Annotated in this window: 43 protein-coding genes and 1 pseudogene (2 of these 44 running past the window's edge); 24 read left to right on the forward strand and 20 right to left on the reverse strand. The window is 47.5% G+C overall.

Features of this window, described 5'->3' with window-relative positions:
• On the forward strand, window positions 1–716 hold the 3' portion of the coding sequence (glnD, locus tag Q4Q50_RS05615; RefSeq protein WP_311898757.1) for a bifunctional uridylyltransferase/uridylyl-removing protein GlnD. It extends 1,870 nt beyond the left edge of the window; only the last 716 of its 2,586 coding nucleotides appear in the window; its start codon lies off the left edge, out of view; the stop codon is at window positions 714–716.
• Window positions 717–737: 21 nt separating this feature from the next.
• Window positions 738–1,562 (forward strand): 2,3,4,5-tetrahydropyridine-2,6-dicarboxylate N-succinyltransferase, encoded by an 825-nt coding sequence (gene dapD / locus Q4Q50_RS05620; protein WP_006080976.1) that lies wholly within the window; start codon window positions 738–740, stop codon window positions 1,560–1,562.
• Window positions 1,563–1,691: 129 nt separating this feature from the next.
• Here the strand turns inward: dapD and Q4Q50_RS05625 are convergent, their stop codons facing one another.
• The 4 genes from Q4Q50_RS05625 to Q4Q50_RS05640 form a co-directional block, all read right to left on the reverse strand.
• Complete coding sequence (locus Q4Q50_RS05625; protein ID WP_311898759.1) at window positions 1,692–3,623, reverse strand: HD domain-containing phosphohydrolase; 1,932 nt, start codon at window positions 3,621–3,623, stop codon at window positions 1,692–1,694.
• 173 nt (window positions 3,624–3,796) lie between these two features.
• The gene (gene purU / locus Q4Q50_RS05630) at window positions 3,797–4,663 is read right to left on the reverse strand and encodes a formyltetrahydrofolate deformylase (RefSeq protein ID WP_012088721.1); all 867 of its coding nucleotides are present in this window, start codon (window positions 4,661–4,663) and stop codon (window positions 3,797–3,799) included.
• Window positions 4,664–4,828: 165 nt separating this feature from the next.
• Complete coding sequence (locus tag Q4Q50_RS05635) at window positions 4,829–6,310, reverse strand: PTS transporter subunit EIIC (RefSeq protein WP_311898760.1); 1,482 nt, start codon at window positions 6,308–6,310, stop codon at window positions 4,829–4,831.
• The gene (locus Q4Q50_RS05640; protein ID WP_311898762.1) at window positions 6,262–6,726 is read right to left on the reverse strand and encodes a flavodoxin; all 465 of its coding nucleotides are present in this window, start codon (window positions 6,724–6,726) and stop codon (window positions 6,262–6,264) included. The genes Q4Q50_RS05635 and Q4Q50_RS05640 overlap by 49 nt, the downstream gene beginning before the upstream one ends.
• A gap of 121 nt (window positions 6,727–6,847) precedes the next feature.
• On the opposite strand from Q4Q50_RS05640, the gene Q4Q50_RS05645 reads away from it, so the two are divergent.
• Entirely contained in the window at window positions 6,848–7,042 is a 195-nt protein-coding gene (locus Q4Q50_RS05645) for a hypothetical protein (protein WP_106650014.1), read from the forward strand.
• A gap of 183 nt (window positions 7,043–7,225) precedes the next feature.
• On the opposite strand, the gene truC is transcribed toward Q4Q50_RS05645, so the two are convergent.
• Window positions 7,226–8,089 (reverse strand): tRNA pseudouridine(65) synthase TruC, encoded by an 864-nt coding sequence (gene truC / locus Q4Q50_RS05650; RefSeq protein WP_311898763.1) that lies wholly within the window; start codon window positions 8,087–8,089, stop codon window positions 7,226–7,228.
• Window positions 8,076–8,396: a YqcC family protein gene (locus tag Q4Q50_RS05655; RefSeq protein ID WP_107402275.1), complete on the reverse strand. Its 321-nt coding sequence runs from the start codon at window positions 8,394–8,396 to the stop codon at window positions 8,076–8,078. Before Q4Q50_RS05655 ends, truC begins: the two co-directional genes overlap by 14 nt.
• A 162-nt stretch (window positions 8,397–8,558) precedes the next feature.
• On the opposite strand from Q4Q50_RS05655, the gene Q4Q50_RS05660 reads away from it, so the two are divergent.
• Window positions 8,559–9,572 carry a DUF3549 family protein gene (locus Q4Q50_RS05660; protein ID WP_107402276.1) on the forward strand — a complete coding sequence of 338 codons (1,014 nt, stop codon included), beginning with the start codon at window positions 8,559–8,561 and terminating at the stop codon, window positions 9,570–9,572.
• Window positions 9,569–9,955 (forward strand): DUF3301 domain-containing protein, encoded by a 387-nt coding sequence (locus Q4Q50_RS05665; RefSeq protein WP_006080967.1) that lies wholly within the window; start codon window positions 9,569–9,571, stop codon window positions 9,953–9,955. The genes Q4Q50_RS05660 and Q4Q50_RS05665 overlap by 4 nt, the downstream gene beginning before the upstream one ends.
• A gap of 1,731 nt (window positions 9,956–11,686) precedes the next feature.
• Here the strand turns inward: Q4Q50_RS05665 and Q4Q50_RS05670 are convergent.
• Entirely contained in the window at window positions 11,687–11,992 is a 306-nt protein-coding gene (locus tag Q4Q50_RS05670) for an Mpo1-like protein (RefSeq protein WP_311898765.1), read from the reverse strand.
• Window positions 11,976–12,623 (reverse strand): GNAT family N-acetyltransferase, encoded by a 648-nt coding sequence (locus tag Q4Q50_RS05675; protein ID WP_311898767.1) that lies wholly within the window; start codon window positions 12,621–12,623, stop codon window positions 11,976–11,978. Before Q4Q50_RS05675 ends, Q4Q50_RS05670 begins: the two co-directional genes overlap by 17 nt.
• 148 nt (window positions 12,624–12,771) lie before the next feature.
• Between Q4Q50_RS05675 and Q4Q50_RS05680 the strand changes: the two genes are divergently transcribed.
• A complete protein-coding gene (locus Q4Q50_RS05680; protein WP_311898769.1) occupies window positions 12,772–13,005 on the forward strand; it encodes a DUF2789 domain-containing protein in 234 nt (77 codons plus the stop codon).
• A gap of 11 nt (window positions 13,006–13,016) precedes the next feature.
• On the opposite strand, the gene Q4Q50_RS05685 is transcribed toward Q4Q50_RS05680, so the two are convergent.
• Window positions 13,017–13,424 (reverse strand): DUF3192 domain-containing protein, encoded by a 408-nt coding sequence (locus Q4Q50_RS05685; protein ID WP_311898770.1) that lies wholly within the window; start codon window positions 13,422–13,424, stop codon window positions 13,017–13,019.
• Window positions 13,425–13,589: 165 nt separating this feature from the next.
• Between Q4Q50_RS05685 and Q4Q50_RS05690 the strand changes: the two genes are divergently transcribed.
• Window positions 13,590–13,973, forward strand: a complete 384-nt coding sequence (locus tag Q4Q50_RS05690; protein ID WP_311898772.1) for a hypothetical protein — start codon at window positions 13,590–13,592, stop codon at window positions 13,971–13,973.
• Window positions 13,973–14,746, forward strand: a complete 774-nt coding sequence (locus Q4Q50_RS05695) for a Zn-ribbon-containing protein (RefSeq protein ID WP_311889265.1) — start codon at window positions 13,973–13,975, stop codon at window positions 14,744–14,746. Before Q4Q50_RS05690 ends, Q4Q50_RS05695 begins: the two co-directional genes overlap by 1 nt.
• Before the next feature lie 154 nt (window positions 14,747–14,900).
• Here the strand turns inward: Q4Q50_RS05695 and syd are convergent, their stop codons facing one another.
• Window positions 14,901–15,551 (reverse strand): SecY-interacting protein, encoded by a 651-nt coding sequence (gene syd / locus Q4Q50_RS05700; protein WP_311898773.1) that lies wholly within the window; start codon window positions 15,549–15,551, stop codon window positions 14,901–14,903.
• A gap of 59 nt (window positions 15,552–15,610) precedes the next feature.
• On the opposite strand from syd, the gene queF reads away from it, so the two are divergent.
• Window positions 15,611–16,468 carry an NADPH-dependent 7-cyano-7-deazaguanine reductase QueF gene (gene queF / locus Q4Q50_RS05705; protein WP_311898774.1) on the forward strand — a complete coding sequence of 286 codons (858 nt, stop codon included), beginning with the start codon at window positions 15,611–15,613 and terminating at the stop codon, window positions 16,466–16,468.
• A gap of 94 nt (window positions 16,469–16,562) precedes the next feature.
• On the opposite strand, the gene Q4Q50_RS05710 is transcribed toward queF, so the two are convergent.
• A complete protein-coding gene (locus Q4Q50_RS05710; protein WP_311898777.1) occupies window positions 16,563–17,504 on the reverse strand; it encodes a LysR family transcriptional regulator in 942 nt (313 codons plus the stop codon).
• A gap of 123 nt (window positions 17,505–17,627) precedes the next feature.
• Here Q4Q50_RS05710 and Q4Q50_RS05715 point away from each other — a divergent pair, with 123 nt between their 5' ends.
• Window positions 17,628–19,616: an alkyl/aryl-sulfatase gene (locus Q4Q50_RS05715; RefSeq protein WP_311898780.1), complete on the forward strand. Its 1,989-nt coding sequence runs from the start codon at window positions 17,628–17,630 to the stop codon at window positions 19,614–19,616.
• A gap of 141 nt (window positions 19,617–19,757) precedes the next feature.
• Here Q4Q50_RS05715 and Q4Q50_RS05720 read toward each other — a convergent pair whose 3' ends face one another.
• Complete coding sequence (locus Q4Q50_RS05720; protein ID WP_115335147.1) at window positions 19,758–20,309, reverse strand: hypothetical protein; 552 nt, start codon at window positions 20,307–20,309, stop codon at window positions 19,758–19,760.
• A 189-nt stretch (window positions 20,310–20,498) separates the two neighbouring features.
• Window positions 20,499–21,392, reverse strand: a complete 894-nt coding sequence (locus Q4Q50_RS05725; RefSeq protein WP_311898782.1) for a 4'-phosphopantetheinyl transferase family protein — start codon at window positions 21,390–21,392, stop codon at window positions 20,499–20,501.
• A gap of 727 nt (window positions 21,393–22,119) precedes the next feature.
• On the opposite strand from Q4Q50_RS05725, the gene Q4Q50_RS05730 reads away from it, so the two are divergent.
• The 10 genes and pseudogenes from Q4Q50_RS05730 to Q4Q50_RS05780 all read left to right on the forward strand — a co-directional run bounded on the left by Q4Q50_RS05730 (window position 22,120) and on the right by Q4Q50_RS05780 (window position 45,221).
• On the forward strand, window positions 22,120–22,989 hold the full coding sequence (locus Q4Q50_RS05730) for a transcriptional regulator (protein WP_311898783.1): 870 nt from the start codon (window positions 22,120–22,122) through the stop codon (window positions 22,987–22,989).
• Window positions 22,986–31,097, forward strand: coding sequence for a polyketide synthase (locus tag Q4Q50_RS05735; RefSeq protein ID WP_311898785.1), 8,112 nt, complete (start codon window positions 22,986–22,988; stop codon window positions 31,095–31,097). Before Q4Q50_RS05730 ends, Q4Q50_RS05735 begins: the two co-directional genes overlap by 4 nt.
• The gene (locus Q4Q50_RS05740) at window positions 31,094–33,331 is read left to right on the forward strand and encodes a PfaB family protein (protein ID WP_311898786.1); all 2,238 of its coding nucleotides are present in this window, start codon (window positions 31,094–31,096) and stop codon (window positions 33,329–33,331) included. Before Q4Q50_RS05735 ends, Q4Q50_RS05740 begins: the two co-directional genes overlap by 4 nt.
• Complete coding sequence (locus tag Q4Q50_RS05745) at window positions 33,328–39,309, forward strand: hotdog fold thioesterase (RefSeq protein ID WP_311898788.1); 5,982 nt, start codon at window positions 33,328–33,330, stop codon at window positions 39,307–39,309. The genes Q4Q50_RS05740 and Q4Q50_RS05745 overlap by 4 nt, the downstream gene beginning before the upstream one ends.
• Window positions 39,310–39,425: 116 nt before the next feature.
• Entirely contained in the window at window positions 39,426–41,072 is a 1,647-nt protein-coding gene (pfaD, locus tag Q4Q50_RS05750) for an eicosapentaenoate synthase subunit PfaD (protein WP_311898844.1), read from the forward strand.
• A gap of 594 nt (window positions 41,073–41,666) precedes the next feature.
• Window positions 41,667–41,971, forward strand: a pseudogene (locus tag Q4Q50_RS22425) (DUF6572 domain-containing protein).
• A 172-nt stretch (window positions 41,972–42,143) separates the two neighbouring features.
• Window positions 42,144–42,575, forward strand: a complete 432-nt coding sequence (locus tag Q4Q50_RS05765; protein ID WP_300484001.1) for a helix-turn-helix transcriptional regulator — start codon at window positions 42,144–42,146, stop codon at window positions 42,573–42,575.
• Between the two features lie 376 nt (window positions 42,576–42,951).
• Window positions 42,952–43,128 (forward strand): DUF1328 domain-containing protein, encoded by a 177-nt coding sequence (locus tag Q4Q50_RS05770; protein WP_006080947.1) that lies wholly within the window; start codon window positions 42,952–42,954, stop codon window positions 43,126–43,128.
• Window positions 43,129–43,152: 24 nt separating this feature from the next.
• Window positions 43,153–43,347 (forward strand): hypothetical protein, encoded by a 195-nt coding sequence (locus tag Q4Q50_RS05775; RefSeq protein ID WP_006085205.1) that lies wholly within the window; start codon window positions 43,153–43,155, stop codon window positions 43,345–43,347.
• A gap of 167 nt (window positions 43,348–43,514) precedes the next feature.
• On the forward strand, window positions 43,515–45,221 hold the full coding sequence (locus Q4Q50_RS05780; RefSeq protein ID WP_311889275.1) for a diacylglycerol kinase family protein: 1,707 nt from the start codon (window positions 43,515–43,517) through the stop codon (window positions 45,219–45,221).
• Here Q4Q50_RS05780 and Q4Q50_RS05785 read toward each other — a convergent pair.
• The 3 genes from Q4Q50_RS05785 to Q4Q50_RS05795 form a co-directional block, all read right to left on the reverse strand.
• Complete coding sequence (locus Q4Q50_RS05785; RefSeq protein ID WP_012088707.1) at window positions 45,214–45,870, reverse strand: hypothetical protein; 657 nt, start codon at window positions 45,868–45,870, stop codon at window positions 45,214–45,216. The two genes, Q4Q50_RS05780 and Q4Q50_RS05785, sit on opposite strands and share 8 nt — an antisense overlap.
• A gap of 212 nt (window positions 45,871–46,082) precedes the next feature.
• The gene (locus Q4Q50_RS05790; protein WP_311889276.1) at window positions 46,083–47,159 is read right to left on the reverse strand and encodes an L-dopachrome tautomerase-related protein; all 1,077 of its coding nucleotides are present in this window, start codon (window positions 47,157–47,159) and stop codon (window positions 46,083–46,085) included.
• A 107-nt stretch (window positions 47,160–47,266) separates the two neighbouring features.
• The gene (locus tag Q4Q50_RS05795) at window positions 47,267–48,637 is read right to left on the reverse strand and encodes a sigma-54 interaction domain-containing protein (RefSeq protein ID WP_259544090.1); all 1,371 of its coding nucleotides are present in this window, start codon (window positions 48,635–48,637) and stop codon (window positions 47,267–47,269) included.
• A gap of 248 nt (window positions 48,638–48,885) precedes the next feature.
• Here Q4Q50_RS05795 and Q4Q50_RS05800 point away from each other — a divergent pair, with 248 nt between their 5' ends.
• Together Q4Q50_RS05800 and Q4Q50_RS05805 are read left to right on the forward strand one after the other, a co-directional pair.
• Window positions 48,886–49,341 carry a hypothetical protein gene (locus Q4Q50_RS05800; RefSeq protein WP_012088704.1) on the forward strand — a complete coding sequence of 152 codons (456 nt, stop codon included), beginning with the start codon at window positions 48,886–48,888 and terminating at the stop codon, window positions 49,339–49,341.
• Window positions 49,342–49,646: 305 nt separating this feature from the next.
• Window positions 49,647–50,201, forward strand: a complete 555-nt coding sequence (locus tag Q4Q50_RS05805; RefSeq protein ID WP_006080940.1) for a BON domain-containing protein — start codon at window positions 49,647–49,649, stop codon at window positions 50,199–50,201.
• Between the two features lie 195 nt (window positions 50,202–50,396).
• Here the strand turns inward: Q4Q50_RS05805 and Q4Q50_RS05810 are convergent, their stop codons facing one another.
• The 3 genes from Q4Q50_RS05810 to Q4Q50_RS05820 all read right to left on the reverse strand — a co-directional run bounded on the left by Q4Q50_RS05810 (window position 50,397) and on the right by Q4Q50_RS05820 (window position 53,101).
• Window positions 50,397–50,819 carry a DUF3224 domain-containing protein gene (locus Q4Q50_RS05810; RefSeq protein WP_259482129.1) on the reverse strand — a complete coding sequence of 141 codons (423 nt, stop codon included), beginning with the start codon at window positions 50,817–50,819 and terminating at the stop codon, window positions 50,397–50,399.
• Between the two features lie 154 nt (window positions 50,820–50,973).
• Window positions 50,974–51,759, reverse strand: a complete 786-nt coding sequence (locus Q4Q50_RS05815) for a hypothetical protein (protein WP_012588156.1) — start codon at window positions 51,757–51,759, stop codon at window positions 50,974–50,976.
• A gap of 214 nt (window positions 51,760–51,973) precedes the next feature.
• Window positions 51,974–53,101, reverse strand: coding sequence for a polysaccharide deacetylase family protein (locus tag Q4Q50_RS05820; RefSeq protein ID WP_311898791.1), 1,128 nt, complete (start codon window positions 53,099–53,101; stop codon window positions 51,974–51,976).
• Between the two features lie 344 nt (window positions 53,102–53,445).
• On the opposite strand from Q4Q50_RS05820, the gene Q4Q50_RS05825 reads away from it, so the two are divergent.
• Together Q4Q50_RS05825 and Q4Q50_RS05830 are read left to right on the forward strand one after the other, a co-directional pair.
• Window positions 53,446–56,082, forward strand: a complete 2,637-nt coding sequence (locus tag Q4Q50_RS05825) for a TonB-dependent receptor (protein WP_311898792.1) — start codon at window positions 53,446–53,448, stop codon at window positions 56,080–56,082.
• A 67-nt stretch (window positions 56,083–56,149) separates the two neighbouring features.
• Window positions 56,150–57,655 (forward strand): tryptophan halogenase family protein, encoded by a 1,506-nt coding sequence (locus Q4Q50_RS05830; RefSeq protein ID WP_311898794.1) that lies wholly within the window; start codon window positions 56,150–56,152, stop codon window positions 57,653–57,655.
• A gap of 10 nt (window positions 57,656–57,665) precedes the next feature.
• Here the strand turns inward: Q4Q50_RS05830 and Q4Q50_RS05835 are convergent, their stop codons facing one another.
• A protein-coding gene (locus Q4Q50_RS05835) for an AraC family transcriptional regulator (protein WP_311898795.1) crosses the window boundary here: on the reverse strand, window positions 57,666–57,671 show its final stretch. The gene runs 969 nt beyond the window's last position; the window shows 6 of its 975 coding nt (coding positions 970–975); its start codon lies off the right edge, out of view; it ends in the stop codon at window positions 57,666–57,668.

Genomic DNA, 57,671 nt, shown 5'->3' on the forward strand with positions numbered 1-57,671 from the left:
AAGATCTCGATACCCTGTGGCAACGTTTCAAGGCAGATTACTTTTTACGCCACCAGCCCAATCAAGTCGCGTGGCACGCCGAAGCGATTTTAAAGCATAAACAACAGGATGAGCCCTTAGTCTTAGTGTCCAAACACACCACCCGTGGTGGCACTGAGCTTTTTGTCTATTGCCAAGACAGACCTAAATTGTTCGCAACTGTGATGGCGGTACTCGACAATAAAAATATCAACGTCCATGATGCCAACATCATGACGTCAAAAGATAATTATGCCCTCGATACCTTTGTGATCTTAGAGCAAGATGGCGCGCCCGTTAGCCAGCTGTCACGTATTCAAAGTATCCGTAAGGCGCTCGAAAAAGCCCTGTCGAGCGACAGTCCAAAACTGCCACGCTTTAGAAAACTGTCGCGCAAGATGAAACCTTTTAATGTTCCGACACAAGTGAGTTTCCTCGAAAGCAGTCGTCATGGTACAAGTATGATGGAGCTTATCGCCTTAGATTCGCCAGGATTACTGGCAAAAGTCGGGGATATCTTTTACCGTTGCAACACGACGTTACTCGCGGCCAAGATCACCACCATTGGTGAGCGAGCCGAAGACTTTTTTATGCTGCAAACCAACGATGGCCTGCAGCTTAACGAAACCCAAGAGAATACCCTCAGGGACGCTTTAATCAGTGCCTTGAGTGCAAAGAATATCGAATCAGTTAATTAACGAGACCAGTGGGAGAAGTAAATGGAGGCTTTACGCCAACGTATTGAGGCGGCTTTTGAAGCTCGCGCCGACATCACGCCAAGCACAGTTGACGCCAGCGTGCGTGACGATGTGCAAAATGTCATCAATATGCTCGACAAAGGTGAAGTCCGTGTCGCCGAGAAAATCGACGGACAATGGCATGTACACCAATGGCTGAAAAAGGCGGTATTACTGTCCTTCCGTATTTTCGATAACGTGGTTATCGATGGCGCCGAAACCAAATACTTCGACAAAGTGCCGTTAAAATTTGCCGAATATGATGAAGCTCGCTTTAAAGCGGAAGCCATTCGCGTGGTGCCTTCGGCTACAGTGCGTAAAGGCTCATTCATCGGTAAAAATACCGTGTTGATGCCATCCTATGTGAACTTAGGCGCCTATGTTGATGAAGGCACTATGGTTGACACTTGGGCGACCGTTGGCTCATGTGCACAAATCGGTAAAAACGTGCATTTATCTGGCGGCGTGGGTATTGGTGGCGTACTTGAGCCATTGCAAGCGGGCCCAACCATCATCGAAGATAACTGCTTTATCGGTGCACGTTCTGAGATTGTTGAAGGCGTGGTAGTTGAAGAAGGCTCAGTGATTTCTATGGGCGTGTATATCGGCCAAAGCACTCGAATTTATGATCGCGAAACTGGTGAAGTGCATTATGGTCGTGTACCAGCAGGTTCCGTTGTCGTTTCTGGCAATCTGCCCTCTGCCTGTGGCAAGTACAGCCTCTATGCCGCCATTATCGTTAAGAAAGTGGATGCAAAAACCCGCGGTAAAGTGGGTATCAACGAATTACTGCGTATTGTTGATTAACAGTATTCGTTCGATAACATGAGTTCCATAAAAAAGATGCCCGAGGGCATCTTTTTTATTGTCGGCATCATTTAGCCTACGGTTGCGCTGTTATTATCAGGATTAAAAATAAAGTGTTTCATAAAGCACTTAAATCAATCTCTCAACTTCGCGAAAAGCGTTTCTTGTCATGGCAATGGCCCGCCAGCCGATAATCCCCAATGGCTGCTGTGCTTTGTTTATCACCACAAGATATTCTGAATCCAAAAGATTCAACTGCAATAAGGCATCTTCCGATGTCGCCACCTCACTGATGGTAGGCACCGAATGCTGCATGATCTGATGGGCTTTTTTATGTAAAGATGCCCTATCCTGCTCACGCTCAGCCGCTGTGCCAAGTAATGGGCTAAACCAATGCTCCAGCAATTGATGAGTGATCACGCCAATTATCTTATGTTGCTCATCTAATACCACGGCCACCTTAGCGTGAGCGGCGGTAAGCAAACGCTTAACGTCGACTAACTCATGGTCGAGGGAAATCGTTACTAGAGGTTCAAGCGGCGCAGCGCCGATATGGTCGCTAATACTCAACTCACGATTAATCAAAATCTCTAAACAGGTTTCGACTATCTCAGGATCAAACAGTGTCCCTTTACCCGCACGCAGCACTTCGGTCATTTTCTCCAGCCCCAAAGATGGACGATAGGGCCTGTGGGATAATATCGAATCGGCAACATCGGCTACGGCAATAATTTTCGCCTCATAGAGAATGGCTTTATCCTTTAACCCCGCGGGATAACCTGAACCATCGAGCCGCTCATGATGCTGTAAAATCATCTCTTTGATGGGCCAAGGAAACTCCACATCCTCAATAATTTCAGCGCCATGGAGTGGATGGGTCTGTATTAATGCGTATTCTTCTTTCGAAAGCTTCGAAGGTTTGGTCAAGATCTGCGATGGAATGGCCAACTTGCCGATATCATGGACTAAGGCACCAATTTTCAGTCCTTCGAGACGCAGTGGATCTAAGCCTAATTTCTCACCAATCAAATAACTTAATTGCGCCACCGACTTTTGATGCCCTGCGGTATAGGCATCTTTTAGTTCCAATGCCTCAGAAATGGCACTAATAAGCTGGGTTAACGACTGAGATAACTGCTCTTTTTGCGATTTAATGATTTTGGACTGGCGAGAGACAGCCCGTAATGTGCGCGGCAGTTCGATGGTGTGCCATAGGATGCTGGCGAAGGTGAGTAATGATCTTGCATCATTGCGACTATAGGGCTCGTTACGATCGACCACGCACACTATGCCGACCAAGCGGCTGCGAAACAAAATCGGCACCGCCAAATAACGCCCTGCAAGTAACAGTTTATCTAAGGGCAAATCCCCTAAGCGCCTTTGGGAGTCGGTTTGATTTTGGATAATCGGCTTATAATCTCGCACGCATTCGAGCCATACGCGGCTTTCAAGTTCAGACACTTGGGTATTATCTTCGATGAAATCGGCTTGATTCACCTCGGCGGGAGGATAGTCTGAACGTGCCGCGAGCGTGAGTGTTTTTGACTTTTCGTTATGCAGCAGAATAAACCCATATCGACTGCCCGTAAGCGACATCGCCTTGGAGACGGCAACTTTAAACACTTCTTCTTGGGAGGATTTAATCACATCTTCAATGTGTTGCAGCCAAGCATCGCTGGCTTGAATCGCTCGGCGATAATCCGAATGCAGCTCCTTCATCTGCGGATCTTCAAAATTGATGTCGGATAGAATCAAGTACCATCCCATTTCAGGCAAAGAATGCAGCGCAAGATGCACACGTATACCTCGATGATCTTGGAGTTGAAAACCAAGCTCTTGCCCACGACGCCTTACAATATCGGCGCACAACTCGGCATTAAAGGCACTAAACAATTGGCTGATGGGTTGATTAATGATTTGCGCAGCCGAACGTTTACAACGCCGGTAAAAGGCTTGGCTCATCCGTAGCACGCGAAATTGCTCATCAAGCTGTGCCCAAGATAAATTCAAACTATCGGGTAAATCTTTCATTCCAACAATAAGGCTTTGACTGGTTGGCATCCTGCACTCCGATCTTAGACTAGAGCATGGGCGACACGCTTAAGCGTGATATTCGCCCGAATGTGAGCACTATAAAATCTCCAATAAACATAATGATAGCTGATTAAAATGGACCGAGCTGAATGCAATGATATCGCAACACTTACCATAACCTTAGCGCGACTGCCTGCGTATTAGAAAACGATCGTTTTATTACCGTACACGACCACTTGCTCGTTAAGCACCAACTGCAGCGCTTTGCTCAGCACACTCTTTTCAACATCGCGCCCTGCACGCGCCATTTCTAAGGCGCTATAACTGTGGTCGACGGGAATCACGTCTTGCTTGATGATCGGCCCTTCATCGAGGCAATTATTCACAAAATGCGCCGTCGCACCGATAATTTTCACCCCGCGCTCCCAAGCCTGGCGATAGGGTGCTGCGCCGATAAAGGCTGGTAAGAAAGAATGGTGAATGTTGATGATGCGATTAGGATATTGCGCCACAAAATCAGGCGTTAATACCCGCATGTACTTAGCCAAGACTAAATAATCGGGTTCGTATTGAGATACCGCAGCTAACAGTGCTTGCTCGTGCTGAATTCGGTCTAAGCCTTCGTGACTCACCAGATGAAAGGGAATGTTAAACTTTTCGGCCAGTTCGCGCAGCGCATCATGGTTGCCCACCACAGCGGCAATCTCGACACTTAAACCGCCGTAATAAGCTTTCATCAATAGATCGCCTAAACAGTGCGCCTCTTTTGTCACTAACACCACAATGCGTTTCTTGCCGGCGCTGACTAAGGTCATGTGATTCTTAGCAGGCAGCACGTCGCGCAGATCCTGCAATAACTGTTCGCTGTTAAAAATGCCCTCTAACTCAGTTCGCATAAAGAAACGCCCTTGGGCATTATCCACAAACTCACTGTTTTTGATGATATTCAGTTTATGGGTAAAACAAACACTGGTGATTTTGGCGATGAGGCCTTGGGCATCGGCGCAATCCGTCAGTAAGATTTTACGTTCTATGGATGGCGAAGTATTACCGCGAGTTTCAGTCATTTGTTGCAAAGTTGGCTCTCCTATATTGTCCCTACATCGAGTTTGCCATAGCAAATCGTGCTGAACAGCATGAAAATCTTATAATGCGAAAATAAAAATGACATTTCAGAGGCTTGAATCAATAAAATGTAAAAATTAAGCAGTTAATTTTGTAAAAATATAATCCTAGCGGCGAGTATCTAAGTAACGCTGCAATACCTTACGCAAGGTTTCGGCCTTAGTGCCATAAACCACCTGCACACCTTTGCCCATCACAATTACGCCCTTAGCGCCCAACTGACTCAAACGCACCTTATTGACTAACTCTGGCTTATGTACGCTCAAGCGTAACCGAGTCAAACAGGCATTCAGCTCAACAATATTGTCACGCCCACCAAGCGCCGCGATAATCGCCCGTAAACTTTCTTTAGGTCCTTTACTGTCGTTATGCTCAAGCCTGCCGGGCGTTTTCAAATTAAAGGCTAAAATACTCAACCTAAACAACAGGTAATATATGATGGCGGTCAAAGGTCCGAGGAAAATAAACCAGCTGGCATTACGGGACAATGGAAATAACAGCGTAAAGTCCACCAGCCCTTGGGAGAACACTATGCTGTGGTGAATATCGAGCATGATACAGATAAAGTAAGCGAGCCCAGTAAGTAAGGCGTGAATGATAAATAGGATTGGCGCCACAAACATAAAGGCAAATTCGATAGGTTCAGTCACCCCAGTTAACCAACTGGCCGCCCCTGCCGAGAGCATAATGCCCGCCACGCGATTACGCTCAGAGGGATCGGCGCAGCGCCACATAGCCAGTGCCGCCGCAGGTAATCCCCACATTTTGATCAGATAACCACCGGCAAGGTTTCCCGCCTGCGGATCGCCCGCTAAATAACGCGCTACCTCACCACGAACGACTTCATGCCCTAATAACTGATATTGGCCCACTTCTAAGTAAAAAGGTGCGTTCCAAATATGGTGCAAGCCAAGGGGAATAAGTAACCGCTCTAATGCACCATACACGCCAAAGGCGATAGCCGGTTTTTGATAAACCGCCCAGTCAGATACCCGCTCAATCAATAGCGCTAAGGGTGGCCACACATGGGCGAGCACATAACCTAAGCCCATCGCTAGGGGAATGATCAACAAAGATGCACTGCGGCGTCCCTCAAAGAAGGAGAAAATCGCAGGCAAGCGTATATATTGACTCCAGCGCACCGCAAGACAAGTAATGCCGCCGAGCATCATGCCGCCCGCAATCCCAGTATCTAAGGTATCCATTCCCAATAGAGGCTGGGTTGGGAGTCGATACAAATCAGCTAGCGCGGCTAACGTCGCCGTCATCACCCCATAACCAAACACCGCCGTAAAGGCGGCAATGCCTTGATCGCGGCAAAAGCCAATAGCGACCGCTACGGCAAATAACATCGGCATGATGGCAAAAATGAGTTTACCCACCGCCAACATCAACACTGTCAGCTCTTCGGGCATAAAAGGAATGGGACTAACGGTTAAGCCGAGCATGACCCCAGCTGCAGGCAAAATGGCAATAGGAATAAGCAGCGCTTGGCTTAAGCGCTGGGCAAATTTAAACCATTGCTGAGTAACGAAACTGCCTAAGCGACGAGCTCGGTCTTGACGACTTGATTCCAGCGTTCTAGCCATTTTATCGCTTCAACCTCAGGTTCCATGGTTTCACAGGCATCGATTTCTAATAATTCTACAAGTGGTTTAGCACCAAGCTCACTCAAAATCGCATCTATAGACTTACCGGCGCCGCAAAAGGTTTCATAACTTGAATCACCCAGTGCGATTACACTGTAGTTAAGCGCTGGTAAATAGGGTGCAAGATTTTTAAGATTATGATACCAAGGCTGAATATCTTCGGGTAAATCCCCTTGGCCCGTCGTAGAAGTGACCACAACTAACAATTCATCCTGCGGAGGAATAAAGCTGGCGACGTCATTTGGTTGCCACAATGTGACATCATAACCTAAAACTTGCATTTCTTTCTCTAGGGTTTCGGCGGCAAATTGTGCACTGCCATAGACAGTGCCAAACACCAGATTCACCTTTTTCATGATACACTCCACATCGCGTTGCAAACCTTATTAGGCTGACCATACTTTATTGTTCAGCGGATGGGCAAGCTAAGGCGCAAAATTTTTATAAATCAAGTCATTGAGCATGAGGAAATATCTGATGCGACAGTCCACCCGCCAAAAACACCTCAAGCAACACCACAAAACAACCCATATTCGACGTAAAAACTATTTCCACTCCGCCCAGCAAAATCTCACATCACCACTTGTGTCTACCTCTGGATTCTCAACCTTAGCCGTGATGATGCAAGAACTGCGTCCGCAAACTGCACAAACTCCGCAACGCCTCGACTAACAACCGCAAGACTCATTTTGATGAAACAGTGTTGATTCGACCGTTATGGGTTCAACAACTTTGATTCGATTGCTTAGTGTCAATAACCAAGCCAAGCGAATGACTTTTGATGCCACTCACTTGGCTGACGGCCAATTATGTCCAGATTGTCTCAGTTGAGATTGTCTGAGTTAAGGTCATGAGTTACGCATTTCCAGCTGGTATTTCATCCGTGGCGATTAACAACTCAGCCTGTTGACTCAAGGTCGCCTCGTCCCAACCTAGCTCGGCAAACACGGTTTCCCACTCAGGCTCGAGCTCGGTTTCTATGCTGAGTCGAACTTGAGTGACAGGATGGGTGAAGCTGAGCTTTTTCGCGATAAGCCACAGGCGATTAATGCCAAAATGCTCGCGAAAAAACGCATTTGGCTTACCATCACCATGGGTGGTATCACCGACAATAGGGTGACGTAAATGCGCCATATGTCTTCTGAGCTGATGTTTACGCCCCGTTTTAGGGCTCAAGCGTACCAGTGCAAATCGGCTAGTGGGATATCGGCCTGACGGATACGGAATCTCAGTATTGAGTAATGGCTCATAAGCCGTCACAGCTTCCTGCGCGGCTTTGTTAGGATCGGCATTCTTATCGCCCAACTCATCCAACTCAACCTTAAGCGCATAGTCTAAAATGCCACTCTCATGCATATTACCGCGCACTAAAGCCAAATATTGTTTTTCAATCGTATGGGAAGCAAATTGCTCACACAGTGCATTGGCCACTTCGCTGCTCTTGGCAAACAAGAGCACGCCAGATGTCGGCCTGTCGAGACGATGTACGGGGAACACATGACAGCCGACTAAGTCGCGGGTCAGCTGCATGGCAAAAAATCGCTCCCGACGCGCTAAATAACTGCGGTGGACCAATAAGCCTGCAGGTTTATGAATTGCCACTAAGTGGTCATCTTCATAAAGAATTTCAATCTCAGGCGCCTGCTCTTCTGAATCATCCTCTTGGGATGCATTCAGTGCATTTTCAGGCGTTTCAAGCCAGATATCATCTTGATTCATTTAACAACATATCCAATTCATTCAATACGCCAATCAGAGCTTGGCGCGGAGGCATATCCTGCCAAACATGTTCAGCCATAGGGGCTATCGCAATTTGCGTCGGCAATGGCGCACCCGTTTCGATTAAAGTCTGCATTCTAGGCAGTAAAATAAACTGCAACCACTGCTCAAGGGGCATAAGATCACAGGCAAAAGGCGCTGTGCTTGCCATTGCTGCGGCAGAAGGCGCCTGCTCAGACCACAACTCGGCCGCTTGCAGCGCTTGGGCAATCTGAGCCAATTTAGCTTGGGTTTGACTGTATAACATAGCTTTCAGATCCATTCTCATGTTAGCCATTGTGATTGAGGAACTTGCCACAATCCACAGGCCGAATAGGTCGATTAAAGTGCCGCAATCATACCATCCAGACGCACTTCCCCCTATAATGGCGCCAATTTATTGAGCCTCTTTGATTGATATGGCAGCCAAATGACTGAAATTACAACTTTAAGCCAGTTTTTAACCACAGCCAAAACCCAGTTCCAAGTGTATGATCTTGGCCGTAGGGTGCAACATATTGATATGCTCGCATTTCACCAAATAGAATCTCTCGCTACCCCTTATCCTTACCCCATTCAAGGACATGCGCAATTTGCTATCGTCTTTTGGGATGCGAGCCAGCAACACTTTATTTGGTTTCTAAAGTTGGCGTTAGATGAGCAAGGATTACTGTCGCCTGCACCGCGCTCACAATTTATCGAAATGATATTAGCGGCATTAGGGCAAGATCCCACTCAGCCACTCAGTGATGAGCAGCAAGAACGACTCGCGAATAATCCGTTTAACTTCAAGCCAAGCCAAGAAAAACTCGCCGTATTCAACGCGCTTGTTCGTAAACAACTCGGCCAACGCGCGTCATCGCAATACGAATTTGCCGTGCAGTATTTGTCAGGCCAAGTTGCCCCAGCTCAATGGCAACATATTGGGATGCAAGGCATAGCCGATGTGTGCGCGCGCGCAAATGAATTTGATCATGAGCAGCACTTAGTATCGAGTTTTGACACCGCCGCCATCGAAGTGCAAATCGCCCTATGTCAGTGCCTTGAGCACTTACTGATTAGCGACACACTCGCCGATAAAATTCTCGCAAAACTTCAAGATGCAGCCCCAGAGCACCAAGCCTATTTCCTTCGGGCTTTGGCTTCTAGCGCCAAACACAGCCAACAAGCGTTTGAGCATCTACACGGCCAAGCCTCTTTAGATACCAATGCCCTCATCAGTATTGCCGGACGTAACTGGTCGGTATTAAAACAAGATTCAAGTCGCAGTCTTTACTTAGAAGCCCTAGCACTGCAGCCCCAAGCCTTTTTTAATCAGGTCTTTGCTGATATTGTGGCTATCCCTAGTTTGCGCAATCAACTACTAGGCGAATTAAGAAACCCCAATCGAAGCGTTCAACTATCACAAGCCATAGGTGGTTTGTTTAAGGCAGCAAGCAAATGATGTCAGATTTACTGTTAATTATTGGCCTCGTCGTGATTGCCGCATTTTTTTGGCAGTTACGCCAAATGGCAGAGTTGAGCCGCATTTTTGCCGAAAAAGAATGTTGGCGACAAAAAGTGCAACTGTTAGCCATAGCAATGGAAACCGCCCGCCCAAGTATTGGCGGCACCACGGGGATTTGTTGGAAAGCGAAATATTTATTTGAATTCAGCACTGACGGTATTAACCAGTACAGTGGCCATATTTGGATGCAAGGTAAGAAAATTCAAAAAATAGAATGGCCTATCTTCCCAGAGCCCGAATGGCAAGAAGCGCCGACAGCACAGGGGAAATTTGGCGGTTGTGGTACGCAAAGCGGCTGTAGCTCAGGCAAGTGTCATTAAGTTTTATCGACTATGATGCCCAAATAAGCTGTTCGCCAGAATAGAGAATAATCAGTCATTCTCTGGTGCTACAAAATAACTCGCTATAAAAATAAAAAAAGAAAGGGCGCGGCCCTAAAGCCACGCCCTCCTATTCTCTGTTAAGCTATCCCGCTATTTTTGTGCTCCCTGCACCATCCATGCGTCAATCTGCGTCCTGCTTCATCCCTGCTCAATCCTTGAGGTCCCTGTACTCATGTACTTCCCTATCTCTTGGTCATCCAGTCCCAAGCTTGCTCTTTCCTGAGCGGTTCCATCATCATCCATGAAACGGGTATTGCATCCATTCAATTGCACTCCATGTGCCATTGCCATCCTATGCAATGAGTCTATCAATCCTTGATAGTCTCCCTTCCTTGGTATTGGCTCTCTTTCATCCTGAAAGGCCTATATCCCTATCATTCCTTAAGTCACATTCCTTAGTCACTGTTCGATCATCCTGATCGCCAACATCCTGTTGCCCGTAATTCCTTCTACAAGATGAATTCTACGCCAACCAACAAAAGTACTCATTGCGGATTATTTAAAATGTTAACGAAAATAGTGAGCTTAACTGATGAAAAAATAGACTAACCGGCTGATATAAATAAAAATAATAACCAAATCCAAGATATACCCCCCCCTTTAACTTACAAATTACTTACATACTTGTGAGAGATCTCTTACACGGAGGATGGCAATTCGAATCAAAAGTAAGCAAAGCGCTAGATGTTCTCCCCTGAAGGACTTATGCATAAACCACTATCGCTCAAAATTCGACAAGCATTCGTGCATAACCAAGACACTGTCAACTCAGAGAGTAAATCATTGGGCAATAAGAGAAGTAAGACTGGTAAACATGCTTTGCGGTGAGAAGTCTTTAAGCAGAGTTAAGATAAAATCTGTGTGAATAGCTTTATAGCTTGGCAAAGCGAGATTAATGCTGAAAATGAACCAAAGAAAAGGGCGCAACTAAAGTGCGCCCCATTTATCCTTTGTAAGCCGTCCTGCTCGATTTGTGCTCCCTGCACCATCCATGCGTTTGCTTGCGTCCTGCGTCGTCCCTGTAATTCCTTTTCGTCCCTGTGTATCAAACTTGCGTGAGATAACACTCAGTCCTTTGACCTGTAAATCCATTTTACAGAGCCTGTCACTTCCTATGACTTCTTCCTATTGCATCCTGCAAAAATTTGTCTTCCATAGAGTAGTACAAGCTGTTCACCCTTATACTTTATCCTTGTCTCGACACATCCTGTCTCGAGTTCATGCTTAATCCTTAAGCGTGTCCTGTATTCTTCCTGAAATTCATCATCCTGACGATACGACTCACTGTCTCTAATCATCCTTGAAAAGCAATCCTGCTTTTCCTTAGCCTATCCTAGGCGAATGACAGTTTTCCTACCGTCAGCGATTTCAACCATGAAATCTTAATTCGTTGCTTCTTGCGTCCCTTTGGCCTGTTTCGCTTTCCTTGCTATCCATTTGCTTTGGCCATGAGTGAATTCTACGTTAACCATGACTTTTTTGTTCGGCTCAAAGAACGGACTACAAAAGAAATTACGACCGAACAGGAGAAAGATAAACACAAACTAATGATTTAATTGAAAATTAAACCGAGGAGAACAAAAAACAATCAAAAAGAAAACATTATGTCCTACAGCGTTTGTAAGCGATCTCTCACACGGGTATGGGCATCTCACTCGGGCGGCTTTTTTAACGCTTAAAAATGCTGCGGATCATCTGAGCAAACATCACCCAATCTGCCATCAAACTGTAAAAGGGATACTGAAATGTCGCGGGTCGATTCTTCTCAAATACAAAGTGTCCCACCCACGCAAAACCGTAGCCAACGAGCGGAATAAACCAACATAGCCACCAGGCTTGTGAAACCAAGGCAATGCCAATCAGCAGCAAGACTAAACAACTGCCAACAAAGTGCAATTGCCGGCAAGTCGGGTGCTGGTGCTGGGATAAATAGAAAGGATAAAAATCGGCGAACCGTTTATAAGAGTGAGTCATCTTGTTGCACCGAATAGAATAATAACTGGCCATGGACACTGCCGATATTGAGCTCGCCTAAAGAAACAAAGCCATGCTGAGTAAACAGTTGCAGATGGCTCTCCTGAGCGACAAACACGCCAATACCATCCAAATCCGGCTGTTCATCACACCAACTCACCACAGCTTGCACTATCTTATGTCCGAGTCCTTTATGCTGCTCGTTCGGTGCAAGGGCAATAAACTGCAAAATACCACAGTGCTTACTGGGTAAGAGTTCGACAATACTGGACTCTTTTTTCATCAAAGCTTGGGTTGATTGCCAGCCCGTACCTAACAACATTTTTAAGCGCCAATGCCAGTAACGCCCTTCTCCCAAAGGCACTTCTTGCGTTACCACACAGGCTAAACCAACCAGTCTTTCATGGTCGAACAAACCTATGAGTGCTTGTTTTTGTTGCCATAACGTATTGAGTTCTTCGCGGATCGCGGCGCGCAGTTTTTGCTCGTAAGCGGCTTTATCTGAGGTAAAAAGTGAATCGACAAAAAAAGGGTCATCATGGTAAGCGTTGTAGAGGATAGAAGCGGCAATGCGTAAGTCTTCCGCGGTCAAATAGACTGCACGGCAGTCTTCCAAGGTCTCATTATCCATTATTAGTATTCCTTGACTTAGCTCACACTTTTATGAGTAACAATCAATTTACCAAGGAAACAGAAAAGTGCAAATTTTAATCATAGATTGCATTTTTCAATCAGGCGTTTACTCTAAACGAAGGCACTATACTGAAAAGGAAATAATGATGGATACTACGCCAGTAGACTTAAGCCACTTATTCGAGCAACTCGGTTTAGACAGTAGCGATGAAGCCATAGCGCAATTTATTGCAACCCATGATATCGACCATCACATCCATTTAAGCCAAGCGCTCTTTTGGACCCCTGCCCAAAAGAGCTTTATCATTGAAGGTTTAGAAGCCGATGCCCTCTGGACTGAGCCCATTGAGCAATTAGACACTCAGCTACGTAAAAGATAAGACTCGTTGGTTCAGATTTTACCGTAAGCCGTTTCACCCCAACCCACTAAGGCATTGTTGCTCAGCACGATAGGCGTGCATTCATCCTTAGTGGTTTTTCCATCGCCATTATTACGCTGGGTACGATAAAACAACACTAAGACTTCATTATTGGCTTCACCTTGTTGAGCACTTTGTTGAATATAGGCTTCACTAAAATCAGCGGTGCCCATTAAGATCATCACTTGGTCTTTAGGCATGCCTAAGCTCAGTTTGGTTAAGTTAGTGCGATTTTTATCCTGCACTTTCTCCCAAGATTCGCTGCTATCCCAGCCCGATTCTCCATCACCGACATTGACCACGCAGCCGCTAAGACCTAAGCTTGCGAGCCCTAAAAACGTGATGGCGATAAGTTTGTTATTCAATTTATGGTTCATCATGTGACATCCTGTGTAATTATTATTGAAGCTTAAAAAATGGTATTTCGGCTGGACAATAAGCAAAATAAATGCCACAAGACAACACACTGTTTTTAAATGAAAAAAATTAATTATTATTTTAAAATTGGTTTAAACAATTCAACAAATTAAGGAATTTTGCTAATTATGAGTCCCCTTGACCAAGTATTAGCGGCCGCACGTTCGCTCGAAGCCTGCGGTAAAGTACCGAGCCTTGCCTTAATTAAAACCCGTTTAGGTAGTAGCCTACCTTTACCTATATTGATCCAAGGCTTACAGCAATTTAAATCTATGCCTAAGGCAGATCGCGAGCGTTTAGCCGAGTTACAAGCCATCAGCCCGACAATCGAAGCCGCTGCAACTAACGATACCTTGACGCTTGCGCTGCTTGCCGATCGCCTGCAGATACAACAGACATATTTTGAACGTCATGCTGAGCAGCAAAAAGCAGAAATAATGCAATTAAAAAATGAGCTGCTTGAACTAAAACAACGCATCAACTTATTAGAATCCCAAGGAAAAACCGCTTAATGTTTGTCACTGAACTGCGTTTTGAATGCTTCGCCGACACCACTATCTCTGCCGCCGAAAAAGCCATTAATCAGCTCCTTGAAGCCTATCGAGCTAATGGCCAAATCTTAGGGCGAGAATTTGCGGTCGCCTTTAATGACGGTGAGTTTAGAGTGCGTTTACTGATGCCAGAGAAAAGCAGTTTAGCGCATAAATATCACAGCCCTTGGGTCAAAAAAGCATTAGCAGAGTTAACCGACGCTAAGCTACTCGCGCCGCGGGAAAAGTTTATCGGTCAGGACATTAATTCTGAGGTCAGCAATACCGACACACCGAGCTGGCAACTGCTGTATACCAGCTTTGTACACATGTGCTCGCCCCTGCGCAGCGGCGATAATCTACTGCCGATTCCCTTATATCGACTTCCAGCAACCTTTAATGGCGATCACAAACGCATTATCCGTTGGCAGAGCGAATGGCAAGCCTGTGACGAGTTACAAATGGCGGCGGCCACCAAAGCAGAATTTGCCGCACTTGAGGAATTATCGAGTCCAGACAGTGATTTATTTCGCAGAGGTTGGGATTTGCGCGGCCGTATCGAATATCTCACTAAAATTCCGACCTATTACTACTTATACCGCGTCGGCGGCCAAGATTTGGCCTCCGAAATGGCGCGACCTTGCCCACGTTGTGGCAGTCATGATTGGAAACTCGATGAACCTTTATTGGATATGTTCCACTTTCGCTGCGAGCCTTGCCGCATAGTATCGAATCTGTCTTGGGATCATCAGTAACATCATCTTATCTCGCTGTAGACCTCAACCTAAGATAAGCCATGCTTAGGTTGAGCGTTCACGCTCAAACTCAGTGTGGTAGAGCATTCACACTCTGGCTAAACGTTGTAGAAGGCTGAGAGCTCGCCGCAAGATAGCGTCAAGCTCCCGCCAACTAGCGTTTACCGAAGAGGTTTTGCCACATACGTTTAAAGCTGGCAAAAATCCCAGGATGTTCTAATGCAGGCATCGGCAGTTCTTCATGTTTAACGGGCGGTGCTATCCGTGGCGATATTGCTTCGATAAACGCAGTCAAACTCGAGGCCAATTGCGCTGATTGCACTTCACCAGGGATTTCAATCCACACGCTGCCATCACTGTTATTGATGGTGAGCATTTTATCGCCCTCATCTAATAGGCCAATGAACCACGTCGGTGACTGCTTGAGCTTTTTCTTCATCATCAGATGACCGATCAGGTTTTGCTGCAGGCAGGTAAAATCATCCTCATTCCACACTTGCAGTAACTCACCCGTGCCCCATTCTGAGTCGAACAATAACGGTGCAGAAAAATACTGACCGTAAAAATGATTGATTTCTGGCCATAAAGTCAACTCAAGCGCATGCTCAACATTGGCAAAACTGCCTTCGACTTCGCGTTTAACCGGCTGCCAAGAAACGGCTTGATCAAGATCAGCATGAAATTCGCCTTGAATACACACAGAAGGCTCACCCTGTGGGTAATAACGCGGTAGTTCACCTAAACTCGTTAGGTAAGCTTGATGGTAGTTTTGCAAAAATTTATCGAGTGCGGGCAGACAAGACACTTAAGCACAATCCAATTTCAGGTATAATGTGCGCCTATTTTGACATGGAAACAGTATTGATGACACAGAATCACGATCCCTATAGTGATGCGCAAGCGCTTGTTGGCCTGACTTTAGGTAAAGCCACAGACTATCAAGCCGAGTATGATGCGTCGCTGCTGCAAGGGGTTCCACGCTCACTAAACCGTAATGCTATTGCACTCACTGGGACGTTACCGTTTCATGGTGCCGATATCTGGACGGGTTATGAGCTGTCTTGGTTAAATGCTAAAGGTAAGCCTATGGTGGCCATAGCTGAATTTCATTTAAGCTATGAAAGCCTGAACCTGATTGAGTCGAAATCGTTCAAACTGTATCTCAATAGCTTTAATCAAACCAAGTTCGATAGCATAGATTCACTGCAAAAGACCTTAGTCGCAGACTTAAGCCAATGTGCTCAAGGTGATATTAGCGTTAAAATCATCGAACCAAAAAGCTTTGGCATTCAGCGTATTATCGAGTTACCAGGCACGTGTATTGACGATCTCGATATTGAAGTCAGCGATTATAGTTTTAATCCTGATTACTTGAAAAACAGCACGGACGATAAGCAAACGGTCGCGGAAACGCTTAATTCAAACCTGCTGAAATCCAACTGTTTGATCACTTCGCAACCCGACTGGGGCAGCGTGATGATCCGTTATCAAGGGCCTAAAATCGATCGCGAGAAACTGCTGCGCTATTTGATTTCTTTCCGCCAACATAACGAGTTCCACGAGCAATGTGTCGAGCGAATTTTTGTCGATTTGAAGCGTTTCTGTCATTGCACTAAATTGACCGTTTACGCCCGCTATACGCGCCGCGGCGGTTTAGATATCAACCCGTATCGCAGTGACTTCGAGCAACCTGGCGAAAGCCACAGACTCGCAAGGCAGTAATTAACGTTCGTTCGAGTATCAGATTACGAACTAAGGTTTAGAACTGAGCAAAAACCAAGGTTACATACCGAAACTAAGCTCTGAATCGCTAGCCCTAGTTGCTAACAAGATTCAGAGCTTTTTCATTGACTGTGCTCGCACTGGCATCGAGCAATAAGCTTCGTAGCCATTGATGACTCGGGTTTTGGGTGTATTTACTGCTCCACACCATATACAAATCAATGGGTCTTGTTTTCAGTGGCATAGGTAAAATTTGGATGCCGAACATCTCGGCGTACTGACTGGCGTACCGCAAAGGCGCTATGCCTATCGCCTCACTTTTGCCTACGGTAGCAAACATACTCAATAAAGATGACTGCTCACTATACATCTTGCGTCTAGGCAAGACGCCTTCGGTAAACAAATCCCCCGCAGTAAGATTAAAACGCCGCATATTCAAAAAGACGTGTTTCTCCTCAAAATACTGCTCATGGGTAATGGCGCCTTGAATCCGAGGATGTTGCCGACTGACGATACACACTAAGGTTTCGGTGAAGAGTAATTTGCTCGAGAGCAAACTTTGCTGCGCGGGTTTAATGTCTATCGCCACAGCGACTCGCTCAAGCAAGATATCGCGATATAAATCAGCCTCCTGTGGCGGTGATTCCCGGAAAATCACTTCAATATCCGCATCCTGTAATAACGCCTGCACACCGGTTTGCAGTGCTTCGATAACCGACTCATTGGCATATACATAGAAGCGTCGCTGACTGCACTTTGGATCAAAATGCTCAAACCCCAGCAATACAGTTTCGATATCTGCCATTGGCTGCTCAAACTTACGGTACATTTCCCGCGCCACCGCCGTCGGTTCAATTCCCCGCCCAACCCGATTGAACAGTGACTCCCCGACCCATACCCTGAATCGACTGATCGCGTTACTGACTGAAGACTGAGTTAAGTCCAACTCTTCAGCCGCTTGCGTGAATGAACGAGTACGGTAAACCACCATAAACACCCGCAATAAGTTTAAATCTAACGGCTTTTGTGTCGGCATAAAGGAAACCACTCATTCACAATATGAATATTACAACCCAAGCTAACGCGAGTTATCTAAATACACAAGCTGTCTATACTCAAACCATCAACGACACAATCTCTCCTATCTGTAGGTAAAATTATGCAAAAATCTTTGATGACATTGAGTATTATCGCAACGTTCTCCCTCAGCGCTTCGGCGGCAGAACACGAGCATGAACATATCAGTCTGCACTATCAGGGAAAGCCTGCGACCCAGCAAACCGCTGAGGTCAACAAGGCCACAGCAGCCACTCTAAATTACACCGATAAAAAAGCCTTTGAAGAGTTTTCTAAGAATCTCATCGCCGAACTCGATGAACCAACTGCCTCCATTTTACGCACCGAATTCAGCTTTATCGGCGACAAAACCCCAGACACAGTCAATCCCTCACTCTATCGCCAAGCTCAGTTGAATATGGTGTCTAACGGCTTATACAAGGTCACAGATGGCATTTATCAAGTTCGCGGCACTGACTTGTCGAACTTAACGCTTATCCGCGGTAAAACGGGGTGGATCCTTTATGACGTGCTGCTCACCAAAGAAGCGGCAAAGTTATCCCTAGAGTTTGCGCTAAAAAACTTGCCTGAGGGTAATGACTTACCTGTGGTGGCGATGATTTATTCCCACAGTCATGCGGACCATTTTGGCGGTTCCCGTGCAATCAAAGACATGTACCCTAAGGTCAAAGTCTATGGTTCAAATAACATTACCAAAGAAATTGTCGACGAAAACGTTCTCGCCGGTAATGCCATGAGCCGCCGCGCCGCCTATCAATACGGCGCAACGTTAGAACGAAACGATCAAGGCATTGTCGATGCCGCACTCGCCAAGGGGTTATCCAAAGGCGAAGTGACCTACGTTAAACCCGATGTCACCTTAAACGGCAAAAATAAGTGGGAAACACTCACCATTGATGGTGTCGACATGGTGTTTATGGATGCCTCAGGCACAGAAGCCGCCTCGGAAATGGCCACCTACATTCCCTCAATGAAAGCCCTGTGGACGGGTGAACTCACCTACCATGGCATGCACAACATTTACACCTTGCGCGGTGCAAAAGTCCGTGACGCCATCAAATGGTCAAAGGATATCAATGCATTGCTGACACGCTTTGGCGATGATGCGCAGGTACTTTTTGAGGCCCACTCGGCGCCCGTCTTTGGCAATGCGGATGTGAATGCTTACCTCAGAATGCAAAGGGATAACTATGGCCTAGTGCATAATCAAACCCTGCGTCTAGCCAATAATGGCGTGGGTATTCAAGATATTGGCGATGCTATTCAAACCACAATCCCTAAGGCGGTGCGCGATACTTGGTATACCAATGGTTACCATGGCACCTACAGCCATAATGCGAAAGCCGTGTACAACATGTATTTAGGCTATTTCGATATGAATCCAGCCAACTTAAACCCGCTACCGACTAAAGATGAAGCGAAGAAATTTGTCGAGTATATGGGCGGTGCTAAAGCCGTGGTTAAACATGCCAAAGCCGACTATGCCCAAGGTGAATACCGTTTCGTGGCGACGGCACTGAATAAAGTGATCATGGCAGAACCCGATAACGAAAAGGCCAGACAATTACTTGCCGATACCTATGAGCAACTGGGCTACCAAGCCGAAGGCGCAGGCTGGCGTAACATTTATCTTACCGGCGCCCAAGAGTTACGCGTAGGGATCCAACCCGGCGCGCCCAAATCGGCATCGGCAGATATTTTAGGTGAAATGGAGATCTCGACTCTGTTTGACTTCCTAGCCGTAAAAGTCGATAGCATCAAGGCCGCAGAACTTGGACTGATCAGGCTTAATGTGATTAACCCCGATACCAAAGACACACTCTACGTCGAGCTAAGCAACGGTAACTTAAGCAATATTAAGGTTGATAAACCAATGGAGGCCGACACCAATCTTTATATTGATAAGCGCTACATTACCGGGATTTTACTCGGCAAAGTGACCCTCAAAGACTTACTTGCCAACGGCACGGCCAAACTCGAGGGCGATAAAGCGGCCTTCAGTAAAATAGCGTCGACCTTAGTAAAATTTGATGAAAACTTTGAAATCGTCCCGCTACCTAGCGCGAAATAATGACATCAACGCCCTGAAGCTTCAGGGCTTTTTTTATGGGAAAACGGACTAACGTATATTCACCTTGAACGCCTCTAACACTGGGGGATTGGCATCATGCCAAGCAGATTCAGGATGATGTTGTGAGTTCAGAAAGTAGAATTAGTTCGCAGGGGCTGGCGTTGGAGTTGGCGCTACAGTTTTACACTCAAGTAATAATTGCTGGAAATGTGCGCCTAAATCTTGCTGGGCAAATTGCTCGCTCGCGGTCGCCATTTGCTTAAGGCTTTGTAAGGCTTGATCTAAACCTTGTTGCTCGATGAGACTTTTAGCATAGGCCGCCGCATCGGCGCCTTTTTGCAGCAAGCTCGCGACCTGATCAAAACTGATGTCTTGTTCCATCACTTTCTGTAAGTCACCCAGCAATTCTGCCACCTTGGCCGACTCCACCAGCGAGCCTTCAACATTCACTAACTTGCCAAGCGGATCTTGGCTCAGTTTTTCAGCCACGCAGGCCGAAACTGTGCCCGCCGCTGCGCTTTGGGCCACAACATCTAAGCCATTAGCACGAATTTGCTCAACCACTTGCTGCAATTGTGGATCTTGGGCTAACCAAGCCTGCTCTAATTGTTGCTTTTCATCGCCACCAAAATAACCACAACCAGATAACATCACCAGCATAGTAGCCGGTAACATGCACTTAATCCGTTTCATTACTAAACCTCATTTAATCCATTCAAATTCAAAATATTATCGGTGTGACTATACCCAGCAATGTTTAACCGAAGATGAATAAAAGTTGATAGTAAGATAAGACGGAGAAAGAACCATGGCTAAATGCGATCGCGAACTTCAGCGGTTTATCTGAGTTTACTGGCGTGAAAAAAACACGCACTTTCGTCGTTAATCAGCAACAAGTAAGTACTCTATACTGCTCAGCTGTGCGGTTAACGTTAAAGGAATACTGGCGTTACCGGCATGCGCTAGGCTAATGGCAAAGCGATACTCCTCGGTCAAACGACCAAAATGTGCCTGCCAATGCATAGGGTCTGCTAAATCCAGTGTGTGTATTGGAATTTGTAGCGGGACTTGTAATGGAATATGTGGATAAACATTAAGCATTGAAGCTACGCTGCAGGCTTGCCTCAATCCGGCATCTTGGCATGATAACTCAAGCGATTCTGCCGCCAATTGCTCAAACGGCTTTAGCTCAAAGGCGAAGGATTTAAGCGACTGCGCTAAGCCGAGACCTGTCGCCTTGATATAGGACTCCTTTAGCGCCCATAAATCGAAAAAGCGCTGCCGCTGACCCGCTTCATCGGCGAGAGCGAGCAAGGCTGACGTTTCTTGGGGAGAAAAATAATGATTTAGGATTGGATAGATATCCGTCTTCGGCCGCGATCTTTCAATATCGACCCCAAATAAACCAGACTCAACGCCATGAAACTGAGCCACACCAATCAATAACCAATCGCCGCTATGGCTTAGGTTAAACTCAAGCCCAGTTTGCTGCCGTAATGCCGTCGTTAAGCTCGGTTTACCCCTAGCGCCATATTCGAAACACCACTCCTGTGGCGATAAATCTGCATAGTGAGATAACACGGCCCGCAACGCTGCCCTGACCTGTAATCCCTTCATTTGCGCCTTGGGATCGCGATAACGCGCAACCTTTGCCAGTTCATCCTCACTTAACCAAGACTCGGCGAGTGATATTTGCGGCAATGAAATATCGCTCAGTGGAATAAAAAATAGATCCACATTCACGCCGTTTTTGCTAGATGCTAGAGAGTCGGTCATTCGAGAGCCTAGCTGTACAAAGCTCTGTGGCTGATGAGTTATCATTGGCTGGCTTTCAGGAGAGCACTTAGCGGCATTCTGTTCAGGATTCATTTATGTGAGTTCATTTATTTGGGTTCACTGTTGTCTGGGGTCACTATTATCTTGGCTGACTACTATCTGACTCATTAGCCATCTTATATAGTCGGAGCAGTGCTATATCACGCCTTAGAGCCAATGCCAGCAAAAAATCAGTAGCAAAATAAGTGGCGAAATCTACAACGCAATATTTAGTGCAACTCCTAGCCCATCTTTAGCTCGTTTTCAACGCTATCAGCCACACAAACGGTCGCTCAAGTTAGCCGTTTCAGCCGCACAGTTTCACTCATCACAGAGGAGGCTTAAGTCAATATTGGGCTATTTTACCCCGCTAACTCAAAAAAGCGGCCTTTATCGCCGCTAAAAATTTAACTCTTCCACTATCAAAGTATTAAAAAGCCCATGCGGCCAGCGAAAACCCAACATAACGCACAGAAAATACCTTTACTCAACAAAAGCCAATAAATTCCAGTCCCAGATGATTGTATCGACCCGAAACCTCAGGTAATCTGCATCCTCATTAAGTGACACAGATGATAAGCACAGGTTTTACTATGGGTGTCGCGACATGAGTCCTCAATGTCAGTCGTGACTCAGCTACTATCGCTTATCAGTCCCAATAGATTATGTCGGATGATAATTATTATTAATGGCAGCTCACGACTCTCAATCTAAAGCGCCGTCTTACGCCCCTAAGAGCACGACTCAAGCGGCGAAAAAAGACAGCACACCTCGGCATCGCAACGCCACCACTACGCCTGAAATGCGACTCTTTATCCAGCAGTCTGATTTGAGTGTGAGTCAGCTTGCCAAAATTTTGAATATCACCGAGGCAACGGTACGTAAATGGCGTAAGCGTGAGTCCATCAGCAACAGTTCGAACACGCCCCACCATCTCAACACGACGCTCACGCCGATGGAAGAATACGTGGTGGTGGGATTACGTTACCAACTCAGACTCACCTTAGATAGATTGCTCCACGTCACCCAAACCTACATTAATCCCAATGTGTCGCGCTCCGGCCTTGCCCGTTGCTTAAAGCGCTACGGCATATCGCGGCTCGATGAGTTTGAAGCACCACAAGTACCCGAACGCTATTTTAATCAATTACCTGTGACTCAAGGCAGCGATATCCAAACCTATACGGTCAACCCCGAAACCTTGGCCAAAGCCCTCGCATTGCCGAGTACCGACGGCAATACTGTGGTGCAAGTGGTATCACTCACCATACCGCCGCAGCTTACAGAGCAAGCTCCAAGCTCAGTGCTATTAGGCATAGATACGGCAAGTGATTGGATTTACCTCGATATTTATCAAGACAGCAATACTCAAGCGACCAATAGATATATCGCCTATGTCCTCCGACATGGGCCGTTTCATTTACGAAAGTTGCTCGTTCGCAACTATCACACCTTCTTAGCCCGTTTTCCCGGTGCCCATGGCACGCCAAAGACAAACGCGGCTGAACCCCAAAACAAGGTCACCGTATCCAGGTCGACCCGTGGAGACTCTTTATGAGCCATACCCCTTCTGTACCTAATTCTGCGACTGAGTCAAAAAAAGATAAACGACTCAACAAACGTTTGAAAGATATGCCCGTTGCCATCGTCGGCATGGCCAGTATCTTCGCCAACTCGCGTTATTTAAATAAATTTTGGGATTTGATCAGCGAAAAAATCGATGCCATTACTGACATCCCAGACACCCATTGGCGCGCCGAAGATTACTACGATGCAGACAAAAGCAAAGCCGATAAAAGCTACTGTAAACGCGGTGGTTTTTTGCCTGAAGTCGACTTCAACCCAATGGAATTTGGTCTGCCGCCCAATATTCTTGAGCTAACAGATACCTCGCAACTGCTGTCGCTGATTGTCGCCAAAGAAGTGCTCGCCGATGCCAATCTGCCCACCGATTATGATCGCGATCGTATCGGCATCACGCTAGGCGTGGGCGGTGGTCAAAAAATCAGTCAGAGCTTGAACTCGCGCCTGCAATATCCAGTATTGAAAAAAGTATTCAAAAGCAGCGGCCTGAGCGATGAAGACAGCGAAATGCTGATCAAAAAGTTCCAAGACCAATATATCCACTGGGAAGAAAACTCTTTCCCAGGGTCCTTAGGCAACGTGATTGCAGGCCGTATCGCCAACCGTTTTGATTTTGGCGGCATGAACTGTGTGGTCGATGCTGCCTGCGCGGGCTCACTTGCCGCTATGCGTATGGCGTTGACTGAACTGACCGAAGGTCGCAGCGACATGATGATCACCGGCGGCGTCTGTACCGACAACTCGCCGTCCATGTACATGAGCTTCTCAAAAACGCCAGCCTTCACCACTAACGAAACCATTCAACCCTTTGATATCGATTCAAAAGGCATGATGATCGGCGAAGGTATCGGCATGGTAGCGCTTAAGCGCCTTGAAGATGCCGAGCGCGATGGCGACCGAATTTATGCCGTCATCAAAGGTGTTGGCGCCTCATCGGACGGTAAGTTTAAGAGTATTTATGCGCCGCGCCCTGAGGGCCAAGCTAAAGCATTGGAGCGCGCTTACGACGACGCGGGTTTTGCACCGCACAGCATTGGCTTAGTTGAAGCACACGGCACTGGCACAGCCGCTGGTGATGTGGCCGAATTTAATGGTTTAAAATCGGTATTTGCCCAAGGCAACGACACCAATCAGCATATCGCGTTAGGTTCAGTGAAATCCCAAGTGGGCCACACTAAATCAACTGCGGGTACAGCCGGGGTGATCAAAGCCGCGCTAGCACTGCATCACAAGGTATTGCCTGCGACCATTAACGTCAGTCAGCCCAATCCAAAACTGAATATCGAAAGCTCGCCATTCTATTTAAATACCGAAACTCGCCCATGGTTCCAACGCGCCGATGCAACGCCGCGCCGTGCTGGCGTCAGCTCCTTTGGTTTTGGCGGCACCAACTTCCATCTTGTATTAGAAGAATACAAACCTGAGCATAGCCGTGACGAGCAATATCGTCAGCGCAGTGTGCCGCAGACACTATTGTTTGCCGCCGCCAATAAAGCCGCGCTGCTTAGCGAGTTAAAAGCTGCGCTGAGCCAAAGTGTGAACACGAACGCGAATAACAGCAGCGCTGCGAGTCTGAACGCTATCGCTCAGCAATATCCACTACGCACACTGGCAAGCACAGATGCCCGTTTAGGTTTTGTGGCTAAGGATATCGCACAGCTGCAAGCTCAGTTAAATCAATCGATTGCGCATTTAGAAAGCGGGCTCCTAGAAAGCAATGCAAGCGAGGCGTGGCAATTACCTTCTGGTATCAGCTACCGCTCTCATGCCTTAGTGGCTCAGAATGAATCAAAGAAAGTAGCCGCCCTGTTTGCTGGTCAAGGTTCACAGTACCTGAACATGGGTCGCGAACTCGCCTGCCATTTCCCAGAAATGCGCCAACAAGTGATGGCCAGCGATAAAGTATTTGCTCACCACGGCCAAACACCGTTATCCAACATCCTTTACCCTATTCCGGCATTCGATGCCGATGCGGTGAAAGCCCAAGAAGCGGCGCTGACCAATACCCTGTTCGCCCAAAGCGCCATTGGCGCAATTTCAATGGCGCAATATTCGCTATTAACTCAAGCGGGTTTTGCCCCCGATATGGTGGCAGGTCACAGCTTTGGTGAACTGTCAGCCCTTTGCGCGGCAGGCGTGATTTCCAATGAAGATTACGTCGAACTGGCCTTCGCCCGCGGACATGCCATGGCGCAAGTGCCGAGCGATACCGCGAGTAAAGCCGCAGACACTGGGACTCAAACTGACTTAGGGACAATGTTCGCCATCATTCTTAAGCAAAAGAATGATATCGATGCGCTCAATAGCTGTTTAGCCCAGTTTGATGGCGTTAAAATTGCCAACTACAACGCGCCGACGCAATTAGTCATCGCAGGTGGCACAGATCAAACTCAGCTGGCCGCTAATGCCATTAGCGAACTGGGCTTTAAAGCGATTGCCCTGCCTGTCTCTGGCGCGTTCCATACCCCATTGGTTGGACACGCACAAAAGCCATTTGCCAAAGCCATTGATAAAGTTAAATTCAGCGCACCTTCTGTCGCACTTTATGCCAACGGAACGGGTCAATTACACCCAACCGATGGCAAAGCGATTAAAGCAGAATTCAAACAACACATGCTGCAATCGGTTCGCTTTAGCGAACAACTGCAGGCCATGTATGACGCTGGCGCCCGTGTGTTTGTTGAGTTTGGCCCTAAGAACATATTGCAAAAGTTAGTTGAAAATACCTTAGGCGAACACTTAAATGAGCTTTGCCTTGTCAGCATGAACCCGAATCCTAAGGGCGACAGTGACAGTCAATTACGCTTAGCTGCTGTGCAACTCGCGGTAGCCGGTGTGGCATTAACTGAGGTTGATCCCTATCAAGCCGTCACGTCACAAGAGATTGCCGAACGTGAAGCGCCATCAGCAATGAACATCAAACTCACCGCCACTAACCATATTAGTGCTGCGACCAAAGCTAAGATGGCCAAATCCCTCGCCACAGGCAGCGTGACTAGCCAAGTGCAATATGTGGATCGCATCGTTGAAACGGTTGTCGAAAAAGAAGTCGAAAAAATTGTTGAGAAAGAAGTCATCGTCGAAAAAGTTGTTGAGAAAATAATAGAAGTGGAAGCGAATCAAGTGGCAGCTGTTGAAATGAAACAAACATCCCCAAGCGTTGCGCAAGGCTTAAGCAATCAGCAGCAAGCGACGGCGCAGTTAAACCCAAGCACACCTAACGTCAGCGGCGATGCGTTAACGGCATTTTTCAGCGCACAATCTCAAGCGGCGCAGTTACATCAACAGTTTTTAGCTATCCCGCAGCAATATGGCGATACTTTCACGACACTGATGACAGAACAAGCCAAGATGGCAAGCCAAGGCATTACAATCCCAGAAAGCCTGCAACGCTCGATGGAAATGTTCCACCAGCATCAAGCGCAAACCCTGCAAAGCCACGCCGAATTTATGCAACTGCAAAGCAGTAGCAGCCAAGCGGCCTTGGCGATGCTAAACAATGCGCCGATTAACTTTACCCCAGCGGTTGCAAGTCAGCCACGAGCAACTGCGCCGGCTCCTGCACCTGTTGCTGCATCGACAGTTGCGACGAGACCAGTAATTAACACACCCGTTGCACCTGTTGTGCAAACCGCTCCCGTTGCTCATGCGCCTGCTGCGACAGTACAAGTTGCGCCAGCAGCTCCTGCATTAGTCATGCCTGCTGTAGTGATGCCAGAAGTGACATCTGCGACACCAGCAACAAGCGGTTTAAGCGCCGCGTTAGTGCAACAGACCATGATGACAGTGGTGGCCGACAAGACAGGCTACCCCACTGAAATGCTGGAACTTGGCATGGATATGGAAGCCGATTTAGGTATCGATTCGATTAAGCGCGTTGAAATTTTAGGCACAGTGCAAGACGAACTGCCGGGTTTACCAGAGCTCAGCCCAGAAGATCTGGCCGAGTGTCGTACCTTAGGTGAAATCGTTGACTACATGAACAGCAAACTGCCTGCGGCTGGCCAAGTTGTAGTTTCTACAACAGCGCCAACAGCTCCTGCCGCCAACGGTTTAAGCGCTGCGTTAGTGCAACAAACCATGATGGCTGTGGTGGCTGACAAGACAGGCTATCCCACTGAAATGCTGGAACTCAGCATGGATATGGAAGCCGATTTAGGTATCGATTCTATTAAGCGCGTTGAAATCTTAGGCACAGTACAAGACGAACTGCCGGGCTTACCTGAACTCAGCCCAGAAGATCTGGCCGAGTGTCGCACCTTAGGTGAAATCGTTGACTACATGAACAGCAAATTGCCAGTAGTTAGCGTGGAAGCAGTTGCACCACCGGCAAACGTTGAAGCAACGCCTGCACAAGTTCCAGCGAATAACGGTTTAAGCGCTGCCTTAGTGCAACAAACCATGATGGCTGTGGTGGCTGACAAGACTGGATATCCGACTGAAATGCTCGAACTCAGCATGGATATGGAAGCCGACCTAGGTATCGATTCAATTAAGCGCGTTGAAATCTTAGGCACAGTGCAAGACGAGCTGCCGGGTTTACCTGAGCTCAGCCCAGAAGATTTGGCCGAGTGCCGCACCTTGGGTGAAATCGTTGAACTCTTTTCGAAAGAAATAGGGAACAGCAAACTATCTGCGGTTGGCTCGGTTTCAGCTACAACAGCAGCGCAAGTCACTATTACCGCGACAGTAAATAACGGCTTAAGTGCTGCACTTGTTCAACAAACTATGATGGCAGTGGTGGCCGACAAGACAGGCTACCCCACTGAAATGCTGGAACTCAGCATGGATATGGAAGCCGATCTAGGTATCGATTCTATCAAGCGCGTTGAAATCTTAGGCACAGTGCAAGATGAGCTACCGGGCTTACCTGAGCTGAATCCTGAAGATCTGGCCGAGTGTCGCACCTTAGGCGAAATCGTTGACTACATGAACAGCAAATTGCCAGTAGTTAGCGCGGTAGCAGTTGCACCAGCGGCAAACGTTGAAGCAACGCCAGCACAAGTTCCAGCGAATAACGGTTTAAGCGCTGAAAAAGTCCAACAAACCATGATGTCAGTGGTGGCCGACAAGACAGGCTACCCCACTGAAATGCTGGAACTCAGCATGGATATGGAAGCCGATTTAGGTATCGATTCCATCAAGCGCGTTGAAATCTTAGGCACAGTACAAGACGAGCTACCAGGCTTACCTGAGCTGAATCCTGAAGATCTGGCCGAGTGTCGCACCTTAGGTGAAATCGTTAGCTATATGCAAAGTAAACTAGGCCAAAACGCGGTAAGCCAGAATGTAGCGCCAGTTAGCGCTGTCGCGGCTGAACCTGCTATCGATTTGCCCCCACATAGTGAGGTAGTGCTAAAAAAGTTGCCAGCGGCGGCTGAGCTAACGCAACTATCGCCACAGCAATCGTCAAAGCAATCGTCAAAGCAATCAGCGCAACAAGCTCAAACACGCGTTTTTGCTAAAGATGCCTGCATTATCATTATCGATGATGGTCACAATGCTGGCGTACTTGCCGAGAAATTGCATGCTCAAGGTCTAACGGTTACGGTTGTGCGCTCGCCAGAAAGCCTTGTAGCCAGTGCATCACCGCTCAATAGCCACATTGCCAGCTTCACATTGGCGGCGATTGACGATGCCAGTATCAGCGCAGTAATTAATGAGATCAAAAGCTTAGGTCAGGTTGCAGGCTTTATTCATCTGCAACCACAACATAAAACCTCAGCCGATGCGAAAGGTTTAGTGTTGTCCAGTGCCGCCAAAGCGTCGGTCGAGCAAGCGTTCTTGTTCGCCAAGCACTTACAACCGCTTTTAACAACAGCAGCAACGGCAAATACTAGCAGCAGCTTTATCAGCGTCAGTCGTATCGACGGTGGTTTTGGTTATCTTAACCACAGCCAAATTGCCCGCAGCGAGTTAAACCAAGCGGCATTGGCAGGTCTGACTAAAACCTTGAGCCACGAGTGGCCGAGCGTGCATTGCCGCGCCTTAGATATCGCGCCAGCACTTGATGCCAAACAACTGGCCAATGCAGTCATCGCTGAGTTATTTGCAACCGATAAGCTATTAGAAGTCGGTGTGAGTGAAGCCGGCGCAACTGAAGCGCTGGCACGCATGACCTTAGTTGCAGGCAAGGCAGATACCCGCCACGGCGCAGCTAACTTGACCAGTGCAGATAAAATTCTAGTCACTGGCGGCGCAAAAGGCGTGACCTTTGAATGTGCGCTAAGTTTAGCCAAACGCAGCAAGGCGCACTTTATCCTTGCAGGCAGAAGCAGCCAACAAGCCATTCCCGCTTGGGCGCAGGGTAAAAATAACAGTGAACTTAAAGCCGCTGCCATTGCCCACATTCAAAGCTTGGGCGAGAAACCCACCCCAAAACAAGTGGATGCCTTAGTATGGCCAGTTCAAAGCAGCCTAGAAATTGCAGCCGCACTAGAAGCCTTTTCCGCTGTAGGTGCCAGCGCTGAGTACTTAAGCCTCGATGTTAACAATCCTGACGCGATCGCCAGCACGATAGTGCCGATTACCGAGTTATCACCTATTACCGGCATCATCCATGGTGCGGGCGTACTCGCCGATAAACACATTCAAGACAAGACCTTAGATGAATTAGCACGGGTGTATGGCACTAAGGTCACAGGCATTAGCAATCTGCTTGCCGCACTGGATTTAGATAAATTAAAACTGATCGCCCTGTTCTCTTCGGCGGCGGGTTTTTACGGCAATACCGGCCAAAGCGATTACGCTATGTCCAACGACATACTCAACAAAGCCGCACTGCAACTGGCGCAGCAACTGCCAAATGCTAAAGTGATGAGCTTTGATTGGGGTCCGTGGGATGGCGGCATGGTGAATCCTGCGCTGAAAAAGATGTTTATGGATCGCGGTGTTTATGTTATCCCGTTAAAGGCAGGTGCTGAGTTATTTACGAGCAAATTACTGAGCAACACAGGCGCACAATTGCTGGTCGGTACTGATATGCAAGGCACAGTTCCAAGTGACGAGCAAGCAACTGAAGGTAGCAATCTAAAAAAGCCTGAAGCGGATCTGACCACTGACTCGTCGGATCCGCATGCTTTGCTTAACGCTTTAAATCCAAGCGCAGTAAATATAAGCGCTGTAAAACTGCAGCGCACACTGGACCCTAAGGCAATGATCTTTATTGAAGATCACTGCATTAACGGTAATCCCGTATTACCGACTGTGTGCGCGATTCAGTGGATGCGTGAGGCCGCCTTTGATGTGCTCAAGCAGCCTGTCAAAGTGCAAAGCTACAAGCTGTTGAAGGGCATTATTTTCGACACTGCTGTGTTACAAAATGGAGCGTTAGAAAGTGCAGCCCCCATCACGCTAGAACTTGAGCTTGCACCGATTGCGTTAACGGATAAAGCCGCGAAAGACACAGACGAGTACTTGAGTGGACAATTCAGTGCCTTAATCAGCTTTGAAGGTCGTCCGCAATATCAAGCCATCTTAGTGATTGATGATGCGCCTAGTGATAACTTAGCCACTAATAGCAAAGCAACTGCCTTTGACGCGCATAGCTTGGCAGGACTTTCTGCCATCACAACCGCAAGCAGCCTTTACAGCGACGGCACGCTTTTCCACGGCCCAAGACTGCAAGGTATTGAGTCTGTGGTGAAGTTTGACGATGCGAGCTTAGTCGCCAAGGTGAGTCTTCCCCATGTTGCGTTAGCGGACTGCGGGAGTTTTGTGCCCAATCGGGCCCCTAAAGGCTCACAAGCTTTTGCAGAAGATTTGTTGCTGCAGGCGATGCTGGTATGGGCAAGACTCAAATATGGCGCGGCGAGTTTGCCATCAAGCATTGGTGAGTTTATCTCCCATGCGCCGTTTGCCTTTGGCGATACAGGGTATCTAGTGCTCGAGGTGGTAAAACACTCTGGCCGTGCCCTTGAAGCCAATATTGCGCTGTATCATCAAGATGGCCGCTTGAGCTGCGAGATGAACAACGCCAAAGTCACGATTAGCAAAAATCTTAACGGTGCGTTTTTAGCGAATAAAGTTGCCAATAAAGTTGCTAATAAAAGCATTGAAAGCGTGGAGGCGAAAGTCGAGTGAACTTAGCCCCCCCTTTAGCAACGACCCATAACGGCCAAGCTGAAACGTCGATAGCTGACAAAAGCGCCAAGCCACTGCGTATTGCAGTGTTGCTTGGCGATGCCGTCAACCTTGACTCTCACTCAGCCCAAGTATTAGGGACGTTTACTGAACGTGAAAGAGTTCAGATTTGCGCTGCAAATGCCAACCAATCGTCAGTGCATGAGCAAAGCTCGCTCACTGCCTTGTTAGGCCAAGCAACAACAGCCATTGAGCAAGGCAAGCTGGTTGAACTTAAATTCAATGATGGCAATCTGTCCCAGCCTTTGGCTCAGTCTCTGTATTTGCTCGATGGTTTACGCGCCGCCAAACTGCGCCTTCACGCACACGCATTTATTGCTGGCTTTGCCGCTGGCAATGAGACAACAGATGTTGAAAATGCGGCGACTGTTGCTAATGCAGCGGCAGTTGCAAATGCAGCGTTAGCAGCGGCAAAGCGCAGCCCAGCTCAAACCGTTCAACATCAGACTGTCGCCAACACTCTCAACGAGGCATTTGTTGCGCTGCGCCAAGGTGTAACCGCACTCGCCGCGCGAACACAAGCGCCGCTTAAAGGCACTACTGGTATAAAACAGACAAACGACACCAATCATCAAACTGGCTATTGGTTTAGCGACCAACATCAAGCGCGGGTGTTGTGTCTAAATCTTGTAGCAAAGACGTCACATCAAGCGGATGAGTCTCGAAATCTAAACCAAAGCCTAGTGCTGACCCAAGGCACACAACTTGCCGCGCCCAAAGCCCTTGTTGATGAAAACCGGCTGTTTATTCCGATAAGTAGTGACAGTATTAATGAGCTAAAAGCAAAACTGTTTCAGTTGCTTAGTTCACTAGACATTGGCGCACCAGACACGTCATTTACATTACATCAACTCGCATTCTGGTTTGAACGCTACGATGCCAACGCCCCACTGGCATTAGTCTTAATGGCGGCATCAAGTGATGATCTCAAACTTGAAGCCAAAGCCATGCTTACGGCGCTTGAAAATGATGCAGTGCGTCATCATGGTCAATCCTTTAAGACCCCAGCAGGCAGCTGCTTTACCGCTAAGCCGCTAGGGGATGCAGGACTGACTTTCGTGTATCCCGGCGTTGGCACGGTTTACGCCAATATGTTCAATAACTTGCATGAATATTTCCCCGCGCTGTATCACCAGTTAGAACGTGAAGGCGATTTAAGCGCCATGCTGCAATCACCGCAGATTTATGCGGCAGATGTTAAAACCGCGGCTGGCATGAACCTAAGTCAGCAAGCGATTAGTGGCGTGGGGGCCAGTTATCTATTCACTAAACTGTTGACCCAAGTCTTTAATATTAAGCCTAAAATGGCGCTCGGTTACTCAATGGGCGAAGCAGCCATGTGGGCCAGCCTAGATGTGTGGCAAACACCGCACGCTATGATTAACGCCACTGAAAATAGCGATATTTTCAACCATGCGATTTCTGGTGAGCTAACTGCTGTGCGCCGAGCATGGCAGCTTGCGGATGATGAAGCCATAGTGTGGAACAGCTTTGTGGTGCGCGCTGATAGCCATGAAATCAAGGCATTATTGCCAGAGTTTCCTCGCGCCTACTTAGCCATCACCCAAGGTGATACTTGCGTCATTGCAGGCTGCGAAACAAGCTGTAAAGCCCTGCTTGCCAAGTTAGGTAAGCGCGGGATTGCCGCCAATCGCGTCACGGCAATGCATACCGCGCCAGCCATGTTAGTCCACGGGCAAGTACAAGATTTCTATACTCAAGCACTAAAACCTGAGGCACTGAAAGCGGCGGCGCAAGATTCGCCGATTCGCTTTATCAGCGCAGCGCAAACTGCGCCAGTAATCGTGGATAGCCACAGCATTGGCCGCGCGATTGCCGATACCTTTTGTTCGCCACTCGACTTTAGTGCGCTCATTCAAAATGCCACTGAGCAAGGCGCAAGGCTGTTTGTCGAAGTGGGCGCCGATAGGCAAACCAGCACACTCATAGATAAAATTAGCCTCGCCCACGCAAGCCAAAGCACTGCGAACGCGGCGACAGCCGCCATTGCTTGCAATGCCAAGGGTGCTGACGCGATCACCAACTTACTCAAGTGTTTAGCTCAGCTAATAAGCCACAGAGTACCGCTTTCGCTCACGCCGCTCATTCAGTCATTAAGTGCTAACAAAACCCCTTTATCATCAGAAGTATCACCAGAAGGAGAACCCCAGTGAGTTCTCAGCATTCCCCTACTATTGATAAAACTACCGTGCCTACCATTGCGTCAAACCGCGCATCAAAAAGTGCGTCAAAAATTGCGATTGTCGGTCTCGCGACTCAGTATCCTGACGCCGATAATCCACAAACCTTCTGGCAAAATCTGTTGGATAAAAAAGACTCACGCACCCAAATTAGCCGCGAAAAGCTCAATGCTAATCCCGCCGATTACCAAGGTGTGCAGGGTCAGTCTGACCGTTTTTACTGTGATAAAGGCGGCTACATCCAACACTTCCAGTTTGATGCCAAGGGTTATCAACTGCCTGAGTCTGCCTTTGACGGTTTAGATGAAAGCTTTTTATGGGCACTCGATTGCAGTCGCAAAGCCCTCCAAGACGCAGGGATTGCTCCAAGCGATGCCGTACTGGCGCGCACAGGTATCGTGATGGGAACCTTGTCGTTCCCCACCGCCCGCTCCAACGAATTATTTTTGCCTCTGTATCATCAAACCGTTGAAAAGGCGCTGCAAAACAAACTTAACCAAAGTGCTTTTCAACTGGCTGATTTTAACCAAGCTCACGCTGGAGAAGCGTTAAACGTCGAGCAAGTATTAAACGTCGCCAATGGCGCCGTTGCCCACACAGCCTCAAAGCTGGTCAGCGATGCACTCGGTTTAGGTGGTACTCAGTTAAGTCTGGACGCCGCCTGCGCTAGCTCGGTTTACGCACTTAAACTCGCCTGCGATTACCTGACCACAGGCAAGGCCGATATGATGCTTGCGGGCGCAGTATCGGGCGCTGATCCCTTCTTTATCAACATGGGATTCTCGATTTTTCACGCCTATCCAGATCATGGTATTTCGGCGCCCTTTGATAGTAACAGCAAGGGCTTATTCGCCGGAGAAGGCGCTGGGGTTTTAGTTTTAAAACGCTTAGAAGATGCCGAGCGCGATGGCGATAACATCTATGCCGTCGTCAGCGGCATTGGTTTGTCGAACGACGGTAAAGGCCAGTTTGTATTAAGCCCTAACAGCAAGGGCCAAGTGCAAGCCTTCGAGCGCGCCTATAGTACGGCAAACACTCAGCCCGCCAATATCGAAGTGATTGAATGCCATGCCACCGGCACGCCGCTTGGGGATAAAGTCGAGCTCGCCTCGATGGAGCGCTTCTTCGAGGACAAACTCGCGGGTTCAGCAGTGCCGCTGATCGGTTCGGCAAAATCTAATCTTGGCCATTTGCTCACCGCCGCAGGCATGCCGGGGATCATGAAGATGATTTTTGCCATGCGCTCGGGTCGACTGCCGCCAAGTATTAACTTATCAGCGCCGATATCCTCGCCTAAGGGTTTGTTTAGCGCTAAAAATCTACCAACAGAATTACATGCTTGGCCCGATAAAGCCGGCAATGACCACCGCCACGCGGGTGTTTCCGTGTTTGGTTTTGGCGGCTGTAACGCGCATTTGTTGCTGGAATCCTATGTTGCCAATACAAACAAAAAGAATGAACAACCCGCAGCTGCTGTAAGTTATCAGCACACGCCATTAAATATCATTGGCTTAGCATCGCACTTCGGGCCTTTATCCTCCATTAATGCACTGGATAGCACGATTCAAGCTCGGCAAGATGCCTTTATCCCGCTGCCCGCTAAACGCTGGAAAGGCTTAGACAAACACCCTGATATTCTGGCCAACTTTGGTTTAAGCGGAACTGGCCTCACAGCCGCACCACAGGGCGCGTATATCGACCAGTTCGATTTTGACTTCCTGCGTTTTAAAGTGCCGCCCAATGAAGATGACCGCCTGATCTCCCAGCAACTGCTGCTGATCAAAGTGGCTGATGAAGCGATTCGCGATGCGAACTTAAAGCCCGGCGGCAAGGTTGCTGTATTAGTGGCGATGGAAACAGAGCTTGAATTACACCAGTTCCGTGGCCGCGTAAATCTACACACCCAACTGGCAGACAGCCTTAAAAAACAAGGAATAACCCTCACACAAGCCGAGTATCTCGCCCTTGAAAAAATCGCCATGGACAGTGTGCTCGATGCCGCCAAACTGAACCAATACACCAGTTTTATTGGCAATATCATGGCGTCACGCATCGCATCCCTTTGGGACTTTAACGGCCCTGCCTTTACCATTTCGGCGGCGGAGCAATCGGTCGCCCGCTGTATCGATGTGGCCGAAAACCTGTTATCCCAAGAATCCTTAGATGCCGTAGTGATCGCCGCCGTCGATTTAAGTGGCAGCCTTGAGCAAGTGATCCTCAAAAACGCCGTATCGCCAGTGGCATTTAATGCCACTGACACTGGTTGGAAAGTCGGTGAAGGTGCAGGCGCACTGGTACTAACTGCTGAAAATTCAAATACTAATGCTCTACTTAATGATGCCAATAGCAACAGCTATGGTCACATCAGTGGCCAAGTGTTTGGCGCTATGTGTGACATGCAAGGTAACAGCAACACAGCGCGCATTTGCGATGACTTGTTAACCCAAGCCAAGGTGAATAGCAGCCAAATTAGTTTGATTGAAACCAGTATTGCAGTTGAGCAACTTGCCGATCCAAAGCTGGTACTCAATACCCTGCTGCCGAGTGTGAACCAGCGCAGCCAAGCCACTGATACCATTGGCCACAACTTTGCCGCTGCGGGAATGGCGAGTATTTTGAGCGCGCTGCTTCAGCTTAAAAATCATGGGCAATTAAAAAACCAAGCACAGCCACAAGCTAATCAAGTGCAGCACGCGCTCGTTGCTACTTTTAGCCAGGGTAAATGCTCGCAGTTACTGCTCAGCCAAAGTGCCACGCAAGCGCACAGTTTGCAGCAAAGGCTTGAACAAGACTTAACGCTTTCTGAGCAAAAACACTTGATAAAACAAGTGACGCTCGGTGGCCGCGATATCTATCAGCATATCCTGGACACGCCATTGGCGGACCTTGATGCAATACAGCAAAAAGCCCAAGCCATCACTGCATTGCCAAAGCGCAGCCAGCGCAAGCATTTGGCCCAAATAGCGAGCAAAGACACGAGTGGCTTTGCAACAAGCAGCCCAAGCACGGCTCAACAAAAAGAGACATTAAGCAGCATGCCAATGAATGCCCTAAGCACGCCCAATAACAACGCCGCTCAAGCAGAGCTAAAAGACGCTGCATTTATACGTAATCAGCAACTCGCCCGTGAAGCACATCTAGCCTTTTTACAAAGCCGTGAGCAAGGCCTGAAACTGGCCGATGCCTTGATGAAAGCCCAGCTTAAAGGTGAACTGACATCAATTGGCCAAGCGACGCCGGTGGAGCAGCAAGCCATAGTTCAGGCATCTACGACAGCGGTTCTTCCACATACTGCACTTTATCCAAACCAAGTGCTTTATCCAAACCATGCAAAAGTGCCTCTGTACACGCCGCCAACACCGATGAGCAAGCCTTGCATTTGGGATTATGCGGATTTAGTCGAGTACGCCGAAGGGGATATCGCTAAAGTATTTGGCCCAGATTACGCCATTATTGACAGCTACTCGCGCCGTGTGCGCCTACCAACCACGGACTATTTGCTGGTGTCTCGGGTAACGAAATTAAACGCCCAGATTAACCGATATGAGCCTTGCACTATGACCACGGAATACGACATTCCTGTGGACGCGCCGTATTTGGTCGATGGTCAAATTCCGTGGGCCGTGGCAGTTGAATCGGGTCAATGTGACTTGATGCTGATCAGCTACTTAGGTATCGACTTTGAAAACAAGGGCGAGCGCGTTTATCGCCTGCTCGATTGCACCCTGACCTTCCTTGGCGACTTACCGCGCGGTGGCGACACCCTGCGCTACGACATTTCCATCAACAACTTTGCCCGCAATGGCGATACCTTGTTGTTCTTCTTCTCTTACGAATGTTTTGTGGGCGATAAGCTGATCCTGAAAATGGATGGCGGCTGCGCCGGCTTCTTCACCGACAAGGAACTCGCCGACGGCAAGGGCGTTATTCGCACCGAAGCCGAAATCAAAGCCCGTAACCTTGCCCTCAATAATCCCAATAAACCGCGCTTTAATCCGCTGCTTAACTGCGCGCAACACCAATTTGATTACAGCCAAATCCATAAATTACTCGGCGCCGATATCGGTGGCTGTTTTGGCGGCGCCCATGCGGCGCATCAAGCCCAATATGGGTTGCAGCCCTCTTTATGTTTTGCCTCTGAAAAATTCCTGATGATTGAACAGGTTAGCAATCTTGAGGTGCATGGCGGCGCGTGGGGCTTAGGTTCAGTTCAAGGCCATAAACAGCTCGAGGCCGACCATTGGTATTTCCCGTGTCATTTCAAGGGCGACCAAGTGATGGCGGGGTCATTAATGGCTGAAGGTTGTGGACAATTACTGCAATTCTTTATGCTGCATATTGGTATGCACCTAGGTGTAAAAGACGGGCGTTTCCAACCGCTCGAAAACGCATCACAAAAAGTGCGCTGTCGCGGTCAAGTGTTGCCGCAATCTGGCCTGCTCACCTATCGCATGGAAATCACCGAAATAGGCATGAGCCCGCGCCCCTATGCTAAAGCGAATATCGATATTCTGCTCAATGGCAAAGTGGTGGTGGATTTCCAAAACCTTGGGGTGATGATCAAAGAAGAAGCCGAATGCACCCGCTACCTTGCGGATAATGATGCCAGCACAGCTGATAATACGACTAAAAATGCTGCCAAAAATGCTGCTTCGGCTGCAACGCTGGTTTCAACAACACCTGCATCGTTCGCCGCGCCGTTGATGGCGCAACTGCCAGATTTAACTGCGCCAACCAACAAAGGCGTAGTGCCGCTTAAGCATGTGCCTGCGCCAGTCGCGCCAGCGGATTCAAAGTACGCCAACCGCGTGCCCGACACCCTGCCGTTCACGCCGTACCACATGTTCGAATTTGCCACTGGCGACATCGAAAACTGCTTCGGCGCTGATTTCAGCATCTATCGCGGCCTTATTCCACCGCGCACGCCTTGCGGTGATTTGCAGTTAACCACCCGCGTCATTGCGATTGACGGCAAACGCGGCGAGCTGAAAAAGCCCTCTTCATGTATCGCTGAATACGAAGTGCCCGCAAACGCTTGGTATTACGATAAAAACAGCCATCACGCCGTGATGCCCTATTCTGTGCTGATGGAGATATCACTGCAGCCAAACGGCTTTATCTCAGGCTATATGGGCACCACCTTGGGCTTCCCCGGCCAAGAGCTGTTTTTCCGTAACTTAGACGGTAGCGGTAAGTTGCTGCGCCACGTGGATTTACGCGGCAAAACAATCGTAAACGACTCACGTTTGTTATCGACTGTGATTGCCGGCAGCAACATCATCCAGAATTTTAGCTTCGAGCTAAGTTGTGATGGCGAGCCTTTCTACCAAGGTAAAGCGGTATTTGGTTACTTCAAGGGCGATGCGCTGAAAAACCAACTCGGCATAGACAACGGCAAGATCACACAGCCTTGGCATGTGCAAAATGACATAGCCGCCGATAGCCAAATCAATCTGTTAGATAAACAGCATCGCAGCTTTAATGCGCCAGAAGGTCAGCCGCATTACCGTTTAGCGGGCGGTCAGCTTAACTTTATCGACAAGGCTGAAATCGTGAAAGCCGGCGGTAAAGCGGGCCTTGGCTATTTATACGCCGAGCGCACCATTGACCCGAGTGATTGGTTCTTCCAATTCCATTTCCATCAAGATCCGGTAATGCCAGGCTCATTAGGGGTTGAAGCGATTATCGAGCTGATGCAAACCTATGCGATTGACCAAGATCTTGGTGCGGGCTTTAAGAGTCCAAAATTCGGCCAGATTTTATCGGATATCAAATGGAAGTATCGTGGCCAAATTAACCCATTAAACAAGCAGATGTCGCTGGATGTACACATTACCAGCGTGACTGACGATAATGGCAAACGCATCATTATGGGCGATGCCAACTTGAGTAAAGATGGTCTGCGGATTTATGAAGTTAAAGATATCGCCATCTGTATTGAAGAAGCCTAGCGAGTTTACGCTTTTAGAAAGACGCTAATCTCGAATAACAAATAACGAATAACAAATAATTGCGCCACCTTGGCTATCCACATCACCAAGGCGGCACAAATAACATGAGAACACCTATGACTAGCCATACTCTAGATCAATTCAATAGCAATAACGAAAAACTCAGCCCTTGGCCGTGGCAAGTCAACGATGCCGCGCTGAGCTTTGATATCGACTCATTAGGCAAAAAACTCAAAGATTTAAGCCAAGCCTGTTACTTAGTGAATCACAGTGAAAAAGGCTTAGGCATAGCGCAAACAGCCGAAGTAACCACAAGCGACAGCCAAGCGCCACTAGGCTCACACCCTGTCAGCGCCTTTGCCCCTGCCCTTGGCACCCAAAGTTTAGGCGACAGTAATTTTCGCCGCGTCCACGGCGTTAAATACGCTTACTACGCCGGCGCTATGGCAAACGGTATTGCCTCGGAAGAACTGGTTATCGCCCTTGGCCAAGCGGGCATTTTGTGCTCATTTGGCGCGGCGGGGTTAATTCCATCGCGCGTTGAAGCGGCCATTACCCGCATTCAAGCAGCGCTGCCCAATGGCCCCTACGCCTTTAACTTAATTCACAGCCCAAGCGAGCCCGCATTAGAGCGCGGCAGCGTTGAGCTGTTTTTAAAACATAAAGTGCGCACGGTCGAAGCCTCGGCATTTTTAGGTTTAACACCGCAAATCGTCTATTACCGCGCAGCAGGTTTGAGCCGCGACGCACATGGCGAGATAGTCATTGGCAACAAAGTCATCGCAAAAATCAGCCGCACCGAAGTCGCGACTAAGTTTATGGAGCCGGCGCCTGCCAAAATCCTCCAGCAATTAGTGAGTGATGGTCTTATCAGCCAAGACCAAATGGCAATGGCATTACTGGTGCCAATGGCGGATGACATCACGGCCGAAGCCGACTCAGGTGGCCATACCGACAATCGTCCACTGGTCACGCTATTGCCGACGATTTTGGCGCTCAAAGATGAAATCCAAGCTAAGTATCAATATAAAACCCCCATCCGTGTGGGCGCAGGCGGCGGCGTCGGCACACCCGATGCAGCATTAGCCACCTTCAACATGGGTGCGGCCTTTATCGTCACAGGTTCAATCAACCAAGCCTGCGTCGAAGCGGGCGCCAGCGAACACACCCGTAAGTTACTCGCCACCACAGAAATGGCTGATGTGACTATGGCGCCTGCCGCCGATATGTTCGAAATGGGCGTGAAATTACAAGTAGTTAAGCGCGGTACTCTGTTTCCAATGCGCGCCAATAAGCTTTATGAAATTTATACCCGTTACGATTCAATTGATGCCATCCCCGCGGACGAGCGTAAAAAGCTCGAAGAGCAAGTGTTTCGCGCATCACTCGATGACATTTGGGCGGGCACAGTCGCCCACTTTAACGAACGTGACCCTAAGCAAATCGAGCGTGCACTGGATAACCCCAAACGTAAGATGGCGCTGATTTTCCGCTGGTATTTGGGTCTGTCGAGCCGCTGGTCGAACACAGGTGAAGTCGGCCGCGAAATGGATTACCAAATTTGGGCAGGCCCTGCGCTCGGGGCATTTAATGCGTGGGCAAAAGGCAGTTATTTAGATGACTATAAAGCCCGTAATGCGGTCGATTTAGCCAAACATTTAATGGTGGGCGCGGCGTATCAATCCCGCATTAACTTGCTGTTATCCCAAGGGGTTAGCATTCCAGTTAGCCTGCAACGCTGGAAACCGCTAAATCGTTTTTAACCCCTAACGGACTATCGAGACATCAAGTAGGGACTCAACTCCCTACTTGATGCAGTCTTCTTCACTACCTCGTTAAATCGAAGCCGCCGACCTTATTACCAATCTAATCCCTTGAGTTATTGGCTCTGTTTGTGCCAATGCCGCTAAGCACTGGCGCTCCAGTGGTACGCCGTAAACCCATCCTTGGGGGCTCAACGGAAAAGTCCCTTTTCCGATGGCCACTGCCGCGACAATGCACGCCTGCAACCAATCGAATACATGCTGCCTAATTTAAGAATGGACTGCGAGGCAAACTTTGATAGGACATATCCCTTCCCCAAAAATCTACATACCACATGATTTGTGAATAAAGTTTTTTGTCATTCAAAAGTATCGTTTTGTGCATTATTTCAAATAATACTTTCAATCAAGTCTTAATATTCAATATCTTATAAACAATTCGCCAAACAAAATACGTAGTAATACAGATGCATACTTTCTACCCAGAATGATATTTACTATCGTGCAAAGCTCCTTATAAATCATTAATTTGCGAGTCACCTCGCCAAGTAATTGAAGGTAAGATTATGCGCATTATATAAGTGTAAAATATCTATGAGCATAGAAGGTCAAGGTTCAGTTGACTCCATTGGAATAGATCAAGAAGGTGTCGTGGTGCTAACCCTCTCAGATCATTTGGAATGGGATGACGGGCATCTATTTCTACACAGGAAAAGATTAATACCGACTTGGCTTTCTTGGAGTCTGGTGAAATATTTGAAACCAATCCAGATTCAAAGGGTAAAGAATTTAAAATTAATATTCTATGCAAGTATGAGCCTACTGCTTCTGCAATGTGGTTCATATCACAATGCACAGATATCATTAATCAAGCGGGGTTCGGTTTGGTTATGAGGTGAACACTTAACAAGGCCTAGCATTGCGTCTTTCAAACTTAACATTTGCTCGCTGTTGGCGGCGTTAAACAACTTGGCGGGCCACTGTCGTAACTTTGACGTAAGGTTGTCATAACTAAAATCAAGATTTTCGGATGATGATTAGCCTTTAGCAATCATTATTAGGAACTAGAAAATGGAACAGATGATAAACAAAGACTTAGTTAAGAAGCTTCGAAACGAACGTTCTTGGTCACAAGATCAACTTGCCACAATCTCAGGACTGAGCATTCGTACTATTCAGAGAATAGAAAGCGAAGGCACAAGCTCTTTAGAATCAAAAAGAGCGTTAGCGGCAGCTTTTGATATTAACGTTAGCAATCTAGATATTAATACCACCGCAGCTGGCACTTTGGCATCCATTCATCGTGGTCATAAGTTTGGGTTAGCGGGTGCCACTCTGGGTCTTTTAAGCGCCTATATTGGAATATCTATATCTTTTGCCTCAGGGCATATTACGTCGGGTGAAGCAGGAATATATTATGGAGGTCTTGGTGCGTTCTATGGTATTTGCTGTGCCGTCATTGCCGTACTTTCTAAAAGATATCATACAAATGCTGCTTTATAGGACGCTCTCAGCAGTTGCTGGCGGTGGTAGTTAATGCGCAAGTGCTGACCTTACCGCAAATTATTGTCTCTTTCTCAGCCTAGTTATCAACATCTTCATCTAAGCCGATACTCAAATGGTATCGGTTTTTTTTGCTGTGCTCCTCTATTTTCTGACTGCAACTCTTACCGAAGCTTAGGTAAAAATTGCCTGTACTACGTTTAGTACATTCGCGCCCACTTAAAACTAATCAATTAAATTTCATTTAAAATCAATAAACTAATTAAAATATGCAAAGTTGGCATTATGTTCGCAATCTAGAAATAACCATTAGCCGTTACCTTACAAATGACACAAACGGTCATGCGAAGGATTAAGACAAGGGCAGGAGGTTATTATGTTAGGTTGGACATTAGTATTTCTAGTTGTCGCTGTTATTGCCGGACTGTTTGGATTTACGGGTATCGCTGGCGCGGCAGCGGGAATCGCAAAAATTATTTTCTTCTTATTTATTGTGTTACTCGTGATTTCACTGCTGATTAATGCCCTCAAGGGCAAGTCACCACGACTTTAATTATTTTTTAGAAAGGAGATGTATATGAAACCATTTACTCTGATGACAAGCGCTTCACTGGCATTATTACTCGCCCTCGGTTTAACCGCTTGTAGCGATAACAAAGCCGAGGACGCGGGTGAAAAAATTGATGAAGTGATGACTGATACAGGTAATGCCATCGAAGATGCCTGTGAAGAAGTCAAAGAAGGTGTTAAAGCTAAAGATACTAAGTGCTAAACAAACCTCATTTTAGGGTGGCAATAGACTCGTCTACTGCCACCCTTTTGAGTTAGCACCTAATTTAAACTTGAGTTAACACCTGGTTTCAACGACGCGATTCACCGATTTAGTCAGCCGTTTAACATGCAGCGGTTAAATCAAAAATACAGCATTGGAGGGCGCGTATGCTAAGCAAAATCCACATCAAATATTTCTACTTAGCAGGTGCCGTACTGCTAGCCTATTTTGCGGTAACGGGCACGTCTCCCCTGCTCACCTTTATTTGGGCTTGGACGAGCCTGTCGCTATTTTTAGTCGGTTCAGCCTACTGGTTTAATCTCGCCAGCATCTTTAGAAAGCGCCAAGATGGCACTATCCCTTGGTATATTCGCTGGGGCTTTATTCCGTTTCTATTGGGTAGCCGGCTGTATAACCATTGGGCGAGAAAACGCGACTCTGTGCCGTCGATGCAAAAGATAGATGAGCAGTTGTATCTCGGCTGCCGATTATTTTCTGCGGATCTGGAGAAAATCAAAGCCAATAAGATCACCGCAATTCTTGATGTGACCGCCGAATTTGATGGCTTAGATTGGTCGCAGTTTGAAGATCATATCGAGTATTTAAACATTCCCATCCTCGACCATAGCGTGCCGACCAGCGCCCAGCTCAATCAAGCCGTTAACTGGTTGCATCGCCAAGTACGCGCCAATAAACAGGTGCTGATCCACTGTGCTATGGGGCGTGGCCGTTCAGTACTGGTGCTCGCCGCCTATTTAGTCTGTAAAGATAAACAGCGCAACTTCTCCGAAGTATTGCAACAGATTAAGCAAGTCCGCAAAACCGCGGGCTTAAACAAATGGCAATTACGCGCCCTTGAGCACATGCTCAAGCAAGGCAAAATCAACATCCATAAAGTGGCGTGGATTATCGCCAACCCAGTCTCCGGCGGCGGAAAATGGCAACAATATGGCGAGCAAATCCAAGACGAACTAAAAGCCTATTTTGACCTAACGTTAAAACTCACCAGCGAAAATATCAGCGCAAACACCTTCGCCAAAAAAGCCCGCAATAACGGCGCAGATATCATTATTGCCTGTGGCGGCGATGGCACAGTGACAGAGGTGGCATCGGAAATAGTGAACACCGACATCGCCTTAGGGATCATTCCCCTAGGCACGACTAACGCCCTCAGCCACGCGCTATTTGGTTTAGGCAGTAAGCTCATTCCTGTATCTCAGGCGCTGGACAATATTATCCAAGGGCATTACCAAGCCATAGATACGGCTCGTTGTAATGAACAATTAGTCTTGTTACTTGTGGGGATTGGCTTTGAACAGCAGATGATTGAATCAGCCAACCGTGAACGTAAAAATGCCCTCGGCCAGTTTGCCTACCTCGATGGTTTATGGCGCGCCGTCAATGCCGATGTCACTTTAACCATACAGCTCAGCTTAGATGATGCCGAGCCCACAACATTGACCACCCATAGCCTTATTGTTGCCAATGCAGCCCCGTTTACCAGCGTATTAGCACAGGGCGATGGCGAGCCAAACATGACAGATGGCCTGCTCGATATTACCTGGCTAGATGCCGGCAGAGAGCCGACAGACAAGCTCCTTAGCCTAGCAGAATTAGCCATTGCTGGATGGGTAAAGGAAGGTAATAAAGACACGCATTCAAAGCTACCTGGTACGCCATCTAGCGCAACCAAGGTCCACCACGCCCATGCGAAAAAAGTGCGTATTAGTAGTGAGCCCAAATGTAAATATGTGATTGATGGCGAAATTTTTGAGCCCGCGGATCTCACCATTGAAGTTCAACCCGCATCTCTCAAGGTATTTGTGCCTTATCAAGAATCGACTGAAAATGCTATCGACCCAAAAATCATATAAATGACACTATCGCGATGTTTATTAAGATAAAAACAACAAGCGCAATAAGCACTCGCATAAAATTAAATTCACTCACTTTGGGGTGGGATTTTTGAGGACTATTGCTAAAATCCTGAAACTTACAGCCTATCGCTTGCGCGCATTGCTGCAAAACTTGCTGTAATTCCTGCTTGTCAGTGCTGTTAGCCAATTTCAGTTGACTCCCTTTAGGCTGCTGCACTTGTAAATAAGCGAGATAGTGATCTACCGTATCTTCCGCTTGGCGGTTACGGTCGAGCTGGTGCCAATGGGTTGTTTGTAGCAGATAGAGTTGCACAGCATTAATATCTGAAAAGGCATAGGCGCGCCAACGCCACAATCCAGGCAACTTCCCATTGAAGACACCTTTACCGAGCCACAATTGCTGTCGCTCGGTATCTAACCAAGATTGTTGCCGAACTAACGCTAGCGGCAGTACAGGGAACAACAGAAAAAATGCCACCCAACCAAGCACAAGCCGTAACACGGGCTCGGGTTGTAACCAGGCCGCCCTCGCACAAAGCAATCCAAGCACTAACAAGGCAATGGCAAAAAACCACAGTATAGGTCGGTACTGGGTACTCAACGCCTTGAGATAAAGCGCACTCTTAGGAGGTTGATTAAGTGTCACTGAACTTGTTCCTTGTTCCAAAAATTATCTCACCATCCCAAATTGACCTGTGCTAGTAACAATATGAGGCATTGATAGTTTACACAATCAACACCTAACTTATTTTTAGATCCTTTCGAGTTAAACCAACGACTGACATCAATGGAGATAACAGTTGCGATATCGCTCATACTGTAACGAAAAGCTGCAACTTTGCAGTTGCAGCTAAGGTGTTATTGACCCGCAGCGGTATCCTCACCAGTCCAGAGTCGCATGATGCGATAAGGTGGTTTGGCTGTTTCAGCTTCGCCATTAAAGGCTTTTGCTTTATGCAATTGATTCACTGAAATATATAACCAGCCCGTTTCACCAAATTGCACACTATCGGGAAAATCCAGCAATGGAGAACTGACCACTGTTGATAGCGTACCTTTGTTATCTAGCATAGATATGGCATTGTGGTTCAAATTGGTGAAGTAATGATTACCTTGTTTGGACGTTGCAGCGCCATCTGACACAGGCTTAGCTCCGACTAATTTTACAGTCGCGATAATTTTATCATTATTGCCTGTTTGTAAAGCCGCAGTCGATAACTGATACCAGTGAGTGCCATTCATTGCACCATAATAGAGTGTACTTCCATCGGCAGATAAACTGATGGGATTGACCGCGACACTAGCAACCTTGCCATTAAACAATGTTGTTTTGTTATCTATGTTCATTACTGCATCCGCTTCGGCCTGCAGCGAGCTATGACCTGAAAAACGTACGGTATGACCATCGTCGATACGCACTGCTAAGAGGCCTGGGTTGGCGATATCGGCTAAATAAATCCAACCTTTTTGTGAATCGACAACCAGATCCTGCATAAAGCTGCCTTTGGGCGCGAGTGCTTGTGGTAGGACAATTTGTTTATATAGACTGCCATCCTTAATGTTGAATCCCCAAATCCTCGTCTGACCTAATTCTAACCCCATATCTGCGGTCCAGAGGTGTCCAGCTTTGTCCTGAGCAATCCCTAATAAGGTATCAAATTGAGTCATATTGGCAGTCGAAGCTTTCTGCAAATCCATTGAAGGCCAAGCTTTGTAAGCATTGGTTTCACGATTAACTTCAATCAGTTGTATACCTGACGGCGTATCAAGTGGATGTACCGTGGCAAAAATCCGACCTTGTGCAGTGACGCTGACATTGCCAGGTCGTATTGGCAATTCAGCGACTGTTTCAAGACTTCCTACCGCTGGGGTAGCGTTTACAAAACTACTGGCAGTCAAAGAAAGCCATAATGCTGTAGTAAATAAGTGTTTCATATTCTATCTCCGCTTTTCTGTTTAAGGGCTGTAGAATAGGAGTTATTATTTACAAAAAAAATAGTGCAAAAATCGGTTCTGTTTCAATATTAATTTGATAATCAGCACTATTCCGCCGTCGGCTCACCCGCTTCGACTTGTTGCTCGTACTTGCTGAGCTTGTTGTAGAGGGTTTTTACACTGATCCCCAGTTGCTCGGCAGTGTCAGTTTTATTGCCTTGAGTGGTTTCTAATGCTTGATAAATGGCGATTTTTTCTAAGTCTTCTAAACGCATGCCCTGCGGAATAACCACTTGGTCATCGGCAGATGCCCCCATTTCACTCGCCTGTGGCAGTTGTAAGTGACTGGGTAAAATCTCTTGATCTGCCAAAATATAGGCTCGCTCAATGGCATGTTTTAATTCACGCACATTCCCTGGCCAAGGATATGCCGCAATCATCTGCGCACTGTCTTCAGCGAGGCTTTTATTCTGCTTTTCGGCCACATTACGATAGGCAAGAAAATGCTGCGCTAGCCCGAGAATATCATCGCCACGTTCCCTTAATGGCGGAACGCGGATAGGGAACTGGGCCAAACGGAAATACAAATCTTCGCGAAATTGCCCTGCCTCAATCGCCACTATGGGATCACGATTAGTTGCCGCCACAATCCGCACATTGGCATGCTGCACTTTGGCACCGCCAACGGGACGATATTCGCTATTTTCAAGCACTCTGAGTAACTTCACTTGATGCTCAATCGGCATTTCGGTGACTTCATCAAGAAATAAGGTTCCACCTTCTGCCTGCTCAAATACGCCTTTGTGATCGCGATTCGCACCAGTGAAAGCGCCTTTGACATGACCAAACAGCTCACTATCGACCAACTCAGGGCTTAATGCACCGCAGTTAATTGCAATAAAAGGCTCGTTCAATCTCGGGCTGGCAAGATGTATGGTATTGGCAACGAGCTCTTTCCCTGCGCCACTCTCACCAATAATCAGCACATTACTGTCGGTCGCAGAAACGCGACGTATCGTACGATACAGCTTGTGCATAGCTGCAGAGGAACCGACAAGCAAACCATATTGGTCTAGCTCGCTGGAAAAAGGCCGAGGCCGGATTGGTGATGAGACTAAATACTGGGCAAAATCGGCGAAGATGTCACTGATCAACGTCATATCGTAGGGTTTACGAAAATGATAACAGGCAAAATTCGACATTAACTGATCAAGATTGGGGTTCGGCTGACCGTCGGAGAGAAATATAAACTCGATATTAGACAAGGCCGTATTGTCCAGCAGCCCAAGATAATCCTCACGGCTAAGGCTAGACAGCTCAATGATGGCAACATCAATGTGGTTCGCCTCAAGCTGCTCTATCCAAGGTAAATCATCGACACTGCGTAGCTTATTAAAGTCGGCTGCGCCGGCGAGTTCAATGATAGCTTGCTCGGCGTTTACATCCTGCAGGTGATAAAAAAGTGTCAATCGAGCCATGCTATCCCACTCCCTGTGTATGAAGGGCTACTGTATGTCAGTCGTGAAATTTTAACAACAGCAACGGTAATAGTTGCCGATATTCTAAGAGGATGGCGCAAGTAACCGAGAATATCAGCCTAAAAATCAGCCTGTTAACATACCATTAAAAATGAGAACAAAATATGCATGGTAGCTGAACGAAACGCAATTAGTTAAGCCAAACCGTTAAACAGGACTGTGCCGAACACTGGCATTTGGAGGCATTCATGAAGTCTAATGTTGTGCAACATCAGACTGATATCCGCGCCGATATCAGTTTGATTGATGAAATAATAAAGCTCAATCAAGAAGGGCTAACATTCTACAATCAGGCAATGACGTACGTCGAAGACTATAACCTTAAGCGTATTTTTTCGACCAAAGCGAATATCCACCAACGAATGTTGACGCGTTTTGAACAGCTGCGCCCTCTAACTGGTGAGCCTATTCATGGTCTAAGTCATGCAATACCAGTGACTTATACTCAAGTGACCAAATTGCTGCAACAATGCCATATGGCACAAGCGATGGCCGCACTTGTCGCCATTGAACAACAAGTGTTAATCCAGATGAAACAAGCGGTAAGGCAAGCACATCAGCCACAGCTTGCCAATCAGCTCGCAGAAGGTGCCGCTTGGTTGCAAATCAGTTGCGATGGTATGAGTTCACTCAACCCCAGTTAATCCTTGTAGCTGTTAGCATCAGTGCACATCAATATGATGTCTCTGTACTAATACGGCTTGCTACTGCATACGCGAAACCTTACACACTCAACCGCACTTATTGGTGCGGTTTTTTTATGCTCTAAAGATGGCTTTGCTTACCAGCAAAAATTACATTTTGTCGGTAAAAAAGACCGACTTAGGGGAAATCGCTGAGACATGAAAATATCGAAACCATCAACTAAAAACATTAAATTCAATAACTTAATAAAACTGGCACGATTCACGCATTATCTAACATCGAGAAAACAACGGAGGATATGATTATGAAAACCACAACAGCATCAGTACTAGCGACCTTACTTGTCGGTTCAATCAGTTTAAATGTCGCAGCGGCTCAAGATTGGAAGGACGGGGCAAAGGATGCGTGGATCGATGGTAAAGCTGAAACCACTTTACTGCTCAACACTAACCTCAATTCCTTTGACATTATCACCGATGTGAAAGACGGAAACGTCACATTAACAGGTAAAGTGGAAAGCAGTGTCGATAAAGCCCTCGCCTCTGAACTGATCAAAAGTTTAGACGGGGTAAAAGATGTCGATAACCAACTCACTGTAATGAATGAGAAAGAAGGCACCAGTGACGTTGTCGCGTCGTTGACCGATTCTAAGGTTGCCACAGTCGTCAAAACCCGTTTACTGTTTTCAACCGATGTTTCTGGCACCCAGATTAATGTGGATGTCGCCAATGGTATCGTCACCTTAAAAGGTGAAGTTGCTAGCGATGCCGAACGTCAGTTAGCGCTGAAAATTGCTGAGAATACCGACGACGTGAAAAAGGTTGTCGATAAAATCAAAGTCGTAAAAAACATGTCTTAATGCAAGCAGTTAGTCTTGACTCAACGATTTGACCTAATTGGTTATAAAAGTTATTTATAACAAAGCATTACAAAAAACCAGCCTAGGCTGGTTTTTTTATGTCTATTATCAGATTTAACCAAGCTAGGTTTCTATCTCGACTAAGGAAGACTAAATTGCGAAAACAAAAATCGAAGTGGGAAAATAAAAGCTGCGCTAAAATGTGGGCTCAGCGCTGGCTTCAAAGCCAAACTGGAACTCATAAAAATGCTGACCATTTTCGATACTGATGGCCATAGTGCCCGTTAAGCCCTGCAACTCGCCCGCACCGGAATGGGGAACCACTTCTAAGATCAAACGGTTTTGTCCATCGGTCATAATGCCAAAATGTTGCAGCACGAAACTACCCTGCTTACCACACACCTTGCCAACCACTTGCTCAATCGCCACATAGCCAGCCGAGCCTTTGACTGACGTCATTGCACTGAGCATTTCACCTTGGCTACGGCCCTCAAGCTCGCCATAAAAGGTCTTATCTAAACCCATACGACCTAACGTTACGCCGCCCACACCTGTAGCATAGGTGCTATCTGGGGTGAGCTTAACATCAAATTTCCCAGTGATTTTGCTAACTTGCATGACACTCTCCTTGTCAAAACATTATGCCAAGTCTATCTACCCGAGAATACTTGCCGCTGCGGCAAGCATCACACACGGAACGAAAAATAACTTAGCACAAGCCTGCGCAGATCCATAATGCATTTACTCCCGACCCTTTGCGCACGACTACTCACTACTGAGTTATGTTAGTGATGCCAGTTTCACTGACTGTCACCTCTAAGGTTTTGACGATTTCAGGGCTTTCAGACATAGGTTGATCAGGCGCTCTATCGCGATAAGTCACGGCAATTTTGAACGGAGCTTCGAAGGGATAAACAGGTTCAATACTGTCAACCTCAATACGATCGCCCAGCATAACGCTGCCTAAATGCTTCAAGTTATTGTGTTCAAAATCGAGGCTAAACAAGCCAAGATACCAAAATGCCCCCGAACCTTGGGTCGTCACAATAAACGGTGCCACAAAGGGCATAGTCTGCATTTTAGGATCATCTTGAATTGGCGCGTTACTCTGGGTGTCGGGCTCTAAAGCGGGATCGAAATTTAACGGCGTAATGCGCAAATAATCCAGTAATACTCGGCCTTTTACCTCGCCATCTTGATAATCGCCCATCGCAAATTCCGTTTGCTTGATCTTAATAAAATGGGTCAAGGCAACCGATTTACCGCCCTCTGGTAGGGTAATTTCAAACGGGTTAGCGGTATTTAAGCTAAAGAGTTTAAGCATCACTTCCGACGCATTCGCCACCGGCTTAACCTCAAGCGGTGTCACTACTTCAACCTCATTGGCCTGTGCCTGCGTTTTTTCCTGCGCCATGGCCTCGTCGTATTGCATGACCTTACCATCTTCCATCACCATATAAATATCATCATTGGTCATGTTGAAACGGTAAATACCTGCGGCGAGTATGGCTAATATCACTAAGGTGCCCGCTAAGGTTAACTTTACAAACGTACTCATTTTCTCTCCCCAATCGCGCGCTTTGTGCGCTGCTTTTCTAACACTGATCAACTTCAAATCAATGTCGGAGCAGTATTACAGATACTGAGTTAAAGCGGAGTGGGTAAAGTGTAAAAAAGTGACGCTATTTTGAGTTTTGTCAGGCTAAGTTCAGCAACATACCCTTTACTCGGCCAATATAATGGGCCGAGTAAATACTCAGCCCAAGACTTAGCTACTTCTCGTTTTTCCACAAGGCTGGGGTTTGGTTCGGTTGCCAATTACTTTGGGAGAAATGGGCTTGTACTAAGGAATAGATTTTATCTTGATACGAGACAAAATCAGGCTGCTGATAATCATGCTGATCCTGCCAAGCGGGGGCATAGTTATCTAGCGTGTCGAAACGGTATCCTTGGCGCTGCGCCTCTTCCACAAAGCGTTTAATTTTAGGCAAGTTGATGGTCGCACCTTGACCACGGTGAGCATTCTCAAACAGGAAGTCGTGGGTCAAGATCACCACTTTACCGTCGTGCAAACCATCGCTACAGTCTAAGTTCTGCGTGCGACTGTTAAGAGGGTTCATTGTGGTGCCCGCACAGGTGTTGATCACTTGATTGATTTTATCCACCAGCTCAACCCCATCGGCCATAGATTCGGCTGGAAAAGCCACGCCCCAATCCTCTGGCCCCCAATCAAAGTCCCAACCAAATATTTTATAGTCACTCTCGGCGAGCATGTTTTGAATTTGTACCGCAACTTGCGAGCTGTTGGTAGAGGTTTCAGCGGTACAAGCAAAAGCGGGGTCCCAAGGCGGCACAGTATCAGAGGTGGCACACAAGCCGTCGCCTTGGAGTTTACTGCTCACTCGCCAGCCATTGGTATAGGGCAAACGCGCCAACTTAGTCATCTTGTTGTTGGGATAACTGGCGGCATTAGGGATAAGTTCAACCACTTTTGCTGTGTTCGTCACAAAGTAGGTAAAGTCGGTAGCCGCATCTTGATAGGATTTAACTGGCCAGAGGCCCACTTGATTGCAATAAACCGCCCCCGACTGCACACCATCGGTGCAGTTATGCAGCATATGATCGTAACTGTGGTTTGCCAGAATATGACCATCGTCTAGCAAACGTTGTAGGGCGACAGCCGCCAACGCTTCGTTTTCATCCCCTTCGCCATACATATGAAAAGCATTGATAAAGAACGTCGCCTTTATATTGGCGTCTTTTAAGGCGTCTAACAGTCCTAAGGTCGCATCAATTGGACCATCATCAAAGGTGAGGTAAATGGTTTTATCGCTGGCGTGGGCAAGACTTACGCTCGCTAAACAGAGTCCAACTGCGGCGGCTATCGATTTCAGTTTCATGATCTCATCCTATAGATAATGTTTGAGGCTAATGATTAAAAAGCAATGAGTTAATGCCCATGGTGTCTAAACTCGCACACAGTGGCGGCACTCATTCGCTCGGCATCTCTATAGTGAGTAATCCAGCCGGCGTTAGTTATACCATCCTAGCAACAAGCCATACTTTTCTACGCTAAGTCGATAAATCTCCCATCACCACTCAAGTTGAAATCACCGCCTCCCTCGCGTTAAACACAATAGAAAAATACCAATCCTAGCGTGAAAAGTACCGCATCAACAATTCGATAACAGGTAAGTTAACTGAAGAAAAAAACAACACTAAAGCACTACAGGGACGCTATAACATGTCAGAAAGTCAATTATTTAAGAGCTCTTTGCTCGCATTGTGTATCGCTAACGCCTTATTCGGGATGAGCTCAACCGCAGTCGCGGCGGAGCAACAAGAGGCAACGGCAGAAAATATGGAGGTAATCCAAGTACGCGGCATACGTCGCTCGATTGAAGCCTCATTGAATACCAAACGCTTCGCCGACTCCACGGTCGATGCCATCACCTCGGAAGACATAGGTAAGTTTCCCGATAAAAACATCGGTGATGCGCTGCAGCGAATTTCTGGGGTCACGGTCGATAGGCAATACGGCGAAGTAAGCGGCGTTACTATTCGCGGTACAGCGCCAGAGCAGAGCCGTATTTTGCTTAACGGTCAAACCGTTGCCAGCACTTCTTGGTATGACTTGGGTCCTGCCACTCGTACCTTCAATATGGAATTGTTGTCGGCTGAGCAAGTGAACGCCGTTGAAGTGCATAAAACCCCGACTGCCAGACTTGAAGAAGGTGCGCTGGGCGGCACTGTCGATCTCAAAACCCGCAAGCCCTTAGATCTCGATGCCCACACCTATCAAGTCGCTGGCGAGCTGAGCCAAAGCAGCCTGTACGATGAAACAGACCCGAGTGGCTCTTTCCTCGGAAGCTGGAAAAATGACGATGAAAAGTTCGGCATTTTAGGCGCCTATTCAGTAGAAAAAATTACCAGCGGCCGCCAAGTGCTGGAATCTCTCAGTGGTTATTATGAATACTTCGCCGCCGATCCCGCGCAAAATCAAGAATCTACCGTTGGCGCTTGGGGCATTGGCTCGCAGGCCTTTAGAGCCGAACGTGAACGGACCAGCGCCCAAGTCACACTGCAATTTGCGCCAACTGACAATACCGAGTTCACCTTAGATTACTTTAATTTTGAACTCGATATCCCCCACGTAAACCATAACTTCTTAACCGTTGGCGCGCGCGGTTCAGGCTCCACCAACGTAGTGAATAACGCCCAAGGCGGCACAGCGTCGGCAACGATTCTGCCGGCGTATGCGTCGATTATTTATAACCCTGTGGTGCGCCACGCGGTCAATATGAAATCTGACGTACTCAACTTAACCGGAAAATACGTCGGAGACAGTTTTACGGTGAGTGGCGTCATTGGCCAATCAACCTCAGATGGTGGCACCCAAGGCGGTTCATCTTCTTGGTGGATCCCAGCGACAGATCAAGGCGGTAAAATTGGCGATCCCGCCTTCCCTAACGGTCAAGGCAGTGTCGATGGTGGCTTTAGTTACGACGCCACGGGTCCCTACCAAGTGGTGCTGACGAGTTTAGATGCTAACGATGCCAGCCAATTCAAGCACGCCCAAGAGGCGAACTACGAAACCACAGTGCAAGATCATAAAGTGACCTACGCACAGACCGATTTCGAATATCAACTCGACCATGATTTTATTAACAAAATTGCGGTCGGGATTAAATACAACACCAGTGATTTCGAGCGTAATGCCTTCAACCGTAACCCCGCAGAAATCCTAGGTTTCGTGCCCAATGGCAACCTCGCTAACTGGAGCGATGGCGTGCTGTCTGGGCTACATTCCCAGAGCGGCGGCAATGTACTCGACTCCTATGCCAAGTTAGATGAAGACAAATGGTGGGCCTTTATCAGCGAGAAATACGCCAATGGCGAGTTAGTGGAAGTCGCCGATCTCGGTAACACCTTCACTGTCGAAGAGGATATGTTGGCCCTGTACGCCCAAGCGGATTTCAGCGGCGAATTCTACCGTGGTAACTTTGGCGTGCGTTATGTTAACACTGACCAAACCTCAACCGGTTTTGCCGATGGCAAGCCCTACAATGAATCCGTCAATTATGATAATTGGCTACCGAGCATCAACGTCGCCTTCGATCTGCAAGAAGATTTAATCCTACGTGCTTCGGCCTCTTCCGTGATGGCACGTAACAACTACAGCGATCTCAAACCTGGTTTAGCCATAGCGAAAAACTTTGGTACTGCGACCGGCGGTAATCCAAATTTGAAACCCTATAAGGCGAACCAAGCCGACCTTGGCATCGAATGGTACTTCACTGAATCTTCTATGTTGTCGGCGGCCTTGTTCTACAAAGATATTGATAACGTAGTGTTTGTCACTGAGTCGACGCAGTACATTGAAGGTTGCGGCGCGTCAGAATCCGAGTGGGATAAATGCCGAGTTACAGCCCCTGCCAACGGCGGTAGCGGCTCAGTGACTGGGCTTGAAATCCAGTTGCAACATAACTTTGAAAGCGGTTTTGGCTTCTTGACCAACTACACCTATGTTGACAGTAAGAGCACTCGCCCCGATGGCACTGAACAAATGATTGAAGGCGTGTCAGAAAACTCCTTCAACGGCTCACTCTTCTACGAAGATGATCTATTCAGCGCCCGTATCGCCTATAACTGGCGTTCAGAATACTTAGGCGTGGGTAACATTCAAAACGTGTTAAACGACAGCTATCAGCAAGTCGATGCCTCGATTATTTGGCATGCGATGGAGAACTTAGATGTTTCACTCGAAGGGGTAAACCTAACCAATGAAGTGGTGCAATCCTATGATGTTAAATATGGATTGACCCAAAACACCATCGAATTTGGTTCACGTTATTTCGTCGGTGCCAGCTACAAATTTTAAACTTGAGTCACACTATAGCCGACCTTAGGGTCGGCTTTTTGCGTTGATAATACAGCGGGGATAAGCCATGAAAGTGAAACAAGCAATCAGAAAAATCATTATCTTAGGTGGCGGCACCGCAGGCTGGATGGCCGCGGCCGCCCTCGCGAATAACCCCGTATTTGCCGCCATTGAACTCTGTTTAGTGGAATCGGACAATATAGGCACTATCGGCGTTGGCGAAGGCTCGACGCCACACTTAAAACGCTTTATGGACAACTTAGGCATCAGCGAAAAAGATTGGATGGAGCAATGCCACGCCAGCTATAAAACCGGCATCGACTTTATCAATTGGAATGGTGACGGCCAGCAATATTTCCACCCCTTCTATTTTCAAATGGATGTAAAACCCGCCGAAGTCTTTTTTATCAACGCCAATGCAAGACGCCGAGGGCATGGCAATGCCGTTAAACCTGATGCGTTTTTCTCTAGCGGCGTACTGGCCAAACACAATCTCAGCCCAAGGCCGAATAAAACACTGCCCTGCACCAACGAATACGGCTATCACTTCGATGCCACTGAGCTGGCCAACTACTTAAAAGATTATGCCTGCCAACGCGGCGTACGGCAGATCATTGCTGATGTGGTCGAGGTTTCAACCTCCCAACACCAGCAGATTGAGACGCTGATCCTGGCAAATGGCGAACGACTGAGCGCCGACTTTTTCATCGATGCCAGCGGTTTTAGCGCCAAGTTAATTCATAAAGCCCTAGGCGTGCCCTTTCAATCCTTCGCCGATGAGTTACTCAACGACAGCGCCGTCACTGTTCCTGTTCCTGCATTAATGGACTCCACTCAAACGCAGCAGGCAAAGTACCATACCCGCGCCACAGCGCTCAGTGCAGGCTGGCTATGGCAAATCCCCCTCACCCACAGGCTTGGCAATGGCTATGTTTATAGCAGTCGCCACCTCAGTGCCAATGCCGCGGCTAAGGAATTATTGCACAGTGTAAATTTACCCGAGTCGACCCAAGTGCGGTTTCTCAAGCTGCGGGTCGGCGTCAGTGACAAGGCTTGGCACAACAATGTTCTGGCGATAGGACTTGCGCAAAGTTTTATCGAGCCACTCGAAGCCACGTCGATCATGATGACCCAATTCACCCTTGAAAAATTTATGTCGTTATTCGAGCGTTATCAGTTAAATAAGCAGGCAGAAACCTTAAGTCGGCAAACATTAAATCAAGCAGTAATGCAGTTAGTGCTCGGCATAAAGGATTACATTCAGGCCCATTATGTCACCAGCCAGCGCAGCGAAGCCTATTGGGTCGCAGCGAGAAAAGTCGCCATTTCCCAAAGGCTGACGCAACTATTAAAAGCTTGGTATCAAGGGGATGACTTTGATCTGCTGCTTTACCAATACGACCAGCAGCTCGCCTACTTTCGCCCCTCTTGGTATGCACTGTTAGCGGGAATGGATTACCGCGACCCAAAACTCAAGCGCCCATTTGAGCCGATTTCAGCGGAGATCACCGCGCAGGCGATAAGCTACTGCCAGACCTTAGTGGAGCAGTATTTTCAGCCTAAGTATTCGTGATAGTAAGGGGTTAAAT

The sequence above is a fragment of the Shewanella scandinavica genome (assembly GCF_031932065.1).
In the GTDB taxonomy this organism is placed as follows: domain Bacteria; phylum Pseudomonadota; class Gammaproteobacteria; order Enterobacterales; family Shewanellaceae; genus Shewanella; species Shewanella baltica.

Bases quoted from the DNA above. Each gene is read 5' to 3' on its own strand.
- Q4Q50_RS05800 (WP_012088704.1), top strand. From the start codon at position 48,886: ATGAAGTCTAATGTTGTGCAACATCAGACTGATATCCGCGCCGATATC.
- Q4Q50_RS05795 (WP_259544090.1), bottom strand. From the start codon at position 48,637: ATGGCTCGATTGACACTTTTTTATCACCTGCAGGATGTAAACGCCGAG.
- pfaD (WP_311898844.1), top strand. From the start codon at position 39,426: ATGACTAGCCATACTCTAGATCAATTCAATAGCAATAACGAAAAACTC.
- Q4Q50_RS05770 (WP_006080947.1), top strand. From the start codon at position 42,952: ATGTTAGGTTGGACATTAGTATTTCTAGTTGTCGCTGTTATTGCCGGA.
- Q4Q50_RS05640 (WP_311898762.1), bottom strand. From the start codon at position 6,726: ATGAAAAAGGTGAATCTGGTGTTTGGCACTGTCTATGGCAGTGCACAA.
- Q4Q50_RS05690 (WP_311898772.1), top strand. From the start codon at position 13,590: ATGAGTCCCCTTGACCAAGTATTAGCGGCCGCACGTTCGCTCGAAGCC.
- purU (WP_012088721.1), bottom strand. From the start codon at position 4,663: ATGACTGAAACTCGCGGTAATACTTCGCCATCCATAGAACGTAAAATC.
- Q4Q50_RS05720 (WP_115335147.1), bottom strand. From the start codon at position 20,309: ATGAAACGGATTAAGTGCATGTTACCGGCTACTATGCTGGTGATGTTA.
- Q4Q50_RS05830 (WP_311898794.1), top strand. From the start codon at position 56,150: ATGAAAGTGAAACAAGCAATCAGAAAAATCATTATCTTAGGTGGCGGC.
- Q4Q50_RS05735 (WP_311898785.1), top strand. From the start codon at position 22,986: ATGAGCCATACCCCTTCTGTACCTAATTCTGCGACTGAGTCAAAAAAA.
- Q4Q50_RS05715 (WP_311898780.1), top strand. From the start codon at position 17,628: ATGCAAAAATCTTTGATGACATTGAGTATTATCGCAACGTTCTCCCTC.
- Q4Q50_RS05680 (WP_311898769.1), top strand. From the start codon at position 12,772: ATGGATACTACGCCAGTAGACTTAAGCCACTTATTCGAGCAACTCGGT.
- dapD (WP_006080976.1), top strand. From the start codon at position 738: ATGGAGGCTTTACGCCAACGTATTGAGGCGGCTTTTGAAGCTCGCGCC.
- Q4Q50_RS05805 (WP_006080940.1), top strand. From the start codon at position 49,647: ATGAAAACCACAACAGCATCAGTACTAGCGACCTTACTTGTCGGTTCA.
- Q4Q50_RS05815 (WP_012588156.1), bottom strand. From the start codon at position 51,759: ATGAGTACGTTTGTAAAGTTAACCTTAGCGGGCACCTTAGTGATATTA.
- queF (WP_311898774.1), top strand. From the start codon at position 15,611: ATGACACAGAATCACGATCCCTATAGTGATGCGCAAGCGCTTGTTGGC.
- Q4Q50_RS05825 (WP_311898792.1), top strand. From the start codon at position 53,446: ATGTCAGAAAGTCAATTATTTAAGAGCTCTTTGCTCGCATTGTGTATC.
- Q4Q50_RS05725 (WP_311898782.1), bottom strand. From the start codon at position 21,392: ATGACCGACTCTCTAGCATCTAGCAAAAACGGCGTGAATGTGGATCTA.
- Q4Q50_RS05730 (WP_311898783.1), top strand. From the start codon at position 22,120: ATGGCAGCTCACGACTCTCAATCTAAAGCGCCGTCTTACGCCCCTAAG.
- Q4Q50_RS05710 (WP_311898777.1), bottom strand. From the start codon at position 17,504: ATGCCGACACAAAAGCCGTTAGATTTAAACTTATTGCGGGTGTTTATG.
- Q4Q50_RS05645 (WP_106650014.1), top strand. From the start codon at position 6,848: ATGCGACAGTCCACCCGCCAAAAACACCTCAAGCAACACCACAAAACA.
- Q4Q50_RS05635 (WP_311898760.1), bottom strand. From the start codon at position 6,310: ATGGCTAGAACGCTGGAATCAAGTCGTCAAGACCGAGCTCGTCGCTTA.
- Q4Q50_RS05810 (WP_259482129.1), bottom strand. From the start codon at position 50,819: ATGCAAGTTAGCAAAATCACTGGGAAATTTGATGTTAAGCTCACCCCA.
- Q4Q50_RS05665 (WP_006080967.1), top strand. From the start codon at position 9,569: ATGATGTCAGATTTACTGTTAATTATTGGCCTCGTCGTGATTGCCGCA.
- truC (WP_311898763.1), bottom strand. From the start codon at position 8,089: ATGAATCAAGATGATATCTGGCTTGAAACGCCTGAAAATGCACTGAAT.
- Q4Q50_RS05775 (WP_006085205.1), top strand. From the start codon at position 43,153: ATGAAACCATTTACTCTGATGACAAGCGCTTCACTGGCATTATTACTC.
- Q4Q50_RS05695 (WP_311889265.1), top strand. From the start codon at position 13,973: ATGTTTGTCACTGAACTGCGTTTTGAATGCTTCGCCGACACCACTATC.
- Q4Q50_RS05660 (WP_107402276.1), top strand. From the start codon at position 8,559: ATGACTGAAATTACAACTTTAAGCCAGTTTTTAACCACAGCCAAAACC.
- Q4Q50_RS05685 (WP_311898770.1), bottom strand. From the start codon at position 13,424: ATGATGAACCATAAATTGAATAACAAACTTATCGCCATCACGTTTTTA.
- Q4Q50_RS05625 (WP_311898759.1), bottom strand. From the start codon at position 3,623: ATGCCAACCAGTCAAAGCCTTATTGTTGGAATGAAAGATTTACCCGAT.
- Q4Q50_RS05780 (WP_311889275.1), top strand. From the start codon at position 43,515: ATGCTAAGCAAAATCCACATCAAATATTTCTACTTAGCAGGTGCCGTA.
- Q4Q50_RS05655 (WP_107402275.1), bottom strand. From the start codon at position 8,396: ATGTTATACAGTCAAACCCAAGCTAAATTGGCTCAGATTGCCCAAGCG.
- Q4Q50_RS05790 (WP_311889276.1), bottom strand. From the start codon at position 47,159: ATGAAACACTTATTTACTACAGCATTATGGCTTTCTTTGACTGCCAGT.
- Q4Q50_RS05820 (WP_311898791.1), bottom strand. From the start codon at position 53,101: ATGAAACTGAAATCGATAGCCGCCGCAGTTGGACTCTGTTTAGCGAGC.
- Q4Q50_RS05765 (WP_300484001.1), top strand. From the start codon at position 42,144: ATGGAACAGATGATAAACAAAGACTTAGTTAAGAAGCTTCGAAACGAA.
- Q4Q50_RS05675 (WP_311898767.1), bottom strand. From the start codon at position 12,623: ATGGATAATGAGACCTTGGAAGACTGCCGTGCAGTCTATTTGACCGCG.
- Q4Q50_RS05670 (WP_311898765.1), bottom strand. From the start codon at position 11,992: ATGACTCACTCTTATAAACGGTTCGCCGATTTTTATCCTTTCTATTTA.